Genomic DNA, 57671 nt, shown 5'->3' with positions numbered 1-57671 from the left:
CGTGCTGGTCGACGTTCGCGATGCGCAAACGTTCGCCAGCAACCACATCCCGAACTCGCACCATCTGGACAACCACTCCATCGCTGATTTCATTCGCCAGGCCGACCTCGACAAACCGCTCGTCGTCCTCTGCTATCACGGCAACTCAAGTCAGAGCGCGGCGGCCTATCTTGTAGGTCAGGGCTTCTCCGAGGTCTACAGCATGGATGGCGGTTTCGAACTCTGGAAAAACACTTTCCCGGGCGAAACCGCGCAAGGCTGATCGAAAAATATTTTTTCGGTGCGCGAAGCCGCGTCCTATGCGGCCTCGCGCGTCCAACTGACGAATGGCTACCCCTCATTCACGCCCCTTCCTTCTTTCTGTGTGCGAATCCGAACTATCCTTAGCCTCAGGCCATCCGAATCAGGGGAGAGCCGGTACACCGGCGCGTGGGTCATCGGTAGCTACTTTTATGGTGTTTGGGGGGTAATGACCGCTGACTGATCAGCAGTCATCCAGCATCGACTGACGATCCGCCGCCGGCTCCACGTATCGAGCGAGGTGACGTCATGAGTATTTTTAGCCACTTCCAACAACGCTTTGAATCGACACGCCAGGAAGAGCTCTCGCTACAGGAGTACTTGGAGCTCTGCAAAACCGATCGCAGTGCATATGCCTCAGCCGCAGAACGTCTTCTGATGGCCATCGGCGAGCCTGAGTTGTTCGATACATCGACCAACTCCCGGCTGTCCAGGATCTTCTCCAACAAAGTCATTCGGCGTTATCCGGCGTTCGAAGACTTCCACGGCATGGAGGACTGCATCGAGCAAATCGTCTCGTACTTCCGCCACGCCGCTCAGGGTCTGGAAGAGAAGAAACAGATCCTTTATCTGCTCGGCCCTGTAGGCGGCGGTAAGTCGTCTCTGGCTGAAAAGCTCAAACAGCTCGTTGAAAAAATACCTTTCTACGCCATCAAGGGTTCGCCGGTTTTCGAGTCGCCCTTGGGCCTGTTCAAACCTACCGAAGACGGGACGATCCTCGAAGAGGACTACGGCATCCCGCGCCGCTACCTGAATACCATCATGTCGCCATGGGCGACCAAACGTCTGGCCGAGTTCGGGGGCGACATCAGCCAGTTCAAGGTGGTGAAACTCTATCCGTCGATCCTCAACCAGATCGCTGTTGCCAAGACCGAACCGGGCGACGAGAACAACCAGGACATCTCTGCTCTGGTAGGTAAAGTCGACATCCGCAAGCTGGAAGAATATCCACAGAACGACGCCGACGCTTACAGCTACTCTGGCGCGCTGTGCCGGGCCAACCAGGGCCTGATGGAATTCGTGGAGATGTTCAAGGCGCCGATCAAGGTCCTGCATCCGCTGCTCACCGCCACCCAGGAAGGTAACTACAACAGTACCGAAGGCCTGGGCGCGATCCCGTTCACCGGTATTCTGCTGGCCCACTCCAACGAATCGGAATGGCACAGCTTCCGCAACAACAAGAACAACGAAGCCTTCATCGACCGTATCTATATCGTGAAGGTGCCGTACTGCCTACGCGTCAGCGACGAAATCAAGATCTACGACAAGCTGTTATTCAACAGCTCGCTGGCCAAGGCGCACTGCGCGCCCGACACCCTGAAAATGCTCGCGCAGTTCACCGTTCTATCTCGTTTGAAAGAGCCGGAAAACTCGAACATCTACTCCAAGATGCGGGTTTACGACGGCGAGAACCTCAAGGATACCGACCCGAAAGCCAAGTCGATTCAAGAGTACCGCGACAGCGCGGGCGTCGATGAAGGCATGAACGGACTGTCGACCCGTTTCGCGTTCAAGATTCTCTCGAAGGTCTTCAACTTCGACCCGCACGAAGTCGCAGCCAACCCGGTACACCTGCTGTATGTGCTGGAGCAGCAAATCGAGCAAGAGCAGTTCCAGGCCGAAACCCGCGAGCGCTACCTGCGCTTCATCAAGGAGTACCTGGCGCCGCGCTACATCGAGTTCATCGGCAAGGAAATCCAGACGGCTTATCTGGAGTCCTACAGCGAGTACGGTCAGAACATCTTCGATCGCTACGTGCTGTACGCGGATTTCTGGATTCAGGATCAGGAATACCGTGATCCGGAAACCGGCGAAATCCTCAATCGCGTCGCCCTTAACGAAGAACTGGAAAAGATCGAAAAACCGGCTGGCATCAGTAATCCGAAGGATTTCCGCAACGAAATCGTCAACTTCGTATTGCGCGCCCGTGCCAATAACAATGGCAAGAATCCGACTTGGCTTAGCTACGAGAAGCTGCGTGTGGTCATCGAGAAGAAGATGTTCTCGAACACCGAGGATCTACTGCCAGTTATCAGCTTCAACGCCAAAGCGAGCAAAGAGGATCAGCAAAAACACAACGACTTCGTCACCCGGATGGTCGAGCGGGGTTACACCGACAAACAGGTACGTCTGCTGTCCGAGTGGTACCTGCGCGTCAGGAAGTCGCAATAAAGCAGCTGTGAGCTACAAGCTTCAAGCGGCAAGCTGAATGGGCCAGCGTCTGAATGCCTGACCAGGATCAGCTTGCAGCTTGTGGCTGTTTTTTTCTTGTAGCTGCCCGGAGGGCCTATGAGCTATGTGATCGACCGACGTCTCAATGGCAAGAACAAGAGCACGGTAAATCGGCAGCGCTTTCTGCGCCGTTACCGTGACCACATCAAAAAAGCAGTCGAAGAAGCAGTCAGCCGCCGCTCCATCACCGACATGGAGCATGGCGAACAGATCAGCATCCCCGGTCGCGATATCGACGAACCGGTGCTGCACCATGGGCGCGGCGGTAAACAGACCGTCGTCCACCCCGGCAACAAGGAATTCACCACCGGAGAACACATCGCCCGTCCACAAGGCGGTGCCGGTGGCAAGGGGCCTGGCAAGGCGAGCAACTCCGGCGAAGGCATGGACGAGTTCGTGTTTCAGATCACCCAGGAAGAATTCCTTGAATTCATGTTCGAGGACCTCGAACTTCCCAATCTGGTCAAACGCAACCTGACCGGCACCGACACCTTCAAGACCGTTCGCGCCGGCATCAGCAATGAAGGCAATCCTTCGCGTATCAACATCATTCGAACCTTGCGCTCGGCACATGCGCGACGCATCGCGCTGTCTGGCAGTAGCCGGGCCAAACTACGCGAGGTACTGGCAGAACTTGAACGCCTGAAGCGCGAAGAACCCGACAATTTCGGCGACATTCAAGAACTGGAGATCGAAGCCCAGCGTTTGCAGGCGCGGATCAAGCGTGTCCCCTATCTGGACACCTTCGACCTCAAGTACAACCTCTTGGTCAAGCAGCCCAACCCGAGCTCCAAGGCCGTCATGTTTTGCCTGATGGACGTCTCCGGCTCCATGACTCAGGCGACCAAGGATATCGCCAAACGCTTTTTCATCCTGCTCTACCTATTTCTGAAACGGAACTACGACAAGATCGAGGTCGTGTTCATCCGCCACCACACCAGCGCCCGCGAGGTCGACGAGGAAGAGTTTTTCTATTCTCGGGAAACCGGCGGCACCATTGTTTCCAGTGCATTGAAACTGATGCAGGAGATTATGGCTGAGCGTTACCCCACCAACGAGTGGAATATCTATGCGGCACAGGCTTCGGACGGTGACAACTGGAACGATGACTCGCCGATCTGCCGCGACATCCTGATCAAGCAGATCATGCCGTTCGTGCAGTACTACACTTACGTCGAAATTACCCCGCGCGAGCATCAGGCACTGTGGTTCGAATACGAACGGATCGGCGATGCCTTCGCTGACACGTTCGCCCAGCAGCAGCTGGTCTCTGCCGGTGATATCTATCCGGTATTCCGTGAACTCTTCCAGCGCAGGTTAGTGACATGACCGCTAGAGAGCAGAAGCGCCAACCCCTTTCCACGGGTTCAGAGTGGACGTTCGAACTGATCCAGGCGTACGACCGGGAGATCAGCCGCATCGCCGAGCGTTATGCCCTGGACACTTACCCCAATCAGATCGAGGTGATCACCGCCGAGCAAATGATGGACGCCTACGCGTCGGTCGGCATGCCGCTGGGCTATCACCACTGGTCCTACGGCAAGCACTTCCTCAGCACGGAAAAATCCTACTCACGCGGGCAGATGGGTCTGGCGTACGAAATCGTCATCAACTCAGATCCGTGCATCGCTTACCTGATGGAAGAAAACACCATTTGCATGCAGGCGCTGGTCGTTGCCCATGCGTGTTATGGCCATAACAGCTTCTTCAAAGGCAATTACCTGTTTCGCACCTGGACCGATGCCAGTTCGATCATCGATTACCTGGTGTTCGCCAAGCAGTTCATCATGCAGTGCGAAGAACGACACGGTATCGATGCCGTCGAGGACCTGCTCGACTCCTGCCATGCGCTGATGAATTACGGTGTGGACCGTTACAAACGCCCCTACCCTATCTCGGCGGAAGAAGAACGCCGTCGCATGAAGGACAGAGAAGAGCATCTGCAAAAGCAGATCAACGATCTATGGCGCACCATCCCGAAAAACGCCAGCAAGAACGACAAGGAGGACAACGCCCGCTTCCCTGCCGAACCACAGGAAAACATCCTCTATTTCATCGAAAAACATGCGCCGTTGCTCGAGCCCTGGCAGCGTGAAGTTGTACGTATCGTGCGCAAGATCGCCCAGTATTTCTATCCACAACGTCAGACGCAGGTCATGAACGAAGGCTGGGCGACCTTTTGGCATTACACCCTGATGAATGATCTGTACGACGAAGGGCTGGTAACTGATGGATTCATGCTCGAATTCTTGCAGTCCCACACCAGTGTCGTGTTCCAACCCGGTTTCGACAGCCCTTATTACAGCGGCATCAACCCGTATACCCTGGGTTTTGCCATGTATCAGGACATTCGGCGGATGTGCGAACACCCCACCGATGAAGACCGGCGTTGGTTCCCGGACCTGGCCGGCACTGATTGGCTCACTGCCGTGAAGTTTGCGATGAGCAGCTTCAAGGACGAAAGCTTCATCCTGCAATACCTGTCGCCCAAGGTGATCCGCGACCTCAAGCTGTTCAGCATTCTGGATGACGATCAAAAGGACGATCTGCTGGTTCCTGCAATCCATGACGAAACAGGCTACAGGACAATCCGGGAAACCCTCGCTGCGCAGTACAACTTGGGCAACCGCGAACCCAACGTGCAGATCTACAGCATCGACCGCCGTGGTGATCGCTCGCTGACGCTGCGCCATCAGCAGCATGACCGTAAACCGCTGGGCGATTCGACCGACGAAGTGCTCAAACACTTGCATCGGTTGTGGGGCTTCGACATTCATCTGGAGACGCTGCAAGGCGATCAGGTGATGAAAACCCACCATGTGCCACCGAGAAGCGAACACGCTGACAGTGAATATCCCCGGCTCGACCTGGCCGTCGTTCACCTATAGAAGCTAAAGCGGAACCTGACTAAAAATGCACCTCCGCAAGCGCGACGTAAGGTTTATCCTGTCGCGCTTACGGAGGTTTTTTATGCAGATCTATAAAGTCGGCGGCGCGGTTCGCGATCGTCTGCTTGGCAAACCGGTCGCAGACACCGATTGGGTCGTCGTTGGCGCGACAACCGATGAAATGCTAATCAAGGGCTATCGCCCGGTGGGCACGGACTTTCCGGTGTTTCTGCATCCGCTGACCGGCGAGGAATACGCGCTTGCCCGCACCGAACGCAAGACCGGGCGCGGCTATGGCGGATTCGTGTTTCATGCTGACCCAGACGTGACCCTCGAAGAAGACCTCATCCGTCGCGATCTGACGATCAATGCCATCGCCGAAGACAAAGAGGGTCATCTAACTGATCCCTTTCATGGTCAGCGCGATTTACAGGAACGCCTCTTGCGTCACGTTTCCCCGGCGTTCGCCGAAGATCCCCTTCGTGTGCTGCGTGTTGCGCGCTTTGCTGCCCGCTATGCCCCTGACGGTTTCATCATCGCCCCTGAAACACTGATGCTGATGCGCCAACTCAGCGCGTCGGGGGAACTGGAAGCCCTGACGCCAGAGCGCAGTTGGAAAGAAATTTCCCGCGCGTTGATGGAACAGGAGCCACAAGTATTCATCCAGGTTCTGCGCGAATGTGGCGCCCTCAAGGTGCTGATGCCGGAGATCGATGCGCTGTTTGGCGTGCCTCAACCCGAAGCCCATCATCCCGAAATCGACACTGGCCTGCATGTCCTCAGTGTTCTGCACCAGTCGGCGCTGCACCATCAGCCGCTCAGTGTTCGCTGGGCGTGCCTGCTGCATGATCTGGGCAAAGGGCTGACGCCGGAGCAAGAATGGCCACGGCATATCGCCCATGAGCAAAAGGGCCTGAAAGCCATCAAGGCCGTCAGCCTGCGTTTCAAGGTGCCAAGGGATTGCCTAGAACTGGCGCTGCTGGTCGGCCAATATCACACCCACGGGCATCGAGCGTTGGAATTGAAGCCGTCGACGCTGCTCGATCTGCTGCAAAGCTTCGACGTTTACCGCCGCCCTCAGCGTTTCGAAGAGTTCATCGTCGCCTGCGAAATGGACGCCCGGGGCCGCAAGGGGTTCGAGGATCGCAGTTATCCACAGGCCGAATACCTGCGCGGTGCGGCTGAAGCAGCCAGGCAAGTGGCCGTGCAGCCATTGCTGGACAAGGGTTACCAAGGGCAAGAGTTGGGCGAGGCGCTCAAGCGGGAACGGCTGGATACGCTGACGGTTTACAAGGCGTCGTATCAGGGTTGAACCCGATTACATTGGACGCCTGCTGACCTTGTGGGAGCGAATTCATTCGCGAGAAGCCAGTACGTCCGATAGATATCTATCAGACGCACCGCCGCATCGCGAATAAATACGCCTACGGTTTACAGGGCGTCGTATCAGGGTTGAACGAGGATACGGTGGACGCCTACTGACCTGTGGGAGCGAATTCATTCGCGAGGGGGACGTACATTCGACACAACTGTATCGTCTCATACACCTTTCGCGAATGAATTCGCTCCCACAGGGGATATCGTCGGCTGCTAAATTGCTGCCAACATCGAAATTGGCGTCAACTGCTCACCCCGCCACTCAAACCCGACCGGCCACAGCTTCTGGTCGATTTGCGCGTTTTCCCACAAACCGGCGAATGTCACGCCTACGTCTGGGTGCAGCTTATCGGGCGCAATCAGAGACAACGGCCACAGTACGAATGCATTCTTCAGAATCTCTGCGCGCGGCAGGATCAATCCATCGAAGTTGCCCACCTGATCGCCATACAACAGCACATCGATGTCCAGCGGCAAACCCTTGCGGTCGGGCGCATAACGACCGTTATCGGCCTCGATGAATTTCAGGCGACGGTCAAGTTCGATCAACGGCAGGTCCGTCAGTGCCGACACCACGAGATTGATGAACGGCCCACTCTTGATGCCCACCGGGTGACTCTCGAACACAGGCGAGCAGGACATGTCGGTAAGAAAACCGGCTAGCGCTTCAAGCCCGGCGCACAGGTGTCGATGCCGGTCGATATTGCTACCCAGGCCCAGAAAAATCCGTGTCAGCGGCATCCGCGCTCGATCTCCACGCCCACGCCCTTGGCCGCTGGCACAGCTCCGGGCTTCGTCAGTTTCAGATGCAGCCAGGGAATGTGGAATTCACTCATCAACACTTCGGCCAGACGCTCGGCGAAGGTCTCGACCAACTGGAATTGTGAAACCTCGGCAAAGGCCTGAATACGCGCGGAGACGCTGGCATAGTCGAGCGCCTTGCTCAGGTCGTCACCCGCCGCTGCCGGCCGATTGTCCCAGGCAAAACTCAGGTCCAGACGCAGGCACTGACGAATGCCGCGCTCCCAGTCGTAGGCTCCGATCACCGTATCGACCTCCAGACCCTCAATGAAAACTCTGTCCAAGCCTTTCTCTCCGCTGCACGACAAGGGCGCGATGCGCCGTTAGAATCAGAACATCCCTGCCCGGAATGGTTAGCATGTTTTGGTTACTGGCGATCCTCGCCTACCTGCTCGGCTCGCTGTCCTTCGCCATCCTGCTCAGCCGCATCACCGGCAGTCCAGATCCGCGCGCCAGTGGTTCGGGCAACGCCGGCGCCACTAACATGCTGCGTCTGGCCGGCAAGAAGCTCGCTATCCTGACCCTGATCGGCGACCTCTGCAAAGGGTTAATCCCGGTGCTGATCGCTGGCTGGACCGGACTCGACCCTCGCCAGCAAGCCTGGATTGGGCTATGCGCAGTGCTCGGCCATCTGTTTCCGCTGTATTTCCGTTTCCGGGGCGGCAAAGGTGTCGCTACCGCTGCCGGCATGCTGCTGGGCCTGTATGCCCCCGCCGCATTGCTGGCGATCGCCGCTTGGCTACTTACCTTCTACCTCACCCGCACCAGCTCCCTGGCCTCGCTGATCGCAACGCCTTTGACCTTGCCGTTGCTGGCCTGGCAGGAGCCTCGTGCGCTGTTGCCCATGAGCCTGTTGACCTTACTGATCGTCTGGCGCCATCGAGGCAATCTACGCGACCTGTTTGCGGGGCGCGAACGGCATTTCTGAATACAAAAGATGAAAAAGGCTCATTCGAGCCTTTTTTCATCAACCAAATCGCATCGTTAAAGACCCGGCAGCTGCTCCATCGGCCAGCGAGCCTGGACGCTGATGCTCAGACTCTCCTTCTGCCCCGCCTGCAGGCGCTGACACCCGGCAAATGCGATCATTGCACCGTTGTCGGTGCAGAACTCCGGCCGCGCGTAATACACATTGCCACCCAGCCCTGCGAGCATCTGCTCCAGCGAGTGACGCAAAGCCTTGTTCGCACTCACGCCCCCGGCAATGACCAGACGCTTGAGGCCGGTTTGCTTGAGTGCGCGCTTGCACTTGATGGTCAAAGTCTCCACCACCGCTTGCTGGAAGGCCAGCGCGATGTCGCAACGGGTTTGCTCGCCGTCGTCTCCAGCGCTTTGGCATTGCTGCCAGGTGTTCAGAGCGAAGGTTTTCAAGCCACTGAAACTGAAATCAAGGCCGGGGCGATCGGTCATAGGCCGCGGAAACGTAAAACGGCCCGACTCTCCGCTCAGCGCAAGGCGGGAAATCTCGGGGCCACCTGGATAGTTCAGGCCCATCATCTTCGCGGTCTTGTCGAAAGCTTCACCGGCTGCGTCGTCCAGCGTCTCGCCCAGAAGCTCATAAAGGCCAATGCCATCAACGCGAACCAACTGCGTGTGACCACCTGAAACCAACAAAGCGACGAACGGAAACTCGGGCGGCTGCTCTTCCAGCATAGGGGCCAACAGGTGGCCTTCCATGTGGTGAACACCAAGCGCGGGAATATCCCACGCGAAGGCCAGCGCCTGAGCACACGAAGCGCCGACCAACAGCGCACCTACCAGGCCGGGACCTGCGGTGTAAGCGATCGCGTCGATCTCGGTGGCAGCACAGTCGGCTTCGGCCAACACCTGACGAATCAGGGGCAGCATGCGCTTTACGTGATCGCGGGACGCAAGTTCCGGGACCACACCGCCGTAGACCCGGTGCAGGTCGATCTGGCTGAATAATGCATCGGCGAGCAGGCCACGTTCGCTGTCGTACAGCGCAACGCCGGTCTCGTCGCAGGAAGTTTCCAATCCCAGTACTAACATGGGGTACGCCTTGTAGAGGCTGATTTCGAAGGCGCGCATAATAGTCGCCGCTCATGCCTGCGACCAGCAGTTTTCGATCAGGGGCTTTGCATTCCTCGCGCCGAGGGGTTAACATCCGCAACCCTTAAAACCGGCGTACTCAGTGCAAGCGTTGTACGAGGCGTCGACCCCGGTAATGAATGAAGGTAGCTCTGGATGCCAGCCGTCAAAGTTAAAGAGAATGAACCCTTCGACGTAGCTCTGCGTCGTTTCAAGCGCTCCTGCGAGAAAGCCGGCACTCTGGCCGAAGTTCGTAGCCGCGAATTTTACGAGAAGCCAACTTCCAAGCGTAAGCGTATGGCAGCTGCTGCTGTTAAACGTCACGCGAAGAAAGTTCAGCGCGAACAGCGCCGCGCCGTTCGTCTGTATTAATACAGACGCTCGTCGCTAGCTTCTGCCTTGCCCGGCCCCAAAGCCGGGCTGTCGGCAGTTTCAGTTTTAGCATCAAGCAATACAGACAGAGGCTGTCGACGTCGCAGATGCGATAAGGCAAACCCTGTCGAACTCTTCCAGCCTGATTCAGGCAGCGTCGATCCGTCTACACTGACCAAGCAACCGTCGTTACGCTTTGGATTCGCCACGATCTTTCTGGCGGGGCGCCTGATGATGAGAACGCCATGGCCGGACTGATTCCCCAAGGTTTTATTGACGACCTTCTGAACCGCACCGACATCGTCGATGTTGTCAGCTCACGCGTTCAATTAAAGAAAACCGGCAAGAACTTCAGCGCCTGCTGTCCTTTTCACAAGGAAAAGACACCGTCGTTCAGCGTCAGTCCCGACAAGCAGTTTTATTACTGCTTCGGTTGTGGCGCGGGTGGCAATGCCCTCGGCTTCATCATGGACCACGACAACCTGGATTTCCCCCAGGCCGTCGAGGATCTGGCCAAAGCCGCTGGCATGGAAGTACCCCGCGAACAGGGTGTCAGAGGCCAAAAACCGAGGCAGCCCACGGATTCGCCGCTTTACCCGCTGCTGACCGCCGCCGCCGATTTTTACCGTGCCGCGCTGAAAAGCCATCCAACACGCAAATCCGCGGTGGACTACCTGAAAGGCCGTGGCTTATCAGGCGAGATTGCCCGCGATTTCGGCTTGGGGTTCGCTCCGCCCGGCTGGGACAATCTGTACAAGCACCTGAGCAGCGACACCCTTCAGCAAAAGGCAATGATCGATGCCGGCCTGTTGATCGAGAACGCCGAAACCGGCAAGCGCTACGATCGTTTCCGCGACCGGGTGATGTTCCCCATTCGCGACACACGAGGCCGGGTGATTGCCTTTGGCGGTCGCGTTCTGGGTGACGACAAACCGAAATACCTGAACTCTCCAGAGACACCGGTATTTCACAAGGGCCAAGAGCTTTATGGCCTGTTCGAGGCACGCAAATACAATCGCAACCTCGATGAAATCATCGTTGTCGAAGGCTATATGGACGTCATTGCGCTGGCTCAGCAGGGTTTGCGCAACGCCGTTGCAACACTGGGTACCGCCACCAGCGAAGAGCATCTGAAAAGACTGTTTCGCGTGGTGCCGAACGTGCTGTTCTGTTTCGACGGAGACCAGGCGGGCCGCAATGCCGCTTGGCGAGCGCTGGAGGCGACGCTTTCCAGCCTTCAGGATGGCCGCCGCGCCCGCTTTCTGTTTCTGCCCGAAGGCGAAGACCCGGATACGCTGGTTCGCGCTGAGGGAACCGATGCGTTCAAGGCCAGGATCAATCAGCACGCGCAACCGCTGGCCGACTACTTTTTCGAGCAGCTGACCAAAGAGGCGGACCCGCGCTCGCTGGAAGGCAAGGCGCACATGGTGACCCTGGCGGCGCCGCTGATCGAAAAAGTCCCGGGAGCCAACCTGCGTGAATTGATGCGTCGCCGGCTCAAGGAAATCACCGGGTTGGATACGGCAGCCGTGAATCAGTTGGTGCAGTCCGCTCCGGCTGAGGCACAACCGGTCTATGACCCGGGCTTCGACTACGATTCAGTGCCCGATTACGGCAATTACCAGCCGCATGACGGGTATGAACCGCAGCAGGAGTGGACGCCCAACACATCCGGCGGGCAACAGAAGAAGTGGGAGAAGAAACCCTGGGACAAAGGCAAGAAGTGGGACAAGAACGGGAAACGACCGGACCTTGAACCGCGTGCCCCGCGAACACCGGCAACCGTCGAACCCCCGACACTGACAGCGCTCAGGACCCTGCTGCATCATCCTGATCTGTCACAGAAGGTGGAAGATACCAGCCACTTCGCGGCCGAAGACAATGTTTACTCGCAACTGCTGGTGGCACTGCTCGAAGCACTGCAGAAAAACCCAAAGCTGCGATCCCTGCAGTTGATCGCTCGCTGGCATGGAACCGATCAGGGGCGATTATTACGACAACTAGCGGAAAAGGAATGGCTGATCTCGGCCGATAACCTTGAACAACAGTTTTTCGACACTATAACTAGCTTGTCCGCTCGCCAACGCGAGCGAAGCCTGGATCAATTGATCAGGAAGGAACGGCAGACCGGGCTGAGTGCTGAGGAAAAAGTTCAGCTACTCAACCTGTTAAATCGCAAAGTTCCTGCACAAACCCCGACCTCAACTGGCGCGTGAGGTCCGAGCTCGGGTATAATCCTCGGCTTGTTTTTTGCCCGCCAAGACCTTCAGTGGATAGGGTGTTATGTCCGGAAAAGCGCAACAGCAGTCTCGCCTCAAAGAGTTGATCAGCCGTGGTCGTGAGCAGGGTTACCTGACTTACGCGGAGGTCAACGACCACCTGCCGGAGGATATTTCAGATCCGGAACAGGTGGAAGACATCATCCGCATGATTAACGACATGGGGATCAACGTATTCGAGAGTGCTCCGGATGCGGACGCCCTTCTGTTGGCCGAAGCTGACACCGACGAAGCGGCCGCTGAAGAAGCAGCCGCAGCGTTGGCGGCAGTCGAAACCGACATCGGTCGCACGACCGACCCTGTGCGCATGTATATGCGTGAAATGGGTACGGTCGAGCTTCTGACACGCGAAGGCGAAATCGAAATCGCCAAGCGTATCGAGGAAGGCATCCGTGAAGTGATGGGCGCAATCGCGCACTTCCCTGGTACGGTCGAGCACATTCTCTCCGAATACACCCGCGTTACCACCGAAGGTGGTCGCCTGTCCGACGTTCTGAGCGGTTATATCGATCCGGACGACGGCATCGCGCCGCCAGCCGAGGTACCGCCACCGATCGATCAGAAAGCCGAAAAGGCTGAAGCCGCTGACGATGACGACGAAGAGTCTGCCGATGGCGACGACGAGGAAGAGACCGAAAGCGGTCCTGATCCGGTCGTTGCGGCGCAGCGCTTCGGTGCGGTCTCCGATCAGATGGCGATTGCCCTCAAGACCTTGAAGAAGCACGGTCGTGGCAGCAAACAGGCTCATCAGGAGCTTCTGGCTCTGGCTGAACTGTTCATGCCGATCAAACTGGTTCCAAAACAGTTTGAAGGTCTGGTCGAACGCGTTCGCAGCGCCCTGGAGCGTCTGCGTGCACAAGAACGCGCCATCATGCAGCTGTGTGTGCGTGATGCGCGGATGCCGCGTGCCGACTTCCTGCGTCAGTTCCCGGGCAATGAAGTCGACCAGAGCTGGACCGATGCGCTGGCCAAAGGCAAGGGCAAATACGCCGAAGCCATTGGCCGCCTGCAGGCTGATATTCAACGTTGCCAGCAAAAGCTGTCCGCGTTGGAAGAAGAAACCGGTCTGACGGTGCTGGAAATCAAGGACATCAACCGTCGCATGTCGATCGGTGAGGCCAAGGCCCGCCGCGCGAAGAAAGAGATGGTTGAAGCCAACTTGCGTCTGGTGATCTCGATCGCCAAGAAGTACACCAACCGCGGCCTGCAATTCCTGGATCTGATTCAGGAAGGCAACATCGGTCTGATGAAGGCGGTGGACAAGTTCGAATATCGTCGTGGTTACAAGTTCTCGACCTATGCCACCTGGTGGATTCGTCAGGCGATCACTCGCTCGATCGCGGACCAGGCTCGCACCATCCGTATTCCGGTGCACATGATCGAGACGATCAACAAGCTCAACCGTATTTCCCGTCAGATGCTGCAGGAAATGGGTCGCGAACCGACGCCGGAAGAGCTGGGCGAACGCATGGAAATGCCTGAGGACAAGATCCGCAAGGTGTTGAAGATCGCCAAAGAGCCGATCTCCATGGAAACCCCGATCGGGGACGACGAAGATTCGCATCTGGGTGACTTCATCGAAGACTCGACCATGCAGTCGCCAATCGATGTGGCAACCGTTGAGAGCTTGAAAGAAGCTACGCGTGAAGTTCTCTCGGGTCTTACCGCCCGTGAAGCCAAGGTCTTGCGTATGCGCTTCGGTATCGACATGAATACTGACCACACCCTCGAGGAAGTCGGTAAGCAGTTCGATGTAACACGCGAGCGTATTCGTCAGATCGAAGCCAAGGCGTTGCGCAAGCTGCGCCACCCGACCAGAAGCGAACACTTGCGTTCGTTCCTGGACGAGTAAGCTAAACGCGTCAAAACAAGACCCCCGGCCCTGCCGGGGGTTTTGCGCTTCAGGGAACAAAAAAATTGGCAGTGTGCCACCCGCCCCAAGCACAGCTACACTCGAATCATTCCTAACGATGCGACTAAAGAGGCTGCCATGTTTTGGATGCCGGCCATTGCTTTCTTGTGCTTGATGGGGTCGACGACGGTCGACGCTCAGGTTCTTCCCAAAGAGGAAACGACCTGGCAGGGCATGCATGAGGGATCAATGCAGAGTACGGATACTGCATCGTCGGACATCGAACACCCAAGCGGGATCAGCGTTGCGGGAGGCTACCCTCCATATTTCGACAGCCGTTTCCCAGGGAATCTGGCCTATGCCGGTCCACCACAAGCAGATTCCGAGATCCCGGCGTCCCCATCTCGCATTTCCGAACCGGCCAAGTTCTGGTGGGACTTCCTGCTCTATGGGCTTCCGGGGCTGCTCCTGCTGTCGACGATTCTGGCGATAATGGTCCGAATCAATCGCCGCCTCAGCTCGGAAATTTCCCGTCGAGTGGCGCTGGAACAGGAGCTGCGCAGCAGCGAATACCATTACCGCGGCATGATCGAAAGTCTGTCGGCCATCGCGTGGGAAGCCAACACCCATGACTATTCGTACAACTATGTTTCTCCCCACGCCGAGAACCTGCTTGGCTATCCTCTCCACCAATGGCTCAAGCCCGGTTTCTGGCGCAGCCTTGTGCACCCTGCGGATCTGCAAGCTGCCGTAACCTACTGCGACGAACAAACAAAACTGGGCAACGATCACAGCGTCGATTATCGAGTCATCAGTGCCGACGGCCGCACATTGTGGATACGTGACATCGTTACGTTGATCAGTTACGGCCACGAACCGGTGATGCGCGGCCTCATGATCGACATCACCGAAGCCAAACAGACAGAAGAAGCACTGCGCCAATCCGAAGGGAAATTTGCCTCGGTATTCGCGCAATGTCCGGACATTCTAGTGATCGCCAGACTGTCCGACGGCTGCTTTCTGGAAGCGAACCAGGCATTCGTCGAGCAGATTGGCCTAAACCCCAGCGACATCATTGGCCGAACGCCGAGCGAACTGAACATCTGGGGCATTCCGGATATCGGCCCCAGCCTGCTGCAGCGCCTGCAAAAGGGCAGCATCCGTAACCTGGAAATGCCATTTCGGCGCAGTAACGGGCGAACGTTTACCGGCCTTTTGTCCGCCGAGCCTTTCGACCTGGACTCAATGCCTGCCGTAGTCGTAGTGGTGCGCGACATCACCCCGCTCAAGGAGGCTCAGCAGCAGTTGCAGTTGTCCGAGGAGAAATTCGCCAAGGCGTTCCACTCCTCTCCGGATGGCCTGCTCATCTCACGGCAAAGTGACGGATTGCTGGTGGAAATCAACGATGGGTTCAGCCGCATCACTGGCTATCACAGCTCGCTATCACTGGATCGCACAACGCTGGAACTTGGGATATGGGTGGACCTTAACGAGCGCCAACAGCTGCTGGAACAACTGAACCGCGATGGCTTCGTCAAAGACTTCACCAGTCATATCCGGCGTAGGGACGGGCAGATACGGTTGTGCGAAATCTCATCACGGCCGCTGCCCATCGGCGGTGAGGATTGCATGCTGACCATCGCCCGTGACATTACCGAACGCCAGCAGATGCAGGAAAAACTGCAGCTGGCTGCCACCGTTTTCGAGAGCACCGCCGAAGGCGTACTGATCACCGACACGCGTCAGCGCATCAACGCCGTCAACCGCGCGTTCAGTGAAATCACCGGCTACAGCGAGGGCGAAGCCATAGGCGAGACACCGCGCCTGTTGGCTTCGGGCTTACACGACAGCGCGTTTTACGCAGCCATGTGGTATCAGCTGACCGCAGAGGGCCATTGGCAGGGAGAAATCAGCAATCGCCGCAAGAACGGCGAGATTTACCCCAGCTGGCTGACGATCAGCGCGGTGCGCAACCGCGACAGGTTCATCACCCATTTCGTCGCTGTCTTCGCCGACATTTCGAGTCTCAAACAGGCCCAGGCGCGGCTCGATTATCAAGCGCACCACGACCCGCTGACCGGCCTGCCGAACCGCACACTGTTCGAAAGTCGCCTGCACGCAGCCCTTGTTCACAGCACGGAATCCCATAGTCTCGGCGCGGTACTGTTCCTCGATCTTGATCGCTTCAAGCACATCAACGACAGCCTTGGACATCCTGTCGGTGATCTGCTGCTAAAAGGCATCGCCCAACGTTTGAAAGAAAACGTGCGCGACATCGATACAGTCGCCCGACTGGGTGGTGACGAATTCATCATCCTGCTCCCAGGCCTGCAAACCGATAGAGACGCCGAAGCCATCGCCACCAAACTGCTGAACAGCTTCTCGGCCCCCTTCCAGGCGGGGGAGCATGAGTTCTTCATCAGCACCAGCATCGGCACCGCCCTGTTCCCCTCCGACGGCGCGGATGTCGCTACCCTTATCAAAAATGCCGACGCCGCCATGTACCGCTCCAAGGCAAAAGGCCGTAACCGCGTCGAAAGCTACACCCGCGACCTAACCGCCCAGGCCAGCGAGCGCATTGCGCTGGAGCACGAACTGCGGCGCGCCATTGAACGCGACGAATTCACTCTTTCCTACCAGCCCAAGATCAGTTTGCTGACACAACGACTGGTCGGGGCTGAAGCCCTTATCCGCTGGACCCACCCAACTTTCGGAGAAGTCCCACCTGAGCGGTTCATTCCTCTGGCAGAGGAAAACGGCATGATCTTGCAGATCGGCGAATGGGTACTGGAAAAAGCCTGTCAGCAACTCCATCAATGGAACCAGACCTACGACGTGTTCGGTTCGCTTTCAGTGAACCTGGCAGGCGCACAACTGCGCCAACCCAATCTGCTCAATCGCATCGAACAGCTGCTTAATCAATACCAACTACAGCCTGGATGCCTGCAGTTGGAAATCACCGAAAACTTCATTATGTCCCAGACCGAAGAAGCGCTTTCAGTGCTGCACCGCCTCAAAAAACTCGGTGTGCAACTGGCGATCGACGACTTCGGCACCGGCTATTCATCGCTCAGCTACCTTAAACGCCTGCCGCTGGACACCCTCAAGATCGACCAGTCATTCGTGCGCGGTCTGCCGGACGACCAGCACGACGCCGCTATCGCCCGTGCCATCATCGCGCTGGGTCGCAGCATGCAATTGACCGTTATCGCCGAAGGCGTGGAAACCCTCGAACAACAACAATTCCTTGCCGACGAAGGCTGCGAACAGATCCAGGGCTACATCGTCAGCCTGCCCCTGCGCCCCGAAGAATTCTGCTCGACGTTTCTTCGTATGACGGTTTCAGACTTTTCGGATAGCACAGCACGGAAACCGTCGTTATAATCCGCCGCCTGACTGAGGGCCTATAGCTCAGTTGGTTAGAGCAGAGGACTCATAATCCTTTGGTCCACGGTTCGAGTCCGTGTGGGCCCACCACCTCCAAAAGCCGCGCATTGCGCGGCTTTTTTATTGCTGAGGAGCCAAATCACCCTCATTGATCGCAGGATGCGAAAACATTGAAATTCTCAAAATCAAAGGAATAGGGACGACATGACGGTTTTGGAAGCAATAAAGAAAGCAACAAGGATGAAATGGTCGGGCTTGGTGGTCATGCTGCTCGGACTCACTCAATTAATGATGTTTTCAGTCCTGTTTATTTACGACCTTGGGGAGCAGCTCAAAGCCACGCCCCTTTCCGGCCTCGGATACCAACTGCAAAACCTCTGCCTGGTCGTATACCGACACACCAGTTTCCTGCAGCCATTGTGGGACGTAACTCCCCGAGTAGACGTGCACCAGCCTTTGAGCCCGGATATGTTGATGTTTATCGGAATCATGATCGTCATAGCCGCCGGCGCTTATATCAGGGGATGCGGGAAGCAGCTCTCGGATGATGTCGCCGCCATTAGAAAAAAAGCCCGAGACGAGCTGTGGTTACGATCCATGCTTCCAAAGGACCCAGCGGCCACTGTCATCAATCAACCAGCGAGCGTCACGGTGCTCACCTTGCAGATGCCGCCGGGTGAAGTGAAAAACTGGTGGGAGCGTCCTGCGGGGATTATTCTCGTCGGCTTGGCGACAACATACTTCGGAGCCTTCCTAACGAGAGTTTCCGGGCTGACCTGAGGATATATTCGCGACTTCGGCGGTCTGTAAATCCATGAATACACCCTCCCTGCCCCTCTTTCTCCGTCGCGTCCTGCGTCCACTTCTGGACCCCTACCGCCGTTATCGCCACGCCCGCTACATCCATGCGGGTCGTATCGTTGTCGGCCTGCTGGTCTCAATATTGCTGACAACTGGCATACATCTGCCCCACGGCGAGTGGGCATCGGTCACGATGCTGATCGTGATTGGCGGGTTGCAGCATCACGGCAATATTGGCAAGAAATCGGTGGAGCGTGCTTACGGGACATTGATCGGGGCGGCGCTGGGGTTGGCGGTGGTGGCGCAGGAGAGTTATCTGGGCATGCCGCTGCTGACTTACGTGATCATGTCATTGATCTGCGGTTTCTTCGCTTATCACGCCATCGGCAAGGGCGGTTATACGGCGCTGTTGTCGGCGATTACGCTGTTTATCGTCGCCGGTCATGGCGATAACCCGATCACCGACGGACTTTGGCGGACGGTGGATATTCTGATCGGTATTGCGCTGGCGCTGGCGTTTTCCTTCGCGTTGCCGCTGTATGCGGTGTATTCGTGGCGCTACAACCTGGCCAGCGGTTTGCGCGATTGCGCGAAGGTTTACGAGCGTATCAGTAGCGGGCAGTCGAATGCCGCCGATGAACATTTGAAGCTGACCGCCAAGCTCAACGCAACGATGCTGCAATTGCGCTCGCTGATACCGTCAGTGTCGAAAGAAGTGAAGATCTCGCTTGTGGAACTGGACGCGATTCAAGGGCATTTCCGCATGTGCCTGAGCACGTTGGAGATCCTTTCCAACTTACGTCCCGCAGACTTTGGCAATGTCCAAATGACCGCGGAGCAGCGTCGGATTCGGCGCATGCTTATCGGCATGGCGCGCGCTCTGCAAAGTGGGGCCACGGAGCGCCTGAAGCGTCCGACGGAATCACTGGCAGTTGGCCCGGAGGCGCCAGCCGCATCGGCGGAAATGTTGGGCTACCAGCTGATGAATCGGCAACTGGCGCTGAACATCGAAGCGCTGCAGCAGCGGCTGGCGAAAACTGCGAAGAAGTGGAAAATCTGAAATTCGCTAACCCGCTCAGGCACGGTCCGCAGCGCACGCTTACAGCGTGTACTGCGCAGTCCTTTGCCAGTTAAACGCCCACCGTTTCGACCACAATCTGCCGCCCCGTGCGAAACGGTGCCAACAGCGCTTCATCCGCCTGAGATGAGGTGATCAACGTCCACTCGCGCTCGATGGGCGTCCAGTGCTGTTGACGGGCGCGACCGAGTTTGTCGGCGTCGGCGAGGACGAAGACCTGCGCGGCGCGCTTGATGATGCATTCCTTGAGGTAAGCCTGCTGATCGCTCGCCTCACACAAACCGAACTCCGCCACTACGCCGTCAGCACCCATGAACGCTTTGTCGACGCTCAACCGGCTCAATGTCAGTTCCGCGAGCGGGCCGAGCGTGCTCATGCTGGAACCGCGCAGGTCGCCACCAATCAGGGTCAGACGAATGCCCGGCGCGTTTGCGAGGGTCATCACGACCAGAAGATTGTTGGTGACCACGTGCACGTTTTGCCGCGAGCAAAGATGTAACGCCAGCGCAGCGCAAGTAGTGCCACCATCGAGCAAGACCGTGTCGCCATCTTCGACATGCCTCGCAGCCGCCTTGGCGATGGCGTCTTTCTGGTCGCGCTGAGTGGCCTTGCGCTCTTCCAGCGAAGCTTCCGGCTCGTGCACACCGATCAGCGCAGTGGCGCCACCGTGGGTGCGCACTAGATGCCGCTGCTTGGCGAGCATGGCCAAGTCGCGTCGCACGGTGGCTTCCGACACGCCAAGGGCGGCGCTCAGTTGCTCGACGTTGGTGTCGCGGGCGCGCACCAGTTCGAGAATGGCGCGATGTCGGTCAGTGGCTTTCATGGACGGCCTCAATGCACAAAGGCCGATGATCTTACACGACCGGGCCGCCGCTTCTCACCTGCGACGTCGCCGCGCTTCACCCCCGACGCGTGGCCAGCTCGGCCCCCTGACGCAGGGCTTCCAGCAAGCTGCGCTCGTCGGCTATGCCCTTGCCAGCGATGTCGAACGCGGTGCCGTGATCGACGGAAGTACGAATCACTTCGAGACCGACTGTCACGTTCACACCCGCTTCCAGGCCGAGCACCTTTACCGGGCCGTGACCCTGATCGTGGTACATCGCGACCACCAGGTCGAAATCACCCCGGCCCGCGCGGAAAAACAGGGTATCGGCCGGCAGCGGACCGGTCACATCCAAGCCTTGCTCCTGCAACAGCTTCACCGCCGGGATGATCTTCTCTTCTTCCTCGCCATAGCCGAACAGGCCGTTCTCGCCCGCGTGCGGGTTGATGCCGCAGACACCTATGCGTGGCTTGGCGATCCCAGCCTTGATCAGCGTCGCGTTGCCGCGTTCGATGGTGCGCTGGACCAGACCCGGTTCGATCTTGCGAATCGCATCGATGATGCCGATGTGGGTGGTCACATGGATGACGCGCAACTGCGGGGCCACCAGCATCATCGACACCTCATCGACATGGGTCAGGTGCGCGAGCATTTCGGTGTGACCAGGGTATTTATGCCCGCCTGCGTGTAGTGCTTCCTTGTTCAGCGGCGCGGTGCAGATCGCATCGATCTGGCCTGCTTCGGCCAGTTGCACGGCGCGGGCGATGTACTGGTAAGCACCATCGCCGGCAATCGGCGAAAGCTGACCGAACGGCAGGTCGGCAGGGATCAGGTTCAGGTCGATGCAGTCGATGGTGCCGGGCTGGTACTGAGCCTCGGACGCCTCTTTGATACGACGAATCTTGGCGCTGCCCTTGACGATTTCGTTGGCCAATTCCAGACGTCCAGCATCGCCGATTACCAACGGACGGCACTGCTGGTACACCACGTCGTGGGTCAGGCTCTTGACGATGATTTCCGGACCAACTCCGGTCGCGTCACCCATGGTGATGCCGATGACGGGCAAATAATTACTCATGATTGTTTACCTTGTAGCGCAGGATTCGAGACGGGGCCTGCAGCGTATTGCGCAGGTTCTACAGCGTTATTCATATGCAGCCAGGCCGCATACAGTGCGTGGTCGGTGCCGAACGCGCCGGCTTTGGTGACGACACCAGGGCGATGGCCTTCTCGACTGGAAATCGGGCGCCCGAATGCAACGCCTGCTTCGATTTCACAGAGCAATTGCAGGCTGCCGATGCCGACTGCGCCAAGCATGGCGCGAGCGGTCTCGCCGCCGGTGGCGATCAGGCCACCGACGTAAGCGAAGTGCGGGCGCACCATAGCGGCCAACAACGTAGAGAGTCGGGCGCCTTCGGCGGGGTCGAACGCGTCGTCACGGCCAATGCGCAGCAGCAGATCCTCTCCGCGGCGCAGATATTCGCCGATGCGAATTTCCCAGCCAGCCCAGTCGCCATGGGACATACCCTGACGCAAGACCGCAGGCGGTACGACAAGCTCGCCGATCAATGCGCGCTCCTTGAGCATCGCGCATTGACGTTCGGAAACGCTGGACAGGCTGCCGACCAACACTAATGTTGGTGCGTATTTCTCATGGGGCGGAGGCGAAGTCTGGAGCGGCGCGGAAAGCAGCTCCGGCAACGCAGCCATTTCGCGAGCCAGACCACCTGAACCTACCCAGAACAGCGGCGCGGTGACGTTTGCAGTCACGATCGCGAGGGTCTGCAGATCCTCGGCGGTCTGGGCATCGATAATCAGCGCACCAACCTCGCTATTGGCGATCTCGGTAATGTGTTGTGCCAACACGGCTTGATCACCACGTAATGTATCCAGGCTCAGTTTGGCGACACGCAGACCCGACTCTTCGAGCATTGAAGAGATATCGGCGGAACGATCAGCATGCTCGAGCTTCCAGGTATCGGTGGTTTCCAGCGGCTGACCATTGACCAGCACTTTGCCGTGCAACGTGGTACGGCCAGTGGCAGGGAATGCCGGTGCGATGATCGCAAGGCCCGCGTGTGGCGCGAGTGCGGCAACTTCAACGGCCCAGTTGCCACGCAACGTCGAATCGATCTTCTTGTACAGACGCTGGCCCGGTTTGAGCAGCGTCTTATAGGCCGTCAACGTGCGCTCGCCCGCCGCAGTTACAGAAAGACGGCGTGTGTCGGTATCGATGGCGACCACGCTGGCATCGCCGGTGTTGTGAGACGCATCAAGGGTCACTACCGTGCTCAGCCCAGCGCTGGCAAAGGCGATCGCGCAATCGGCCGCGCCCGACAGATCATCGGCAATGATCAGCACAGTCATCGAACGACCTCCCGCTCTGCATTCACGCTCACTTGCTTTTCAGCGTGACGCTCTTTGTAGCGTTTGGCGATCGATGCAGTAAGAATCGGCGACAGCACTGCGGTAACCACAACGCACGCAGCGACGAGCAGCGTCGCGGAGTTTGCCGCTTCGGTGTACACCGGATTGGCCGCTGCAACGAGCGCAGGCACAGCCGCAGCGTTGCCCGCGGTGTTCGCTGCTGCAACGCCAGCTACGCCCGTGCCGCCCGAAACGCGATCGGCAAAGTACAGTGGGATACCGGTCAACACGACGACCGCCAGCCCTAGGCCAATGCCCAGCAAACCAGCTTGCCAGACCTTGTGCAGGTCCAGACTCGCACCCAGCGCCAGCGCAAAAAACGGAATCATCACTGGCACTGCCTTGGCCAGGAAATCGCGCATTTCGCGATCGAGATTACCCAGCAACATGCCCAGCAACAGCGGCAGGATTGCGCCCACCAGCGTCGGCCAGGGAAATGCCGCCAGACCGGCCACGCCCAGCGTGACCATTGTCAGGAACGGACCCGATTCCAGCGACATCACTGAATAGGCACCCACATCCTCGGAACGCCCGTATTGGCCCATCAATGCCATGTACAGCCCGCCGTTGGTGTCATTCATCGCAGCGACGACGGCAAGGGTGGAAAGCCCGGCGAAAATACCCGATGTAATCGGCTGCTCACCCAGGAAGTGCCCCATGATCACGCCAATGACGATGGCGGTGCCGACCTTCGTGCCAAACAGCACGCCGCCTTTCTTCAGGAGGTACGGCGTGGCTTTGATGTCGATGCTTGCGCCCATGCACACGTAAAAGACCGCCAGGATCGGCAGCGACCCGGTGAACAGCGCGTTGGTGAACGAGCCAAAGAATTTCGGCATGTCAGGCAGGAAGGTGGCGACGAGCGAGCCAATCAGTAGCGGCACGATCATCATGCCGCCGGGTACACGTTCGATACTGCGCTTGATAGGTATCTGGGCCACGGCAAGTGCTCCTTGTTTTTATGGGGGTGCGGCATCTGTTAACGTTCTGAAATTGAGCAAAATGATCATCGTTTTGATCGTATCGCGCAAAACAGCTTATGCCATCCACGCTAAACGCGCAAACCGATCATAAAAATGATCGATTTGCGCATTTCCATAAGAACGCTCAATGATAGGGAAATCACTAAGTGGGCGAGGTAAAGAGCTGGTAGAACGTAGAAGCGCCTGGCTGGCGCATTGATCTGGCAAGACCGACATTACCGGAGGAAAAATGACACATGCGTACAGCCCGCAGGAATGGCAACTGAGGCAGGAATTGGCGGCCTGCTATCGCCTGATCGCACACTATCGGATGACCGATCTGATTTTCACCCATCTCTCTCTGCGCATACCGGGCCCGGAGCACCATTTCCTGATCAATCCTTACGGGCTGATGTTCGAGGAAATCACTGCCTCGAATCTGGTAAAGATCGACCTCGACGGCAACAAGGTGGAGACCTCGCATTACCCGGTCAACCCGGCAGGCTTCGTGATCCATAGTGCAATTCACCGCGCCCGGGAAGATGCGCAGTGCGTGCTGCACACCCACACCAAGGCCGGTTGTGCGGTAGCGGCGCAGGAAGGCGGGCTTTTGCCAGTGAACCAGATCTCGATGGAGTTCTATGGTCGGGTCGGGTATCACGATTACGAAGGCATTGCTCTGGACTTCAGTGAGCAACAGCGTCTGGTGGCAGACCTTGGCGATAACTCGGTAATGATTTTGCGCAACCACGGCTTGCTGACCATAGGGAACAGCGTGAAACAGGCGTTCCTGCGCATGTATTACCTGGAAAAAGCCTGCGAGATCCAGATCGCAGCGCAGGCGGGTGGAAGTCTGCATTTGCCGCCGGAGGATGTGCGTCTACGTACGGAAAGGCAATTCAATGCGCCGGGGCAAGGGGTTGCCGAAGGTGAGCTGAGCGACCTGGACGCCGTGGATTTCGCTTGGTCGGCGTTGCTGAGGATGCTGGATCGCGTGGCGCCGGATTATAAGAACTAAGCGCCGCTGATTTTCTGTGAAAGCGATTTCCTTCGCGAAACGCCTGCATTGGCGACATATATGTGTCGGACAGACTGACGTCTCGCGAATGAGTTCGCTCCCACAGATGGCAACTATCGCACCTGAACATCTCCCTGTCGGCCATAGAATCTCCTAACATCACCCGCTTGCCGAAGGAGATCCGCCCCTTGTCCGACACTCGCCCTCCCGCCCTTGACGACATCGATCGACAACTGATTGCCGCGCTGCAAATCAATGCACGCGAGCCGGTGGCCAATCTCGCGCGTCAATTGGGCATCGCCCGCACCACTGTCACTTCGCGCCTGGCACGCCTGGAAAAGGCCAGAATCATCACCGGCTACGGCGTGCGGTTGAGTCAGCGTGTCGTCGATGGCGGGTTGCAGGCCTACGTCGGGATCACCGTGCAGCCACGTTCGGGAAAGGAAGTGTTGCGCCGTCTGACCGCTTTGGCGCAGGTGCAGCAATTGTGTGCCGTGAGTGGTGAGTTCGATTACGTGGCATGGCTGCGCACCGATTCGCCGGAGCAGCTCGACCAGTTGCTGGATCTGATCGGCAGCGTCGATGGCGTCGAGAAAACCACAACGTCGATCATTCTCAGCAGCAAAATTGATCGCGGGCAGCCTGTTTGAGCGATTTTTGACCGGCCGCCCAAGCCCTCCGAATGCCGCCATCCCTGTAGCCGTCCGGCTTACCGGCAGTGACCTCCTTGCGACTCTCACCGCCGGCAACCCGGACTGCTACAGCAACAAGCGCCGTCGAACGCAGACGGACAGTCCAAGTGACGGCCAGCTTCGTCACTTTGCCTAAAATCTCTACATAACGACGACACTCTGCGTCTTATTAACGTCTCAACTGTTATCTAGACTTTGCTGCTTGCGCACACAGTCGAACAAGGTCAGTCATGAAGAACAATCGCCACCCCGCCGACGGCAAAAAACCGATCACGATTTTTGGTCCGGACTTCCCGTTTGCTTTCGATGACTGGATCGAGCATCCCGCAGGTCTGGGCAGTATTCCGAGCGACAACCTTGGCAAGGAAGTGGCGATTGTCGGCGCAGGGATTGCCGGCCTGGTCGCGGCTTATGAGCTGATGAAGCTTGGTCTCAAACCGGTCGTCTATGAGGCCTCGAAAATGGGCGGCCGCCTGCGCTCGCAACAGTTCGAGGGCGCCGAGGGCATTATCGCCGAGCTGGGCGGCATGCGTTTTCCGGTGTCCTCCACTGCCTTCTATCACTACGTCGACAAACTGGGCCTGGAATCCAAACCGTTTCCCAACCCGTTGACCGCTGCATCCGGCAGCACTGTGATCGACCTGGAAGGCAGCACCCATTACGCACAGAAGCTGTCGGACTTGCCTGCCCTGTTTCAGGAAGTGGCTGACGCCTGGGCCGATGCGCTGGAAGATGGCGCGCAGTTCGCCGACATTCAACAGGCGATCCGTGACCGTGATGTCCCGCGCCTCAAGGAGTTGTGGGACAAGCTGGTGCCATTGTGGGATGACCGCACGTTCTACGATTTCGTCGCTACCTCCAAGGCCTTCGCCAAGCTCTCGTTCTATCATCGTGAAGTGTTCGGCCAGGTGGGTTTCGGCACCGGCGGCTGGGACTCTGACTTCCCCAACTCGATGCTGGAAATCTTCCGCGTGGTCATGACCAACTGCGACGATCATCAACACCTGATCGTCGGCGGCGTGGGCCAGGTGCCATTGGGTATATGGCGACATGCGCCCGAGCGCTGTGCGCATTGGCCGGAGGGCACCACCCTCTCGAGCTTGCATCACGGCGCGCCGCGAACCGGCGTAAAACGCATTGCCCGCGTTGCCGATGGCCAATTTGCCGTTACCGACAATCTCGGCGACACCCGTCATTACGATGCCGTGTTGGCGACCTGTCAGAGCTGGCTGCTGACCACTCAGATTGAATGCGAGGAAACGCTTTTTTCGCAGAAGATGTGGATGGCTCTGGACCGCACACGCTACATGCAGTCTTCGAAAACCTTCGTCATGGTCGACCGCCCGTTCTGGAAAGACAAAGACCCGGAAACCGGCCGCGACCTGATGAGCATGACACTCACCGACCGCCTGACCCGCGGCACGTATCTGTTCGACAACGGCACCTATTCCAACGGCGTAGAGAAGCCTGGAGTGATTTGTCTGTCGTACTCGTGGATGAGCGATGCGCTGAAAATGCTGCCGCACCCGGTGGAAAAACGCGTTAGCCTGGCGCTTGGTGCGCTAAAAAAGATCTATCCGAAAGTGGATATCGCCGCGCGCGTCATCGGAGATCCGATCACGGTGTCGTGGGAATCCGACCCGCATTTCCTCGGTGCCTTCAAGGGCGCGCTGCCTGGTCACTATCGCTACAACCAGCGGATGTATGCGCACTTTATGCAAAAGGATATGCCTGACGAGCAGCGCGGCATTTTCATCGCCGGTGACGATGTATCGTGGACCCCGGCCTGGGTCGAGGGGGCGGTGCAGACTTCGCTCAATGCGGTATGGGGCATCATGACCCACTTCGGTGGCAAGACTCACGCCGAAAACCCAGGGCCGGGTGACGTGTTCCACGAAATCGGCCCGATTGTTTTGCCTGAATAAAGGAGCCCGCCATGCGCGTTGCCCTGTATCAATGTCCGCCGCTGCCGCTGGAAATCCGCGGCAATCTCGCGCGCCTCAAGGCAAAGGCCGCAGAAGCCGCGAAGCAAGGCGCTACGCTGTTGGTTTTCCCGGAGATGTTCCTGAGCGGCTACAACATCGGCGCCCAAGCGGCACGGGAATTGGCGCAATCCAGCGACGGACCGGCTGCGCAGGAAATCGCTGATATCGCCAAGGCAAGCGGCATCGCGATTCTGTATGGCTACCCTGAGCTGAGCGCTGACGATCAGGTCTACAACGCGGTGCAGTTGATCGACGCGCAAGGTTTACGATGCTGCAATTATCGTAAGACGCATCTGTATGGCGAGCTGGACAAATCAATGTTCAGCGCAGGAGACGAGCATTTTCCGCTGGTGGAATTCAACGGCTGGAAGCTGGGATTTCTCATCTGCTATGACGTGGAATTTCCGGAAAACACCCGGCGGCTGGCCTTGGCAGGCGCGGATCTGATTCTAGTGCCGACTGCCAACATGGCGCCTTACGACTTCGTCTGCGAAGTGACTGTCCGCGCCAGGGCCTTCGAAAACCAGTGCTATCTGGTGTACGCCAACTACTGCGGTAGCGAGGGCGACATTCATTACTGCGGGTTGAGCAGCATCTGCGCGCCGGACGGAAGGCAGATCGGGCGTGCGGGGGAGGATGAAGCGTTGGTAGTGGCGGATCTGGATCGACAGGTGATGAGCGAGTCGCAGGCGATCAATACCTATTTCAAGGATCGGAGGCCAGGGTTCTATTCGTGGTTGTCAAAGGGCTGAGTCAACCAACACTTTGCCTGACACCATTGCCCCTTGTGGGAGCGAATTCATTCGCGATTGGGCGGTACGGTCGACGGTAATCTATCGTTTGGCGCATCGTCTCGCGAATGCATTCGCTCCCGCAGATGATCTATCTACACCCGTGAATGCAGACTGCGCTGCACCACACTCGGCATAATCCGCTAGCATGACCCGTCATTTTCCTACGACCTCGCGGTAATCGTCATGCCTGCGCCCGAATCAACCAGCCATCGTTCTTTAATCCTGCCCAATGGCTTGCGCGTGATGCTGTGTTCGGCGCCAAGGCTCAAACGCTCTGCGGCGGCGTTGCGGGTGGCGGCGGGCAGTCACGATGTGCCTGCACAATGGCCGGGGTTGGCGCACTTTCTTGAGCACCTTTTCTTCCTCGGCACTGAGCGTTTTCCTGCGGACCAGAAGCTGATGACCTACGTTCAGCGCCATGGCGGACAGGTCAACGCCAGCACTCGCGAGCGCACCACCGACTTCTTTTTCGAACTGGCGCCTGCCGAATTCGCAGGTGGCCTGGAACGTTTGTGCGAAATGCTCGCCCATCCGCGCATGAGTAGGGCCGACCAATTGCGTGAGCGCGAAGTGCTGCATGCCGAATTCATTGCCTGGTCGCGCGACGATGCTTCCCGCGAGCAATTGAAACGCCTTCAGCCGCTGTCGGCCTTACACCCGCTGCGCTGGTTCCATGCGGGCAATCGGTTCAGCCTGCCGGTTCCGCGCCCGACGTTTCAGCAGGCGTTGCAGGACTTTTACCAAACCTTCTATCAAGCAGGTCAGATGACTTTGAGCCTCGCCGGGCCACAAAGCCTGGATGATCTGCAGGCATTGGTGACTGCATTTAGCGGATGTTTCGCCACGGGCAGTAAGGTCGAGCAACGTATACCGCCAGCGCTTGTGGACAAGCGCGACGTACAGAATGAAGAGAACGGCCAGCGTCGGATGCATCTGATTTTCCCGTGCGAAGGGCAGCCACGTGGACATGAGCAAGCAGCAGCATTCCTGTGCACCTGGATGAACAACGCGCAGGCGGGCGGGTTGGTCGCGCAGTTGCGTAATCGTGGATGTGTAGAGTCGTTCAAGGCTGAGGTGCTGTACGAGTTTGCTGGGCAGGTGTTGTTTGAGATCGAAGTTATTCTTGCTGCGGACATCGCGTCAGATCAGGCAAAACTGATTTCGAGCCTGATATTCAACTGGCTAACCTTCTTCAAAACCCATTACCGCCAATTGCTCGACGAATACGCCCTGCTTGAGAAGCGTCGACTTGCTGTCATCAGCGCCTTGCCCTTGGCCCGTCACTACATCGCTGAAACTGGCGCGCCGGGCCTTTCGGATCAGGCGATTCACGCACTCGATGCCCTGCTCGACACCCTCACCCCGCAATCACTGCTGCAGCCACTCCTCGACTTATCAACAACCGATGTTGCCGACATTGATTGGCGTCTGCCTCGACCCAATCGGTTTCTGCGCCCACCTAAAGCATTTCCCACTCACGCGCCCATGCCGCCCTCGCTGACATTCAGCGACAGTCTCCCGGTCACCGGCGAGGCCGCGATTTATCTGAGCTGGAAGCTCCCGGCCCCACAGCCAAAACTGCAACTGATGCTCAACGAAAGCCTGAACACGCTGACTGCTGACGCCCGACAAGCCGGTGTAACGCTGGCATTCAGCGCCTATGGCATTCATTGGCAATTGAAGGTGAGCGGTCATGCTGAGCCGATTCCCGCTGTTGTTGAACAGGCGTTAGAGCTGCTCAGCCATCCCGACAGCCAAACGCTGGCGCGCTATGGACAGTCAGGCACCGAGCCTGCGCCGATTCCGATCCGCCAACTGCTCAAGACGCTACCTGATCATTATTTGAACAATACCAGCGGCGCTGAAACAGACGACTTACAGAATGTCTGGTCAATGGCGCGCTGGATTGGCTTCGCTACAGGTTTCCGAAGCGCTGATCAGTTGGTGCTGATTCATGCCCTGCGCAATACACCCGGCGCACCTGACGAAAAACCAGGACAAGCTCTCGCGCAGATATCGGCGCAGCGATGGGCAACGGAGCCGTCAGATTCATCCGAAAATGCCCTGCTGTTGTTCTACCCGACGCTCTCGACAAGCATCGAGGACGAGGCCATGTGGCGATTCTTCTCACACTTGGTCCAGGCTCCGTTCTATCAGCGTTTACGAGTTGAGATGCAATTGGGCTACGCGGTATTCAGCGGTTTCCGACAAATTGCTGGGCATGGCGGGATGCTGTTTGGCGTGCAATCTCCGAGCGCCGGTGCAGATCAGTTGGCTGCACACATCAAAACATTCCTGAAAACACTGCCTGCGTTGATCGAAAAAGCTGATATCCCATCGCAGCTATCAGCGCTGCAACGCCAGCTCGACCCAGCGATCATGGATACCCAGCAGAGCGTCGAAATGCTTTGGCAAGCACATCTCGCAGGGCACGGGGCCGACTACATCGCGCGTCTGCAACATTCTTTTGCACATCTTCATGATGATCAGCTACGTACCACTGCCAGCCGGACAGCGCTATCCCAAACGCCGATCTTTTACCTGTCCAATCGCCGCGGCCCAAGCGCAGCGGCGCCTGTACGCCAGTGATCATTGCCGCAAATGCAAAAAGCTTTATCCGATATTTCATCATTGGCGCCACGATATTTTTAGTAACATAGCCTCCTAAGCATTTGAACGTCTCCTCTCGCAGGTGTACTAAAGATGTACTCACCCACCGCAGCACTAACCCAGAAGGAGTCTCCTATGTCGTGGACTAAACCTGCTTACACCGATCTGCGTATCGGCTTTGAAGTCACCATGTACTTCGCAAGCCGTTGATTTCTGCGCGGTGAAAAGCCTCGGTTCGCCGGGGCTTTTTTGTTACAGGATTAAGATTTGAAGGCGCGGCCTTCTGGCGCGACTTCGGGCGTCATTGCCCCAATCAGTACGGAGTACACATGCACATTCAGATTCTCGGCTCGGCTGCGGGTGGTGGTTTTCCTCAGTGGAACTGCAACTGCGTCAACTGCGCAGGTTTTCGCGACGGCAGCCTGCGGGCATATGCTCGCACTCAGTCGTCCATTGCCCTGTCAGATGACGGCGTGAACTGGATCTTGTGCAACGCCTCCCCGGACATTCGTGCTCAACTGCAAGGTTTCGCGCCCATGCAGCCCAACCGCGGCCTGCGTGACACCGGCATCAGCGCGATCATCCTGATGGATAGCCAGATAGACCACACCACCGGCCTTCTGAGCCTGCGCGAAGGATGCCCGCATCAGGTCTGGTGCACAGACATGGTCCACGAAGACCTGAGCACCGGCTTCCCGTTGTTCGGCATGCTCAAGCACTGGAACGGCGGCCTGGTCAGGAATCGCATCGAACTGGAGGGCAGCTTCGTGATCCCGGCCTGTCCGAATTTGCGCTTTACGCCGTTTCCGCTGCGCAGCGCGGCACCGCCCTACTCGCCACATCGATTCGACCCACACCCCGGCGACAACATCGGACTGATGGTCGAAGACATCCGCACCGGCGGCAAACTGTTCTACGCGCCGGGCCTGGGCAAGGTCGATGATGCCCTCATGGAGAAAATGAGCGGCGCCGACTGTCTGCTGGTAGATGGCACGATGTGGGATGACGACGAGATGAAGCGTCGGGGTGTGGGAACCCGCACTGGTACAGAGATGGGGCACCTGGCGCAGAACGGCCCGGGCGGCATGTTGGAAGTTCTGGAAAAACTGCCCAGACAGCGCAAAGTGCTTATTCATATCAACAACACCAACCCGATTCTTGATGAAGATTCCGCCGAGCGCGCCGAGTTGGTCCGCCGCGACGTTGAAGTGGCCTTTGATGGCATGAGCATCGAGTTGTAAGAAAGGCAGATAAACCTGTGGGAGCGAACTCATTCGCGATGGTCGATCAGACGATAGATATGCGTCGGATGTACCAACGTCTCGCGAATGAATTCGCGCCCACAGGATCTGCCGAAATCCTTGAGGAAGACCGCCGCCATGAGCGAAGCCAAGCCGTTGTCCCCCGCTGAATTCGAACAGGCCCTGCGCGCCAAGGGCGCGTTTTACCACATCTATCACCCGTTCCATGTGGCGATGTATGAAGGCCGCGCAACCCGCGAACAGATTCAGGGCTGGGTCGCCAACCGCTTTTATTACCAGGTGAACATTCCGCTGAAGGACGCTGCGATTCTGGCGAACTGCCCGGATCGCGAAATCCGCCGCGAATGGATTCAGCGCCTGCTCGATCACGACGGCGCACCTGGCGAAGACGGCGGTATCGAGGCCTGGTTGCGTCTGGGTCAAGCCGTGGGTCTGGATCCGGAGCAACTGCGCTCGCAGGAATTGGTACTGCCGGGCGTGCGATTCGCCGTCGACGCCTACGTCAACTTCGCGCGGCGCGCCAACTGGCAGGAAGCCGCCAGCAGCTCGCTGACCGAACTGTTCGCACCACAGATCCACCAGTCGCGTCTGGACAGCTGGCCGCAGCACTATCCGTGGATCGACCCGGCTGGCTATGAATATTTCCGTACCCGGCTGGGCCAGGCCCGTCGCGACGTTGAGCACGGTCTGGCGATCACCCTGCAGCACTACACCACGTGGGAAGGTCAGCAGCGCATGCTGGAAATCCTGCAGTTCAAACTCGACATCCTGTGGAGCATGCTGGACGCGATGAGCATGGCTTACGAGCTGAACCGCCCGCCTTACCACAGCGTCACCGACCAACGCGTCTGGCATAAAGGAATCGCCCTATGAGCTTCAATCGTGAACAGGTGCCAAGCTGGCGCCGGGGTTATCGCTTCCAGTTCGAGCCGGCGCAGAATGGCCATGTGCTGCTGTACCCGGAGGGCATGATCAAGCTCAACGAAAGCGCGAGTGAAATTGGCGGCCTGATCGACGGTCAGCGCAGCGTCGCTGCAATCATTACGCTGCTCGATGAGAAATTTCCCGGCGTTCCCGAGCTTGGCACAGATGTCGAGCAGTTCATGGAGGTCGCACGTGCTGAACACTGGATCGAACTTGCCGCTATCTCCGGCGAATGAGTCAGCCGTGACCGAAACCACGGTGCACATTCCTCCGACGCCTCCCGTCGGGCTGCCGCTGTGGCTGCTCGCCGAGCTGACCTACCGCTGCCCATTACAATGCCCGTATTGCTCCAACCCGCTGGATTTCGCAAAACAGGGGCAGGAGTTGACGACGGAGCAGTGGTTCAAGGTAATGGCCGAAGCCCGGCAGATGGGTGCGGCGCAGATCGGCTTTTCCGGCGGCGAACCCTTGGTGCGTCAGGATTTGGCCGAACTGATCGCCGAGGCTCGGCGATTGGGGTTCTACACCAATCTGATTACCTCCGGCATCGGCCTCACCGAGCAAAAGATCATCGATTTCAAGGAAGCGGGTCTGGACCATATTCAGATCAGCTTTCAGGCCAGCGACGAGCAGGTGAACAACATGCTCGCGGGTTCGAAAAAAGCCTTCGCGCAGAAGCTGGAAATGGCCCGCGCGGTGAAAAAACATGGCTATCCGATGGTGCTCAACTTCGTGACCCACCGGCACAACATCGACAAGATCGACAAGATCATTGAGCTGTGCGTCGCGCTGGAAGCGGATTTCGTCGAGTTGGCGACCTGCCAGTTCTATGGCTGGGCGCAGCTGAACCGTGTCGGTCTGCTGCCCACCAAGGATCAACTGGTGCGTGCCGAGCGCATCACCAACGAATACCGGGTCAAGCTGGCTGCCGAGAATCACCCGGTCAAACTGATCTTCGTTACTCCCGATTATTACGAAGAACGACCGAAAGCCTGCATGAACGGCTGGGGCAACCTGTTCCTGACCGTGACGCCTGATGGCACAGCCCTGCCCTGCCACGGCGCACGGCAGATGCCGATTCAATTCCCCAATGTGCGCGATCACAGCATGCAGCACATCTGGTACGAGTCCTTCGGCTTCAATCGCTTTCGTGGGTACGAATGGATGCCTGAGCCGTGTCGTTCTTGTGACGAGAAGGAAAAGGACTTTGGTGGCTGTCGCTGTCAGGCCTTCATGCTCACGGGCGACGCCAGCAACGCAGATCCGGTATGCAGCAAGTCGCCACAGCACAGCTTGATCACCCAAGCGCGCGATGAAGCCGAGTATGCTAGCCAGACCATTGAGCAACTGGCTTTCCGTAATGAACGAAACTCACGCCTCATCGCAAAATCCTGATCTGTTCTCTGCCGCCCAGGCAGTGGCGGCAGGCGTCGATTTCGCCGAACTGAGCGTCAGTCCTGCCGGCCTTTTCTGGAATGAGTTCCGCCCGCAGGACGCGGCTTCGCGCATCTGGCGCTGGGACACCGGCGCAATCACATGCCTGACCCCGGATGGTTTCAGCGCTCGCAGCCGGGTCTATGAATATGGCGGAGGCTCGTTCTGCCTGACCGACGTTGCAGTGGCGTTCGTCAACGAAACCGATCAACAGATCTACCTTCAACCCTTTGACGCCAGCCCCCCGCAAGCGCTGACACGGGGCGATAAACGTTACGGAGATGTCCGATTCGCTCGTGGGCAGATTCTGGCAGTGGAAGAAGATCACGACGTTCATCGCTTGGTGGCAATTGATCTGGTGGATGGTCAACGCAATGTGCTGGCCGAAGGCGCCGATTTCTATTCCTCGCCTACGCTAAGCCCCGACGGCAATCGGCTGGTATGGATCGAATGGTGGCGGCCGCATCAGCCGTGGACATCGACCAGACTGCTGAGCGTTGAGCGCCTGCCCGATGCCAGCTGGGGTCGCGCGCATTGCCTGGCCGGAGGGCTGGGATTGGAGGCGCTGCAACAACCACGCTTCGATGAACAGGGCCGTCTTTACTGCCTGACCGATCGCGCGGGTTTCTGGCAGCCGTGGGTCGAGACGCTGGAAGGTTTCGAAGCATTACCCGCCGCTAAAGCCGATCACGCTCCCGCGCCCTGGCAACTGGGCGGTTCGAGCTGGCTGCCGCTAAATGAAGGTGCTTACCTTGCCAGTTGGTCGGAAGACGGAATGGGCGTATTGGGTGTGCGCTCGTCCGACGGCTCGGTGGAAAATTTCAGTGGCGAATACAGCCGTTTCCGCAGTCTCGCGCTGGACGATCAGTACCTCTATTGCATCGCGGCTTCCGCAATCAGCCCGTCTGCGGTTTTGGCGATCAGCCGCGCTGATAAAAGCGTTCAAGTGCTGGCCGGAGGCGTGGCGCCGCTGCCCCCAGAGCGCATCAGCCGCCCGCAAACCCTGCGCTATCCAAGTGGATCGAGCGAAGCGCACGGCTATTTCTACCCTGCCATGAACGGCGAAGAAAAGCCGCCATTGGTGGTGTTCATCCATGGCGGGCCTACATCGGCCTGCTATCCGGTACTCGACCCGCGCATCCAGTTCTGGACGCAACGAGGCTTTGCGGTCGCCGATCTCAATTACCGAGGCAGCACCGGCTATGGCCGCGCTTATCGCCAGGCGTTGTTTCTGGAGTGGGGCGTGGTCGACGTCGAAGATGCCTGCGCAGTAGTCGACTATCTGGGCACCCAGGGCCTCATCGATCCGAGCAAGGCTTTCATTCGCGGAGGCAGCGCAGGTGGCTACACGACGCTGTGTGCGCTCGCGTTCAAAGATGTGTTCCGTGGCGGCGCGAGTCTCTACGGGGTTAGCGATCCATTGGCGCTGGCCAAGGCAACGCACAAGTTCGAGGCTGATTACCTGGACTGGCTGATCGGCGATCCGGACATCGACATGGCCCGCTACCGCGAGCGCACGCCGCTGTTGCATGCAGAACAGATCAAAGTCCCGGTGATCTTCTTTCAAGGCGAACTCGACGCCGTGGTCGTCCCCGCCCAGACCCGCGACATGCTCGCCGCGTTAATAGAAAAAGGCATACCGGCCGAAGGCCACTTCTACCCCGACGAACGTCACGGGTTCCGCAAAGCCAGCAACCAGGCCCACGCCCTTGAGACCGAATGGGCGTTTTATCGGAAGGTGATCGACGGATGAACCTCCGTAATAGCCCGGCTTGCCTACAGCGGTGTTCCGCAAATCGCCACTGCCGGTAGGCCGGACTTGCTACAGGGTGTCGCTCAGAAAGTGGGTGTACTCAGATCTATAGCAGCATGGCTTGCCAGCGGCGGGGTCCGAAAAACCAAGGCATGGCGATGCCAATTCCCTGGGAATCATTGCGCCGGGCTTATTTGCGGCTGGCGATGATATACACGGCGTGGATGATGCCGGGGAAGTAGCCCAGCAGGGTGAGCAGAATGTTGAGCCAGAAGGCACCGGCGAAACCGACTTGCAGGAACACGCCCAAGGGTGGCAGCAGGATGGCGACGATGATGCGAATGATGTCCATGGGGGAGCTCCTGATTAGAAGATGACCCATCTGGGCCACACAGCTAATCGACCCTGCGCCGTTATAGGGGTTCCACCGCGCATGCCATGGAGCAACATGGCAAGGATTTTCGACAGTCTGGCCACATGAAGCTGAACACGAAACGCACTGCCGGGAGAGCTTAGGGCAGATAAAAGAAAACCCCGCCGAAGCGAGGTTTTCCAGACTGTTTCCCTTTTGACTTCCTTTTCTTCCCACCGTCCTGGCAGGCATTCCCTACGTGTCCATGTTGTCTGTTTGTGCATCCTGCACGACGTCCATGTGTGTAGATTAACTTTGGATCCGATAACGCGATAGAGCTAAATGTCAGCACGCCATGTAAGCAAAAGCTTACATGGCGCATGGACTCGTCAGAATTGCGAAGCTTCCAGCAGATACAGCGATTCACTGCCAGCCTTCACGGAAGCTGCAAGCGACTGAATTCTCGGCAGCAGTCGTGCGAAATAAAACCGCGCAGTGCCCAGTTTGCTGGCGTAGAAGTCTTCCTGATTTTCTTTGCCCAACGCTGCCTTGGCCGACATCGCCCACATGTAGGCGTACGCTGTGTATCCGAAAACATGCAGATACTCGACAGATGCGGCGCCGATCTCGTTCGGATTATTCCGCGCGCGGTCCAGAACCCAGTCAGTCAATTCGTCCAGCGTCGTCAGCGCAGCGTCCAACGGCTTGGTGAATTCACTAAGCGGCGGGGCAGACGATGCGATGAACTGACGAACTTCATCAGAGAACAACCGGTAATGCGCCCCGCCACTGGCGACGATTTTGCGGCCCATCAGATCCAACGCCTGAATGCCGTTGGTGCCTTCGTAGATCTGAGTGATGCGCACGTCACGCACCAGTTGCTCCTGGCCCCATTCACGAATATAGCCGTGACCGCCGAATACTTGCTGGCCGAGAACGGTGGTATCCAGACCCATGTCGGTCAGGAAAGCCTTGGCGACCGGTGTCAGCAACGCGACTAACGCATCGGCCCGCTGGCGCACGTCAGCATCTTCGCTGTATTTGGCGGTATCCAGCTGCATGGCGACATAGGTCGAAAATGCACGGCCCCCTTCGTTCAGCGCTTTCATGGTCAACAGCATGCGACGCACGTCAGGGTGAACGATGATCGGGTCGGCCACGGTGTCCTTGGACTGCGCGCCCGTCGGAGCGCGGCTCTGCAGACGGTCGCGGGCATATTCAATGGCGTTTTGATAAGAACGCTCGCCGGACGCCAGGCCTTGAATACCCACGCCAAGGCGCTCGTAGTTCATCATCGTGAACATCGCCGCCAGCCCTTTGTTCGGCTCGCCGACCAGGTAACCCTCGGCCTGATCGAAGTTCATCACGCAGGTAGCCGAGGCCTGAATCCCCATTTTGTGTTCGATGGAGCCGCAGGACACTGCGTTACGCGCGCCCAGGCTGCCATCGCCATTGACGAAGAATTTCGGCACCAGGAACAGCGAAATGCCTTTCGGACCGGCTGGCGCATCCGGCAGTTTGGCCAGCACCAGATGAATGATGTTCTCGGTGAGATCGTGCTCGCCACCGGTGATGAAGATCTTGGTGCCCGTGATCTTGTAGGTGCCGTCTGTCTGCGGCTCTGCCCTGGTGCGAATAATGCCCAGGTCGGTCCCGGCATGCGCCTCGGTCAGGCACATGGAACCGGCCCAGATACCGGCGTACAAATTTGGTAGATATGTCGCCTTGAGGTCTTCACTGGCGTGGGTGTTGATCGAAACGCAGGCGCCGGAGGTCAGCATCGGATAAAGACCGAAAGCCAGGCTCGAGGAGTTGACCATTTCTTCGACCTGAGCGGAAACAGCCTTGGGCATGCCCATGCCGCCGAACTCGGGATTGCCGCCAACCCCAACCCAGCCGCCTTCGGCGTAAGTCTGGTAAGCCTTGACGAAACCTTGCGGTGTGGTCACCACCGTGTCGTTCCAGTGGCAGCCTTCTTCATCGGCTGCGCGACTCAGCGGCGCCACGGATTTGCTGGTGACCTTGCCCGCCTCTTCGAGAATCGCCTCGACGGTTTCGGCATCCACTGCCTCGGACAACTCCGGCAGCGTGGCCCAGAGTCTGGAGACTTCGAACACTTCATTGAGGACGAAGCGCATATCGCGCAAAGGCGCTTTGTAGTCAGCCATGGCAAACCTCGCAAACAGCAACATAGACCCGGAAATGAGACACTACAGACATTTTGCAGCATCAGTGTGTCAGTGGGGCTGAGTGTACAGGAACGCCATTTGCGACACATAGGGTCAGGTAGTGACCATTTATCTATTTGCGGTCACACAATAACAACGAATATCAGACAGCCCCTCACTCGACCGTGAAGACACCTGACTACAGCGAAAAAGAAGTGAACTGTCAGCTGGCGGCAGCCATTCTTACAGCGCCGCGTTTGTTGTTCTGGCCATAGGCGATGATGCAATTCCGGCCCGCGCCCTTTGCAGCATAAAGCGCCTCATCGGCAGCCTTGAGCACTTCTTCGGGATTGCGGTGCTCCGGCTGGCGTTCGGCGACCCCTATGCTCACTGTTACCGAAACGGTCGACGCCTGGGAACCTGCGCGACGCTGACGGCCTTGCATATCGTCCTGTGGCCGGTTGTCCTGATTACGTAAATGGATAGCGTAGGCAGCGATGGTTTCGCGGATAGCTTCCAGGTGCGGCATGCATTCATCCACAGTCTTGCCCGCGAAAACGATGGCGAATTCTTCGCCGCCGTAACGATAGGCACGACCGCCGCCATTGGTGATCTTCGACAACTTGCTCGCCACCAGACGCAGCACCTGATCGCCGACGTCGTGGCCGTGGGTGTCGTTGAATTTCTTGAAATGATCGACGTCACTCATCGCCAGCACGTAATTGCGGCCCAGGCGCTGCATCCGCTCGTTGAGCGCGCGTCGGCCCGGCAGCCCGGTCAGCTCGTCGCGAAACGCCATTTGGTAGGCTTCATGAGCGACGGCCGAGGCGATCATCAGCATCACCTGGCTGCACATGATGTTCAGGGTGAACGGCAGGATGAAGGTTTTTGGCAATGCCCAGAACAACCCCAGCAGACCTACCAACTGCGCGGCGTGCAACGGCCTGGGCTTGCGGATGTACTGGATGATCAGCACGGTGAAGGCGATGAAAAAGGTGGCGTATGAAAGCTGAATCAGGCTCATCCAATCGCCATGCAGCGAAGGCCAGCGAATGTCAGCCAGCCAGGCAAGCAGACTTTCCGGGAAGCTCTGTTCAAGCCCGAGGGCCACGCCGCCGACCGCTACAAGCACTGCCAGCCGCGCCACCAGATCCTGAAGCAGGTGCGTGCGCTCTTCCCAGGCGGCAAACAGCCCGAACATGATCGGCAGCAACAGACAACAAAGATGGAATACAACTGCCGCGTCTTCTCGGACTTTTCCATTGTCACGGTAGTAATCGGTCTGCGTGTCGAGCAGGAAATAGGCGATATACACAGTGATCATCAGGAACAGTTCGCGCTGGCGCTTATAAACGCCGCAATACGCACCGCCCAGCAACAGAGCCAAGGTCGGCAACACGTTGAACAACGAGGTGAAGAACACGTTGAGGTCCTTCACGTACGCAGCCGCGAGTCCGGCGATCAACAGCGCCAGTGACGGTAGAAAATGGCTGAGGCGTGCAGCTGAAGGGCGCAGCAAGAGGACTGTCTCCTACCCATGACGAACGTGTCTAAAACAAATGGCATTGTGCCTGTATCGGCGGGGTAACAGATTTGATGAGGAGAAATTGTGAGATGGGTCCACGGTATTTGGAGGCGCAAGGAGCGGCCGATGTCGGACGAAGAATCCTGTGGGAGCGATTCATTCGCGATGCGATTTGGCAGGCGACGGATTTTGTGTCGGCTGTGCAGGCATCTTGCGAATAAATTCGCTCCCACAGGGAGATGAAAACTCAGGGAAATAAAAAAGCCGCCTGTCCCGAAGGACAAGCGGCTTTGAGGTAAAACCCAGCGGGTGGCTTAGTAAGCCAGACCGAAGTGCTCTTCGTTCATGTCCATCAGGTTATTAGCGCCCGACAGCATGGCCGCAACATGAGTGCGGGTACGCGGCAGGATGCGCTGGAAGTAGAAGCGCGCCGTCTGCAGCTTGGCGGTGTAGAACGCTTCTTCGCTGGTGCCGGCTGCCAGTTTTTCGGCCGCGACGCGAGCCATGTCAGCCCAGAAGTATGCCAGGCACACATAGCCGGAGAACATCAGGTAATCCACCGAAGCGGCGCCGACTTCCTCGCGATCCTTCATGGCAGCCATACCGACCTTCATGGTCAGATCGCCCCATTCCTTGTTCAGTGCAGCCAGCGGCGTGACGAATTCGCTGACCGCTTCGTTGCCTTCCTGCGATTGGCAGAATTTGTGAACAATCTTGGTGAAGCCCTTCAGCGCTTCGCCCTGGGTCATCAGTACTTTACGACCCAGCAAGTCGAGGGCCTGAACGCCGGTGGTGCCTTCGTACAGCATCGAAATACGGCTATCGCGAACGTTCTGCTCCATGCCCCATTCGGCAATGAAGCCGTGGCCGCCGTAGATCTGCACGCCGTGGTTGGCCGATTCGAAACCGACTTCGGTCATGAACGCTTTGGCGATCGGGGTCATGAACGCCAGCAGGCCATCGGCTTGCTTCTTGGCTTCTGCGTCATCGCTGTATTTGACGATGTCGACCTGCTTGGCGGTGAAGTACACCATCGCGCGAGTACCCTCGGCGAAAGCCTTCATGGTCAGCAGCATGCGACGTACGTCAGGGTGAACGATGATCGGGTCAGCGGCTTTGTCCGGCGCTTTCGGGCCAGTGAGCGAACGCATCTGCAAACGCTCGCGGGCATATTTCAGGCCACCCTGGAAGCCGATTTCAGCATGGGCCAGACCCTGCAACGCAGTCCCCAGACGCGCGGTGTTCATGAAGGTGAACATGCAGTTCAGGCCCTTGTTCGGCGGGCCGATCAGGAAGCCTGTGGCGCTGTCGAAGTTCATCACGCAAGTGGCGTTGCCGTGAATGCCCATCTTGTGTTCCAGCGAGCCGCAGTTCACGGCGTTGCGCTCGCCGACGCTGCCGTCAGCCGCCGGCAGGAACTTGGGAACGATAAACAGCGAGATGCCTTTGGTGCCCGCAGGCGCGTCAGGCAGGCGGGCCAGTACGATGTGGACGATGTTATCGGCCATGTCGTGTTCGCCAGCGGAGATGAAGATCTTGGTCCCGGAAACCTTGTACGACCCATCAGCCTGAGGCTCGGCCTTGGTGCGCAGCATCCCCAGGTCGGTGCCGCAATGAGGTTCGGTCAGACACATGGTGCCGGTCCACTCACCCGAAACCAGCTTGGTCAGGTAAGCGTCCTGTTGTTCAGGGGTGCCGTGCTCGGAGATGGTGTTCATCGCGCCATGGGACAAGCCTGGGTACATGCCCCACGACCAGTTGGCCTCACCGACCATTTCGCTGACTGCCAGACCCAGCGACTCCGGCAGACCCTGGCCGCCATGTGCGACGTCATGCGCGAGGCTCGGCCAGCCGCCTTCGACGAACTGCTTGTAGGCTTCTTTGAAGCCGGTCGGGGTCTTAACGCCGGACTCGCTCCAGGTGCAGCCTTCGGTATCACCCACACGATTCAGCGGGGCCAGCACCTGCTCACAGAACTTGGCGCCTTCCTCGAGAATGGCGTCAACCATGTCAGGCGTGGCGTCCTGGCATGCTGGCAGACTCTGATAGTGCGCTTCGTAGCCGAGCAGCTCGTCACGAACGAAGCGAATATCACGCAAGGGGGCCTTGTAGTCAGGCATAGCGATAAACCTCTGCTGATGAATCCTGGAGTTGGATGACCGTCCGGTCACTGCGGGGCTAGCCCCTTCCACCGAGAGTTGTGGTTTGGTCGATGGGTCAAACAGGTGTTTGAAACATACGTTTACGCCTAATTGTTGTCAAGGGTGCGTCATGGACCTTTCATCGTCGACGTGAGAAATGGCACGCCAGATAACGCCCAAAGCACACGCTCTGAATGAGCTGTCAGGGGTTCAGATTAGTAGAGCAACCCGCGACGCAGGCGTCGGCAGGTCGAGATTCGGTTGGGTGGCAGGGGCATTATTCGGGAGGGCGCGCAAACGCAAACGTGCGCCGGAGCGCACGTTGAGGAAAAGTGTTTTACAGAGAAATTCAGGCGTAGGTATCGATTAACGTGCCGAGCATTTCGTCGGCGGCCTTCTCGACTTTGAGGCCGGCCTGGACCTGGACCTGGCCTTGGGTCAATTCCACCACATTGGTGGCCATGTCGGAACGCTGAGGACGATCGACCGAACGCAGACGCTCGAGCTGAAAGTCCGAAGACTGACTACGACCTGACACTTCGGTGGCTGGGCTGGCCAGTTGAGTGGCAGCCTGATCGACACGATCCTGACCGACCTGAATTGCACTCAGGCCCGGGTAGAGGGTGTTGTTCAGCGAGATTTGCATGAAACGATCCTCTGTTCATAAAAGAACAGCGCCATTAAACCAGTAACGACCCTGACACACTCAGCAAAAAGACTAATGGCACTGCGCCGTGTGATGCAGTTCACAGACCGCAGCACCCGCTTCTACTCCTTCGGTAGAAGCGGGATACCGGCGCGACTTCGGGCAGCACAAAAACCTGATTCAGGATGCAGCCTTAATCCAGCAACTCCAAATGCAGATGCTCGGCAACCTTCTCCGGTGTGGCTTTTTTCATGTGCGGCACGCGTCCCAGGCAGGGCGCGGGTAAACGCTCGGCCAGGGTGGCGAGATTTTCTTCCAGCCGCGAAGTTTTCGGATCGATGATGTTCGCCACCCATCCCGCCAGTTGCAGCCCGTCGCTGGCGATGGCTTCGGCAGAGAGCAATGCGTGACTGATGCAGCCCAGACGCACGCCCACCACCAGAATCACTGGCAGTCCAAGCGCGATCGCGAGATCCGACAGGTTGGCCTGATCCGCCAGTGGCACGCGCCAGCCGCCAGCGCCTTCGATCAGGGTGAAGTCCGCCCGCTTGCCGAGAATGTGACGCATGGGAGCGAGCAGAGATTGCACGGTCAACGCGACGCCAGCTTCGCGAGCCGCCAGATGCGGTGCGATGGCGGGCTCAAAGGCAATCGGGTTGACCTCGTTGTACGTCAGCGCGATTGAACATTCGGCGCGCAATGCAACCGCGTCCGGATTGCGCAGCCCTTTAGGCTTTACATCACACCCGGAGGCTACGGGTTTGCCCGCTGCCGTGCTCAGTCCGGATTGTCGCGCCGCATACAGCAGCCCTGTGGCAATGGTGGTTTTGCCAACATCGGTATCGGTTCCCGCGATGAAATACGCAGCGCTCATCTTGGCGACCATCCGTTCAGATATTTCAAACTATTGCTCACTCACTATAGCGCTCAGAGAACAGCGCTCGCAAAACCGGTCATTTTTTAAACAGCAGCAGGCTTTTCCAGGACGGCGTAAACCACCTGATAGGTCGCAGGCAGACCTTTTTCCTCTCGGAACGCTTCATACGCAGCAATCAACGCCTGAATTCGCGCTCGGCCAGTCAGACCTCCCGGACGGCCCGGATTGATATTGTGTGCGCCCAACGCCTTGAGCTCGTGGGTCAGACTGCGTACATCGGGGTAATGCAGCACGTGCGGCAGCACATCTAAGCTGCGAACCTGCAAGCCACTGGCGGCACAGAGTCGCTGGTACTGCTCAAATTCGCGAAAACGGTTGACGTGGACCATGCCATCCACCGCCTGCCAGCTGTCCCGCAGCTCATAAAGGGTGCCGACGCACAGACTGGCAAAGCCGAAAACGCCTCCCGGCTGCAACACCCGCTCGGCCTCAGCCAGCACCGACGCGAAATCCGAACACCACTGCACGGCCAGGCTCGAGAACATCAGCTCGACGCTGGTATCGCGCAGCGGCAGATTTTCTGCGTCACCCGCTACGTAGTGCTGCGCGCCTCCAAGCGGGCGGGCGTGATTGAGCATGCCTTCGGCGATATCCAGCGCGACCCCTTCGCTGTGGGGAAATCGCTGGGCCAGCATCCGGCTGAAATAACCGGTGCCGCTGCCCAGATCGAGCCAGCGAGCGGGCGTCATTTCAGGCAACCGCGACATCAGCTCGGTGCCGACTGCGCGTTGCAAGTCCGCAACGCTGTCGTAACTGGCCGCTGCCTTGGAGAAAGATGCCGCCACCTGACGCTTGTCCGGCAGATGGCTCTGGGTATTCGCCTGTTGCTGTTTCACGGCCTTCAATACCGCGCAGTGGGAAAGATCAGTCATCACCGGACTCATGTAGGAACGCCTGGACCGCTGCGGCCACGCCGTGAGGGTTTTCCAGGATGAACGCGTGGCTGCCCTGCTCGATCACGCCCACTTCGATATCGGGCAACAGATTGAGCAGATCGGCCGACGCTTCTGCCGGCACCAATGCATCGAGACCACCAAACAGATGCAGTTGCGGACCACGATAGGCCTGCAACGCAGCGCGGGTGTCCATTTGTTCGAGCAGTTTCAAGCCTTCGATCAGAGCATTGCTGGTGCCGTGAGGAGCGCCTGCCTTGAGTTGTCGCGACAACGCCCGCGGCTCTTCGGCTCCCTGCACACACAACAGGCTGAAACGCTTGAGGGTCGCATCTGGATCGGCCTTGCAACCGGCAATGAACGCGTCGAAATCGGTCTGCGGCATCGCATTCGGCCATTGGCTGCGCGCCACGAAACATACATTGCTGGCAAAAGTCGCCAAACCGCAGCAGCGCTCGCCACGCCGCGCCGCCAATTCAGTGGCAAGCATGCCACCAAGGGACCAGCCGCCCAGCCAGACGTTGTCCGGCAAGTTCGAATCCAGCTCGTCGAGCCAGTCGTTCAGGTCGTCATTATCAAGATCCGGCAATGGCTCGATCTCGACCCGCAGATGTTCGTCCAGCCCGCGCAACGCCGCCGCCAACGGCTCCAGCGGTGAAACGCCAAGGCCCCAACCGGGCAGCAGGATCAACCGATCACGCATTTTTTGGCTCCACCCATTCATTCCCCAGCAGCGGATAGCACTGCTCCAGTGCTTCCAACAATAGCTGCACCTGAGCTTCGCTGTGAGCTGCGGAGAGGGTGACTCGCAAACGCGCGCTTCCGGCTGGCACGGTGGGAGGACGGATGGCCGTGACCATCAACCCCCGCTCGCGCAGCATCCGGGACAGGCGCAAGGCCCGGCCGCTGTCGCCAATCAGAATCGGCTGAATCGGCGTGAAGCTGTCCATCAACTCCAGGCCCAACGCCTGCGCGCCCTCGCGAAATTGCTTGATCAGCGCCTGCAAATGCTCGCGGCGCCAGCGCTCGTTACGTAGCAGTTCGAGGCTTTTCAGGGTCGCGCAGGCCAAGGCCGGCGGCTGGCTGGTGGTGTAGATGTACGGACGGGCGAACTGGATCAGGGTTTCGATCAGTTCCTCGCTTCCGGCAACGAATGCACCAGCGGTGCCGAACGATTTGCCGAGGGTGCCGATCAGCACAGGTACGTCTTCGATGCTCAATCCGAAGTGCTCGACAATGCCTGCGCCGTTCGCGCCAAGCGGCCCGAAGCCGTGCGCATCATCGACCATCAGCCAGGCGTTTTTGCCTTTCGCGACCTTGGCCAGCGCTGGCAAATCTGCAATATCGCCGTCCATGCTGAACACGCCGTCGGTGACCACCAAGGTGTCACCGACCGCCTTTTCGAGTCGGCTGCTCAGACTGTCAGGGTCATTGTGCAGATAACGGGAGAAACGCGCGCCGCTGAGCAAACCGGCATCGAGCAATGAGGCGTGATTGAGACGATCTTCAAGGACCGTATCACCCTCCCCCACGAGGGCCGTGACGGCGCCGAGGTTGGCCATGTAGCCGTTGGAGAACAGCAAGGCCCGCGGACGACCGGTGAGATCGGCCAAGGCTTCTTCGAGTTCGTGATGCGGCGTGCTATGGCCGATGACCAGATGCGAAGCCCCGCCACCCACGCCCCAGCGCTCGGCACCGGCTTTCCATGCGGCGACGACGTCGGGATGGTTGGCCAAACCCATGTAGTCGTTATTGCAGAAAGCCAGCAACGGCTTGCCGTCGACCACCACTTCAGGGCCTTGCGGGCTCTGCAGCAGCGGGCGTTGACGATAGAGATGTTCGGCACGCCGGTTAGCCAGACGTGCGCTCAGATCGAAGGACATGCAAGCCTCGAGTTTTCCGAAATGAAGGGCACGCCGCTCATTCCCTGCGATGCATAGAACTCTGCGGGAGCGAATTCATTTCGCGCGGGGCCAGTACATTCGATACATATTGTCGGATGTTAAACCGCCTCTCGAAATGAATTCGCTCCCACAGAGGGCGATGCGTCAGTTTCAAACAGCCGCGTCGTAAAACAGCTCGCTGCTTTTCTGCTCGATCAGTGCCTGTTCGATCGCTGCCTGATGCACCTCATCTGAATGCTCTTCGCGCGCTTCCGGTTGGATGCCCAGACGCGAGAACAGCAGCATGTCCTTGTCGGCCTGCGGGTTGGCGGTGGTCAGCAGCTTGTCGCCGTAGAAGATCGAGTTGGCTCCCGCGAAGAACGCCAGGGCTTGCATCTGATCATTCATGGCTTCGCGGCCGGCGGACAAACGCACGTGAGACTGCGGCATCAGGATGCGCGCCACGGCGAGCATGCGGATGAAATCGAAGGGATCGACGTCCTCAGCGTTCGCCAGCGGTGTGCCGGCCACTTTCACCAGCATGTTGATCGGCACAGACTCCGGATGCTCTGGCAGATTGGCCAGTTGAATCAGCAGATTGGCGCGGTCGTCCAGCGACTCGCCCATGCCCAGGATGCCGCCGGAGCAGATTTTCATCCCCGCATCGCGCACGTAAGCCAGGGTCTGTAGCCGCTCGCTGTAGGTCCGGGTGGTGATGATGCTGGTGTAGAAATCCGGCGAGGTGTCAAGGTTGTGGTTGTAGTAGTCCAGGCCTGCATCGGCCAGGGCCTTGGTCTGATCCTGATCCAGCTTGCCTAGGGTCATGCAGGTTTCCAGGCCCATGGCCTTCACGCCTTTGACCATCTCCAGCACATATGGCATGTCTTTGGCCGAAGGGTGCTTCCAGGCGGCGCCCATGCAGAAACGGGTCGAACCGATGGCCTTGGCGCGTGCAGCTTCTTCCAGCACCTGCTGGACCTGCATCAGTTTTTCTTTTTCAAGCCCGGTGTTGTAGTGGCCGGACTGCGGGCAGTATTTGCAGTCTTCCGGGCACGCGCCGGTCTTGATCGAAAGCAGAGTGGAGACCTGCACGCGGTTGGCGTCGAAATGAGCGCGATGCACGGTTTGCGCTTGAAACAGCAGGTCATTGAAGGGCTGTGTGAACAATGCCCTGACCTCAGCTAAGGTCCAATCGTGACGCAAAGTGGCATTAATGCTGGCGCTCATGGGCGGCTCCTTGATGGTTTGGCGAGTACCCGGGCGGTTCGGCTCAATCGGCAAAACCATAAAGTCCACAGGCGCAACACGGATGTTTGGCATATTTAAGGAAGAGACATGCACTGTCAACCACACAACGGACATCAGGTTTACATCTGGTTAAAAAACGTACAATACTGCCTGCTGTGTGATGAACGGGCTGATTCAGATACATCAATCTGCACTGCATGCGAGAGCGACCTGCCATGGTTGATCGACCAATGCGAGCGCTGCGCCCTGCCGCTGCCAATGTCGGGCCTGACCTGCGCGCAATGCACACGCCAGCCTCCAGCATTCAACGAAGTCATCGTTCCGTGGCTTTACGACTTCCCCATCGACGCGTTGGTCACACGCTTCAAGCATCAGGGCAAATGGCCGCTGGGGCGATTACTCGCCGAACTGCTCGGCCAGACCCTGCAACATCGCTTCGATGAGGGCCTGGCAAAACCGGACAGGGCGATCCCAGTGCCGCTGGCTAATAAACGACTGCGCCAGCGGGGTTACAACCAAGCGGCGATGCTGGCGAACTGGCTGGGTTCACACTTGGATTTGCCCGTTGATGAACGACTGATCAAGCGCGTGAAAGAAACCCCTGCGCAACAAGGTCTGGATGCCAAAGCGAGGAAGCGTAATCTGCGTGATGCGTTTGCCCTGACAGATCCTGATCGTGTGATGGGTAAACACCTGGCGTTGATCGACGATGTCCTGACCACCGGTTCCACCGCCGACACGCTTGCCCGGTTGTTTATCGAGGCAGGCGCGAGGAAAGTGGATGTGTATTGCCTGGCGCGCACGCCCAAGCCGGGGGATTGATTACCGCACCCGAACGCAAACGACCGCTACAGGGGATCGTGTTGCATTGGAGGAAAGTGCCTTACACTCCGCCCCATCACCACAAGACAAAATCTGCCCGATATGTCCCTACCGCCGTCCCTCACCCAACACATGGTCCGCCGCCCGCACCGCATCGCGTTGTTGCAGCACATTGCCGAGCAGGGCTCGATTACCCGTGCGGCGAAGAGCGCGGGGCTCAGTTACAAGGCGGCGTGGGATGCCATCGATGAGCTGAACAATCTGGCGCAGAAGCCTCTGGTCGAGCGCAGCGTCGGTGGGCGCGGTGGTGGTGGGGCGAGATTGTCGGCAGAAGGCGAGCGGGTGCTGCGCCTTTATCAACGCTTGCAGGCGCTGCAGACCCAATTGCTGGAAACGCCGGAAGAATCCAGCGATCTGGCCCTACTCAGTCGCCTGATGCTACGCACCAGCGCGCGCAATCAGCTGCACGGTCAGGTCGCCAGCATCACGCCGTTCGGCCGCAACGACATGATCTGTCTGACCCTCGCGGGTGGCTTGTCTCTCGATGCACAGATCACCCACGACAGCACCCTGCGCCTGGAGCTGGAGATCGGTACTGACGTGTTCGCATTGATCAAGGCCAGTTGGCTGGAGCTGCTGGCGCCCGATCAGGCGGTGACAACTGGACACAATGGTCTGAGCGGCAAAATCGAAGAAATTCTTGACGGCGAAGACGGCCCCAGCGAAGTCAGAATCGGCCTTCCTAGCAATCAGACGTTGTGCGCGGTTGCCGAGCCCGGTCACTTGAAAGCCTTGAAGCTCAAGGTCGGCAGCGAGGTAAAAGTGCAGTTCGCACCGTCTTACGTGTTGATTGGCACCCCGCTGTAAATCCCCCACTACGTCTCACCGCATCAACGCCGTCATCGGACGGACACAATAGCGTCATCCGGACTGAATAAGGTTTGTGCCAAAACCGCAGGAGGCCCCGTGATGAAACTACTCGAAGAAAACCAGCCCACCGACCTCGAAACTCTCGTTCTAGAGAGCAGGATAGGTCTTACTCGTCGTGGCTTCATCAGCGCGGGCGCCCTCTGTGGCGCCGCGATGTTTCTGGGCGGTAGTTTGCTCAGCCGCAGCGCGATGGCTGCCAGCGTCAGCGCCGCAAATAGCGCATTGCTTGGGTTCGACAGCATTCCCTCCTCCACCGCTGACAACATCAGCCTGCCACGCGGCTACAAGTCTTCCGTGTTGATCAGTTGGGGCCAGCCGTTGCACACCGACGGCCCGGCGTTCGACCCGAGCGGCAAAGGCACAGCCAAAGCGCAGGAGCTGCAGTTCGGCGATAACAATGACGGCATGAGCCTGTTCACCTTCCCCGGCGACGATGCCAACAACGCCACGCGCGCGCTGATGGCGATCAATAACGAATACACCAACTACCGCTACCTGTTCGATCACGGCAAAGACCCGCAATCCGCCGACGACGTGCACAAGGCGCTGGCCAGTGAAGGCGTTTCAGTGATCGAGGTGAAGCGTGAGGCCGGTCAGTGGAAGTTCGTTCAAGGCTCGAAATACAACCGCCGCATTCATGGCAACACACCGATTCAGCTGAGCGGCCCGGCAGCCGGTCATGCCTGGCTGAAGACTGCAGCTGACAACACCGGTAGGAGCGTGCTCGGCACTTTCCAGAACTGCGCCAACGGCAAGACGCCTTGGGGCACTTATCTGACGTGCGAAGAGAACTTCACTGATTGCTTTGGCAGCAGTGATCCTGCACAGACATTCGACGCAGCTGCCAAGCGTTATGGCGTTGTCGCCAGCAGCAAGGAAGTGAACTGGCATCCCCACGATCCGCGCTTCGACGTGGCAAAGAATCCCAATGAATTTAACCGCTACGGCTGGGTGGTGGAAATCGACCCGTTCGATCCAACATCCACACCGGTCAAGCGCACGGCGCTGGGTCGCTTCAAACATGAGAACGCAGCGCTCGCCGAGACCGCAGATGGCCGCGTGGTGGTGTACATGGGCGACGATGAGCGAGGTGAGTTCATTTACAAATTCATCAGCCGCGACAAGGTCGACCACAAGAATCCGAAAGCCAATCGCGACATCCTCGACCACGGCACCTTGTATGTGGCGCAGTTCGATAACGGCGATAGCAACCCCGATCATCCACAGGGCCATGGGAAGTGGGTCGAGCTGACCCACGGCAAGAACGGCATCGATGCTGCCAGCGGTTTCGCCAGTCAGGCCGAGGTGCTGATTCACGCGCGTCTGGCCGCCAGCGTGGTCAAGGCGACGCGCATGGACCGGCCGGAGTGGATCGTGGTCAGCCCCAAGGACGGTCAGGTCTATTGCACGCTGACCAACAACGTCAAACGCGGTGAAGACGGTCAGCCGGTGGGTGGGCCGAACCCGCGGGAAAAAAATCAATACGGGCAGATTCTGCGCTGGCAGGAAACGGGCTCGGACGCCGCGTCGATGGATTTCGCCTGGGATCTGTTTGTGGTCGCAGGTAATCCGGAAGTGCACGCCGGCAAGCCTCAGGCTGGCTCAAGCAATATCACCCCGCAGAACATGTTCAACAGCCCTGACGGGCTGGGTTTCGACAAGGCCGGGCGGCTATGGATTCTGACGGACGGGGATTACTCCAACGCGGGAGACTTTACGGGCATGGGCAATAACCAGATGCTCTGCGCCGATCCTGCCAGCGGCGAAATTCGCCGGTTCATGGTCGGGCCAGTGGGCTGCGAAGTGACCGGGATCAGCTTCGCTCCCGATCAGAAGACGCTGTTCGTGGGGATCCAGCATCCTGGCGAAAAAGGCGGATCGACCTTTCCCGAGCACCTGCCCAATGGCAAGCCGAGGTCTTCGGTGATGGTGATCACGCGCGAGGATGGCGGGGTGATTGGGGGATGATTCAACTCCATTTCCGGGATATATGAGATTCCCCTGTGGGAGCGAATTCATTCGCGAATCGATGGTTCACCCCGATGCATTTGCATTGGATGTACCGCCGCCGCGCGAATGAATTCGCTCCCAGAGTTCATCTGCGCCGCTGGCAAGATTTCGTGCGGCCCTTAAACCCCGAAGCCACAACGCGGTGTGTCCGCTACTCCGCGCCTGAGTTACCATGACTGGCCCGACGCGGCAGCCTGCTGCGCGCAGGAGTTAGCATGGCCCACCCGTTTGCAACACTCACACCCGACCTGGTGCTGGACGCCGTAGAAAGCATCGGTTTTGTCAGCGACGCACGGATTCTCGCGCTCAACAGCTACGAGAACCGCGTCTATCAGGTTGGCATTGACGAAAGCCAGCCACTGATCGCCAAGTTCTACCGCCCCAATCGCTGGACCAACGAAGCCATTCTCGAAGAGCACAGCTTCACTGCCGAGCTGTCCGAGGTGGAAATCCCGGTGGTCGCGCCCCTTGTCCACAACGGCCAGACGCTGTTCGAGCATGCCGGGTTTCGTTTCACCCTGTTCCCACGTCGTGGCGGCCGCGCACCTGAGCCGGGCAATCTGGATCAGCTCTATCGTCTCGGCCAACTGCTGGGACGGATTCATGCCGTCGGTGCCACTCGCCCTTTCCAGCACCGCGAAGCCTTGGGCGTAAAAAACTTCGGTCACGATTCGCTGAATTACCTGCTGGACAACGATGTGATTCCGCGCAGCTTGCTGCCGGCCTACGAGTCGGTGGCCAAGGATCTGCTCAAGCGTGTCGAAGACGTCTACGCCGCCACGCCACACCAGAACATCCGCATGCATGGCGACTGTCATCCCGGCAACATGATGACCCGCGATGAAATCTTCCACATCGTCGACCTCGATGACTGCCGCATGGGCCCTGCCGTGCAGGACATCTGGATGATGCTCGCCGGTGATCGTCAGGATTGTCTGAGTCAGCTGTCGGAACTGATGGATGGCTACAACGAATTCCACGATTTCGACCCGCGCGAACTGGCGCTGATCGAACCGCTGCGCGCCTTACGTCTATTGCATTACAGCGCCTGGCTGGCCCGCCGCTGGGACGACCCTGCGTTTCCTCACAGCTTTTCCTGGTTCGGCACCGAGCGCTATTGGGGCGATCAGGTGCTGGCGCTGCGTGAGCAGTTGGCCGCACTGAATGAGGAGCCGTTGAAGCTGTTTTGAAGCGGCCCGCCAATTCTGTAGCACCACGGCTTGCCGGCGGTAGCGATCCGACCGATGCCACCGCAGACAAGCCGGACTGCTACGACGGTGAACGTGAAGGTCACCGTTTGGAGCAGGCCGAAAATACCACCCGCACATCCAACAAAAAAACTTGCCGAAGGACCACCCATGCAAGCTGCCAACCCGCGTCGCGGGTACATACTTGGCCTTAGTGCCTACATCATCTGGGGATTATTTCCGATCTACTTCAAGCTGCTTTCCGCAGTGCCTTCTCTGGAAATCATCGTCAATCGCGCGATCTGGTCAGCGATTTTCGGCTCGCTGTTGCTGCTCGTGTGGAAACACCCCGGCTGGTGGCAGGAACTCAGAGACAACCCGCGACGCCTTGCGATTCTGGCGGTGAGCGGCTCGTTGATAGCCGCCAACTGGTTGATCTATGTCTGGGCGGTCAACAACAACCATATGGTCGAAGCCAGCCTGGGGTACTTCATCAACCCGCTGGTCAACGTGATGCTGGGCATGGTGCTGCTGCGCGAAAGACTCCGGCCGTTGCAATGGCTGGCGGTGATCCTCGCGCTTATCGGTGTTGCACAACAGGTGTGGCAGGTCGGCAGTCTGCCGTGGATCTCGCTGGCGCTAGCGTTCACCTTCGGGTTCTACGGGCTGATTCGCAAACAGGCCCCGGTCGCGGCGTTGCCGGGTTTGGTGGTGGAGACCTGGATTCTGGTCCCGCTGGCCATCGGCTGGTTGCTATTCAACCCGATGGCGCATAGCGCGCAGGCTGAGTTCTGGACCACATCGGAGGCCATTTGGCTGGCGGCGGCAGGCCCTGTAACGCTGGTGCCACTGGTGTGTTTCAATGCCGCCGCCCGGCATTTGCCATACGCCACGCTGGGCTTTCTGCAGTACATCGCACCAACGCTGGTGTTATCGCTGGCAGTGTTGATTTTCGGCGAGCACATGCCATCAGCGACGGCCGTGACCTTCTGCTTCATCTGGCTTGGCCTGATCATCTATAGCGCCGACGCCTGGATTACCACGCGCCGCCGCGGGGCACGCTGATCAAAAATTAAGCAGAACGCTGCAAGCCACGTATTAAATAGCCTGCAGCGATGTTTGCTCAGCTTATCCACAAGCTCATTCAAGCTGCTTGTAGATAACCGCCGAAGTTGCTGGTTTTTTGATCAATGAGCGCAAAGCGTTGATGCACGTGGGCTGCAGGCGTGTATCCGCAGGTTATCCACAGGCCGGCTCATGAAAAAACTGGATAACTTGCCTGCCTGCTTGAGCGTACCTGTCTATTGATGGAGCAGCCGCGATCCCTGTGGGAGCGAATTTATTCGCGATTTGGACATTACAGTCGATGCATCCCTATCGCCTGACATAATTTTCGCGAATGAATTCGCTCCCACAGAGGCAACGGTGGCGTGCCAAATATTCTGGCCCCACCGAGAGGAAGGACGGTTACCCGACACTCAATCCTCAGCCTTGATCTTCAGCTCAACTATCAAGTCATCCGCCAATGTCTCCAGTCGCTCCTGCAGCTTATCCAGCGACAAGGTCAGCGGCAGGCCGAGCAATGCGTTGGCGCGGAACAGGGGTTCACTGGTCATCGGCGCTGGTTCAACGTTGGTCACCAGTTGTTCGACGTTGACACCTTGCTCGGTCAGCAGGCGCGTGACATCACGGACGATGCCTGGCCGATCATTGCCCACCAGCTCCATGTTGATGGGTTTCCAATGCGAAGCTGGCTCAGCTCCGATTTCGGCGAATTGCACGCGGATGCCGTAGGACGACAATCCCTGCAATGCGTTACGCAATTCCGTTTGAGACTCGGCAGGCACATCCACTCTGAGAATCCCCGCGAACTGCCCGGCCATGTGCGTCATGCGACTTTCCAGCCAATTACCGCCGTGATCTGCAATGCACGATGCGATCTGTTCGACCTGGCCCGGTTTGTCAGGGGCAAATACAGTGACGATGAGATGATCCACGGTCGACTCCTTGTGTTTTACATGTCCACTGGCCGGTTTCCCGCGCCTGAGTGAGGGTCGGTCAAGTATAGGCAAGACTTGAAGTGTGCCGGGGATGCTTCCTGAGGAAACAATTTGTGTACCGTTTTCATAATTTTCTGGAACAATTCACACGTTTTTTGAGAACATCCGTAACCCCGGCGTGATTATTTGTGAAAAAACAGTTGATCGGTGACATATTTAGTCTGATTTTCACATTGCAACTCATAATGTAGTATTTCGCCGCGTTCGCTACATAAACGTCGGGAAGATGCCTGACCCAGCATCACCGCTCGTTGAAACCTGTTTGCAAAGCGCTCCACGTCTTTTCCTTCAGGCATTCCCCCGGCCCAGCCGCCAGCAATGGCATGTTCTGGCAAGGGTGAGCAGTGATGTCGATGGCTTTAACAAAAAGCGCGCTCGATATGAAGCGCAGATAGCTGAGCAGAGTGAGGCAAGTAATGACTGAACACGTTCAAGTCGGTGGCCTTAAGGTCGCCAAAGTCCTTCTGGATTTCGTTAACAACGAAGCCCTTCCTGGAACCGGTATTGAAGCCACCGCGTTCTGGGCCGGCGCCGACAAGCTCATCCATGAGCTGGCGCCGAAGAACAAAGCCCTACTCGCCAAACGTGACGACTTCCAGGCGCGCATCGATGCCTGGCACCAGTCCAATGCCGGCAAGGCCCACGACGCCACCGCATACAAGGCTTTCCTGCAGGAAATCGGTTATCTGCTGCCAGAAGCGGCGGACTTCCAGGTCACGACGCAAAACGTCGATGAAGAAATCGCATCCATGGCCGGCCCACAACTGGTGGTCCCGGTGATGAACGCCCGCTTCGCGCTGAACGCCTCCAACGCCCGTTGGGGTTCGCTGTACGACGCGCTGTACGGTACCGACGCCATCTCTGAAGAAGGCGGCGCGGAAAAAGGCAAAGGTTACAACAAGGTGCGCGGCGACAAGGTCATCGCCTTCGCTCGCGCTTTCCTCGACGACGCCGCGCCACTTGCGGCGGGCTCTCACGTCGATTCCACCAGCTACAAAATCGTCGATGGCGTATTGATCGTCGGCCTTAACGGCGGCACCAACACCGGTCTGCGCGACGATGCACAGCTGATCGGCTTTCAGGGCGAAGCATCCGCTCCGACTGCGATTCTGTTCAAGCACAATGGTCTGCACTTCGAAATTCAGATCGATGCTGCAAGCCCTGTCGGCCAGACCGACGCAGCGGGCGTCAAAGACGTGCTGATGGAAGCCGCGCTGACCACCATCATGGACTGTGAAGACTCCATCGCCGCAGTCGACGCCGACGATAAGGTCGTGGTCTACCGCAACTGGCTTGGTCTGATGAAGGGCGACCTGTCCGAAGAAGTGTCCAAGGGCGGCACAAGCTTCACCCGCACCATGAATGCCGACCGCGTGTACACCTCGCCCAAGGGCGAACCTGTGACATTGCACGGCCGTTCGTTGCTTTTCGTGCGCAATGTGGGTCACCTGATGACCATCGACGCGATCCTCGACAGTCAGGGCAACGAAGTGCCGGAAGGCATCCTCGACGGCCTGCTGACCAGCCTGGCAGCGATCCACAACCTCAAGGGCAATACCTCGCGCGCCAACAGCCGCAGCGGTTCGGTGTACATCGTCAAACCGAAAATGCACGGCCCTGAAGAAGTGGCGTTCACCAACGAGCTGTTTGGCCGGATCGAAGAGGTCCTGAGCCTGCCGCGCAACACGCTGAAAGTCGGGATCATGGACGAGGAGCGCCGTACGACGGTCAACCTCAAGGCCTGCATCAAGTCAGCCAGCGAGCGCGTGGTGTTCATCAACACCGGTTTCCTGGACCGCACCGGCGACGAGATTCACACCTCCATGGAAGCCGGCCCGGTCGTGCGCAAGGCACAGATGAAAGCCGAGAAGTGGATCGGTGCCTATGAAAACTCCAACGTCGATATCGGCCTGAAGTGCGGCCTGAAAGGGCGTGCGCAGATCGGTAAAGGCATGTGGGCAATGCCGGATCTGATGGCCGCGATGCTGGAACAGAAGATTGCTCACCCACTGGCCGGCGCCAATACCGCATGGGTGCCTTCGCCGACTGCCGCTGCTCTGCACGCGCTGCATTACCACAAGGTTGACGTGTTCGCGCGTCAGGCCGAACTGGCCGAGCGCACGCCCGCATCGGTCGATGACATTCTGACCATCCCGCTGGCATCGAACACTAACTGGACACCTGAAGAGATCCAGAACGAACTGGACAACAACTCCCAGGGCATCCTTGGTTACGTCGTGCGCTGGATCGATCAGGGCGTGGGTTGCTCCAAGGTGCCGGACATCAACGACATCGGCCTGATGGAAGACCGCGCGACACTGCGTATTTCCAGCCAGCACATCGCCAACTGGCTGCGTCATGGCGTGGTCAACGAGCAGCAAGTGATGGAAAGCCTCAAGCGCATGGCGTCGGTGGTCGATCGCCAGAACGCCAGCGACGCGCTGTATCGCCCGCTGGCCCCGAACTTCGACGACAACATCGCCTTCCAGGCGGCAGTGGAGCTGGTCATCGAAGGCGGCAAACAGCCGAACGGCTACACCGAGCCGGTGCTGCATCGCCGTCGTCGGGAGTTCAAGGCGAAGAACGGGTTGTAATTCGGTAGTCAATCAAGAAAGGCGGTGTTGCCTCTCGCACACCGCCTTTTTTGTTGGCTACTCAGCAGCGTCACTGGCACACCACGATTTGCTGGCACACCCGCGTACTGGCACACCACGATTTACCGTAGGAGCCGGCTTGCTGGCGAACTCGCTGGATCAGACACATCAACGT

General features: G+C 58.3%; 47 protein-coding genes, 1 tRNA gene and 1 pseudogene (1 of these 49 running past the window's edge). 30 read left to right on the top strand and 19 right to left on the bottom strand.

Annotation, left to right across the window (positions count from 1 at the left end):
- The 5 genes from glpE to ACRER8_RS23570 form a co-directional block, all read left to right on the top strand.
- Positions 1-262, top strand: partial view of a thiosulfate sulfurtransferase GlpE gene (gene glpE / locus ACRER8_RS23590; RefSeq protein WP_431748589.1) — the 3' portion only. The gene continues 59 nt to the left of window position 1, outside the view; 262 of the gene's 321 nt are visible here — the last part of the coding sequence; its start codon lies off the left edge, out of view; the stop codon is at positions 260-262.
- 287 nt (positions 263-549) lie between these two features.
- Positions 550-2472 (top strand): PrkA family serine protein kinase, encoded by a 1923-nt coding sequence (locus ACRER8_RS23585; protein ID WP_062385212.1) that lies wholly within the window; start codon positions 550-552, stop codon positions 2470-2472.
- Positions 2473-2589: 117 nt separating this feature from the next.
- Positions 2590-3861, top strand: coding sequence for a YeaH/YhbH family protein (locus tag ACRER8_RS23580; protein WP_431748588.1), 1272 nt, complete (start codon positions 2590-2592; stop codon positions 3859-3861).
- On the top strand, positions 3858-5420 hold the full coding sequence (locus ACRER8_RS23575) for a SpoVR family protein (protein WP_431748587.1): 1563 nt from the start codon (positions 3858-3860) through the stop codon (positions 5418-5420). Before ACRER8_RS23580 ends, ACRER8_RS23575 begins: the two co-directional genes overlap by 4 nt.
- Before the next feature lie 82 nt (positions 5421-5502).
- On the top strand, positions 5503-6732 hold the full coding sequence (locus ACRER8_RS23570; protein ID WP_431748586.1) for a multifunctional CCA addition/repair protein: 1230 nt from the start codon (positions 5503-5505) through the stop codon (positions 6730-6732).
- A gap of 278 nt (positions 6733-7010) precedes the next feature.
- On the opposite strand, the gene folK is transcribed toward ACRER8_RS23570, so the two are convergent.
- Both folK and folB read right to left on the bottom strand, forming a co-directional pair.
- Positions 7011-7538: a 2-amino-4-hydroxy-6-hydroxymethyldihydropteridine diphosphokinase gene (gene folK, locus ACRER8_RS23565; protein WP_431748585.1), complete on the bottom strand. Its 528-nt coding sequence runs from the start codon at positions 7536-7538 to the stop codon at positions 7011-7013.
- Complete coding sequence (gene folB / locus ACRER8_RS23560) at positions 7529-7882, bottom strand: dihydroneopterin aldolase (protein WP_431748584.1); 354 nt, start codon at positions 7880-7882, stop codon at positions 7529-7531. The genes folK and folB overlap by 10 nt, the downstream gene beginning before the upstream one ends.
- Before the next feature lie 74 nt (positions 7883-7956).
- On the opposite strand from folB, the gene plsY reads away from it, so the two are divergent.
- Positions 7957-8526: a glycerol-3-phosphate 1-O-acyltransferase PlsY gene (gene plsY / locus ACRER8_RS23555; protein WP_431748583.1), complete on the top strand. Its 570-nt coding sequence runs from the start codon at positions 7957-7959 to the stop codon at positions 8524-8526.
- 56 nt (positions 8527-8582) lie between these two features.
- Here plsY and tsaD read toward each other — a convergent pair whose 3' ends face one another.
- The gene (tsaD, locus tag ACRER8_RS23550; RefSeq protein ID WP_431748621.1) at positions 8583-9608 is read right to left on the bottom strand and encodes a tRNA (adenosine(37)-N6)-threonylcarbamoyltransferase complex transferase subunit TsaD; all 1026 of its coding nucleotides are present in this window, start codon (positions 9606-9608) and stop codon (positions 8583-8585) included.
- A 195-nt stretch (positions 9609-9803) separates the two neighbouring features.
- On the opposite strand from tsaD, the gene rpsU reads away from it, so the two are divergent.
- From rpsU to ACRER8_RS23515, 7 genes and pseudogenes are all read left to right on the top strand, one after another.
- A complete protein-coding gene (rpsU, locus tag ACRER8_RS23545) occupies positions 9804-10019 on the top strand; it encodes a 30S ribosomal protein S21 (protein WP_110951580.1) in 216 nt (71 codons plus the stop codon).
- Positions 10020-10264: 245 nt separating this feature from the next.
- Positions 10265-12235 carry a DNA primase gene (gene dnaG / locus ACRER8_RS23540; protein ID WP_431748582.1) on the top strand — a complete coding sequence of 657 codons (1971 nt, stop codon included), beginning with the start codon at positions 10265-10267 and terminating at the stop codon, positions 12233-12235.
- Positions 12236-12302: 67 nt separating this feature from the next.
- Positions 12303-14150, top strand: a complete 1848-nt coding sequence (gene rpoD / locus ACRER8_RS23535; protein ID WP_431748581.1) for an RNA polymerase sigma factor RpoD — start codon at positions 12303-12305, stop codon at positions 14148-14150.
- A gap of 426 nt (positions 14151-14576) precedes the next feature.
- A pseudogene (locus tag ACRER8_RS23530) lies at positions 14577-17534 on the top strand (sensor domain-containing protein); the annotation flags it as partial.
- A 16-nt stretch (positions 17535-17550) separates the two neighbouring features.
- Positions 17551-17627 (top strand) — tRNA-Ile (locus ACRER8_RS23525).
- Between the two features lie 114 nt (positions 17628-17741).
- Complete coding sequence (locus ACRER8_RS23520; RefSeq protein ID WP_431748580.1) at positions 17742-18317, top strand: YniB family protein; 576 nt, start codon at positions 17742-17744, stop codon at positions 18315-18317.
- Positions 18318-18351: 34 nt separating this feature from the next.
- The gene (locus ACRER8_RS23515; RefSeq protein ID WP_431748579.1) at positions 18352-19398 is read left to right on the top strand and encodes an FUSC family protein; all 1047 of its coding nucleotides are present in this window, start codon (positions 18352-18354) and stop codon (positions 19396-19398) included.
- Between the two features lie 70 nt (positions 19399-19468).
- On the opposite strand, the gene ACRER8_RS23510 is transcribed toward ACRER8_RS23515, so the two are convergent.
- From ACRER8_RS23510 to ACRER8_RS23495, 4 genes are all read right to left on the bottom strand, one after another.
- Entirely contained in the window at positions 19469-20239 is a 771-nt protein-coding gene (locus ACRER8_RS23510) for a DeoR/GlpR family DNA-binding transcription regulator (protein ID WP_431748578.1), read from the bottom strand.
- A gap of 76 nt (positions 20240-20315) precedes the next feature.
- Complete coding sequence (gene pdxA / locus ACRER8_RS23505; protein ID WP_431748577.1) at positions 20316-21317, bottom strand: 4-hydroxythreonine-4-phosphate dehydrogenase PdxA; 1002 nt, start codon at positions 21315-21317, stop codon at positions 20316-20318.
- The gene (locus ACRER8_RS23500) at positions 21314-22606 is read right to left on the bottom strand and encodes a four-carbon acid sugar kinase family protein (protein WP_431748576.1); all 1293 of its coding nucleotides are present in this window, start codon (positions 22604-22606) and stop codon (positions 21314-21316) included. The genes pdxA and ACRER8_RS23500 overlap by 4 nt, the downstream gene beginning before the upstream one ends.
- Complete coding sequence (locus ACRER8_RS23495) at positions 22603-23607, bottom strand: 2-keto-3-deoxygluconate permease (protein ID WP_431748575.1); 1005 nt, start codon at positions 23605-23607, stop codon at positions 22603-22605. The genes ACRER8_RS23500 and ACRER8_RS23495 overlap by 4 nt, the downstream gene beginning before the upstream one ends.
- Before the next feature lie 271 nt (positions 23608-23878).
- Between ACRER8_RS23495 and ACRER8_RS23490 the strand changes: the two genes are divergently transcribed.
- From ACRER8_RS23490 to pqqB, 7 genes are all read left to right on the top strand, one after another.
- A complete protein-coding gene (locus ACRER8_RS23490) occupies positions 23879-24646 on the top strand; it encodes a class II aldolase/adducin family protein (RefSeq protein WP_431748574.1) in 768 nt (255 codons plus the stop codon).
- 188 nt (positions 24647-24834) lie between these two features.
- The gene (locus ACRER8_RS23485) at positions 24835-25296 is read left to right on the top strand and encodes an Lrp/AsnC family transcriptional regulator (RefSeq protein WP_431748573.1); all 462 of its coding nucleotides are present in this window, start codon (positions 24835-24837) and stop codon (positions 25294-25296) included.
- A 272-nt stretch (positions 25297-25568) separates the two neighbouring features.
- On the top strand, positions 25569-27263 hold the full coding sequence (locus ACRER8_RS23480) for a flavin monoamine oxidase family protein (RefSeq protein ID WP_431748572.1): 1695 nt from the start codon (positions 25569-25571) through the stop codon (positions 27261-27263).
- Between the two features lie 11 nt (positions 27264-27274).
- Positions 27275-28075: a carbon-nitrogen hydrolase family protein gene (locus tag ACRER8_RS23475; RefSeq protein WP_431748571.1), complete on the top strand. Its 801-nt coding sequence runs from the start codon at positions 27275-27277 to the stop codon at positions 28073-28075.
- A 225-nt stretch (positions 28076-28300) separates the two neighbouring features.
- The gene (gene pqqF, locus ACRER8_RS23470) at positions 28301-30706 is read left to right on the top strand and encodes a pyrroloquinoline quinone biosynthesis protein PqqF (RefSeq protein ID WP_431748570.1); all 2406 of its coding nucleotides are present in this window, start codon (positions 28301-28303) and stop codon (positions 30704-30706) included.
- A gap of 156 nt (positions 30707-30862) precedes the next feature.
- A complete protein-coding gene (pqqA, locus tag ACRER8_RS23465) occupies positions 30863-30937 on the top strand; it encodes a pyrroloquinoline quinone precursor peptide PqqA (protein WP_003422658.1) in 75 nt (24 codons plus the stop codon).
- A 119-nt stretch (positions 30938-31056) separates the two neighbouring features.
- Positions 31057-31968 carry a pyrroloquinoline quinone biosynthesis protein PqqB gene (gene pqqB, locus ACRER8_RS23460; RefSeq protein ID WP_431748569.1) on the top strand — a complete coding sequence of 304 codons (912 nt, stop codon included), beginning with the start codon at positions 31057-31059 and terminating at the stop codon, positions 31966-31968.
- Between the two features lie 29 nt (positions 31969-31997).
- Here the strand turns inward: pqqB and ACRER8_RS23455 are convergent, their stop codons facing one another.
- Positions 31998-32120 (bottom strand): hypothetical protein, encoded by a 123-nt coding sequence (locus ACRER8_RS23455; RefSeq protein WP_431748568.1) that lies wholly within the window; start codon positions 32118-32120, stop codon positions 31998-32000.
- Between ACRER8_RS23455 and pqqC the strand changes: the two genes are divergently transcribed.
- Genes pqqC through ACRER8_RS23435 form a run of 4 tightly spaced genes read left to right on the top strand, consistent with a single transcriptional unit; the run spans position 32107 to position 36100 of the window.
- On the top strand, positions 32107-32862 hold the full coding sequence (gene pqqC / locus ACRER8_RS23450) for a pyrroloquinoline-quinone synthase PqqC (protein WP_431748567.1): 756 nt from the start codon (positions 32107-32109) through the stop codon (positions 32860-32862). The genes ACRER8_RS23455 and pqqC overlap by 14 nt on opposite strands.
- Entirely contained in the window at positions 32859-33149 is a 291-nt protein-coding gene (pqqD, locus tag ACRER8_RS23445; RefSeq protein ID WP_431748566.1) for a pyrroloquinoline quinone biosynthesis peptide chaperone PqqD, read from the top strand. The genes pqqC and pqqD overlap by 4 nt, the downstream gene beginning before the upstream one ends.
- Complete coding sequence (gene pqqE / locus ACRER8_RS23440; protein ID WP_431748565.1) at positions 33106-34308, top strand: pyrroloquinoline quinone biosynthesis protein PqqE; 1203 nt, start codon at positions 33106-33108, stop codon at positions 34306-34308. The genes pqqD and pqqE overlap by 44 nt, the downstream gene beginning before the upstream one ends.
- Positions 34274-36100 carry a prolyl oligopeptidase family serine peptidase gene (locus ACRER8_RS23435; protein WP_431748564.1) on the top strand — a complete coding sequence of 609 codons (1827 nt, stop codon included), beginning with the start codon at positions 34274-34276 and terminating at the stop codon, positions 36098-36100. The genes pqqE and ACRER8_RS23435 overlap by 35 nt, the downstream gene beginning before the upstream one ends.
- 190 nt (positions 36101-36290) lie before the next feature.
- On the opposite strand, the gene ACRER8_RS23430 is transcribed toward ACRER8_RS23435, so the two are convergent.
- The 10 genes from ACRER8_RS23430 to bioB form a co-directional block, all read right to left on the bottom strand.
- The gene (locus ACRER8_RS23430; RefSeq protein WP_431748563.1) at positions 36291-36452 is read right to left on the bottom strand and encodes a YqaE/Pmp3 family membrane protein; all 162 of its coding nucleotides are present in this window, start codon (positions 36450-36452) and stop codon (positions 36291-36293) included.
- A 389-nt stretch (positions 36453-36841) separates the two neighbouring features.
- Positions 36842-38620, bottom strand: coding sequence for an acyl-CoA dehydrogenase C-terminal domain-containing protein (locus ACRER8_RS23425; protein WP_431748562.1), 1779 nt, complete (start codon positions 38618-38620; stop codon positions 36842-36844).
- Between the two features lie 223 nt (positions 38621-38843).
- Positions 38844-40139, bottom strand: a complete 1296-nt coding sequence (locus tag ACRER8_RS23420; protein WP_431748561.1) for a GGDEF domain-containing protein — start codon at positions 40137-40139, stop codon at positions 38844-38846.
- Between the two features lie 320 nt (positions 40140-40459).
- The gene (locus ACRER8_RS23415) at positions 40460-42265 is read right to left on the bottom strand and encodes a phenylacyl-CoA dehydrogenase (protein WP_431748560.1); all 1806 of its coding nucleotides are present in this window, start codon (positions 42263-42265) and stop codon (positions 40460-40462) included.
- A 370-nt stretch (positions 42266-42635) separates the two neighbouring features.
- Positions 42636-42932, bottom strand: coding sequence for a pyrroloquinoline quinone biosynthesis protein PqqE (locus ACRER8_RS23410; RefSeq protein ID WP_431748559.1), 297 nt, complete (start codon positions 42930-42932; stop codon positions 42636-42638).
- A gap of 193 nt (positions 42933-43125) precedes the next feature.
- Complete coding sequence (gene bioD / locus ACRER8_RS23405; protein WP_431748558.1) at positions 43126-43806, bottom strand: dethiobiotin synthase; 681 nt, start codon at positions 43804-43806, stop codon at positions 43126-43128.
- Between the two features lie 86 nt (positions 43807-43892).
- Positions 43893-44741, bottom strand: a complete 849-nt coding sequence (bioC, locus tag ACRER8_RS23400) for a malonyl-ACP O-methyltransferase BioC (protein ID WP_431748557.1) — start codon at positions 44739-44741, stop codon at positions 43893-43895.
- On the bottom strand, positions 44734-45465 hold the full coding sequence (locus tag ACRER8_RS23395; RefSeq protein WP_431748556.1) for an alpha/beta fold hydrolase: 732 nt from the start codon (positions 45463-45465) through the stop codon (positions 44734-44736). Before ACRER8_RS23395 ends, bioC begins: the two co-directional genes overlap by 8 nt.
- The gene (bioF, locus tag ACRER8_RS23390; RefSeq protein ID WP_431748555.1) at positions 45458-46645 is read right to left on the bottom strand and encodes an 8-amino-7-oxononanoate synthase; all 1188 of its coding nucleotides are present in this window, start codon (positions 46643-46645) and stop codon (positions 45458-45460) included. The genes ACRER8_RS23395 and bioF overlap by 8 nt, the downstream gene beginning before the upstream one ends.
- Positions 46646-46816: 171 nt before the next feature.
- Positions 46817-47872, bottom strand: coding sequence for a biotin synthase BioB (gene bioB, locus ACRER8_RS23385; protein WP_431748554.1), 1056 nt, complete (start codon positions 47870-47872; stop codon positions 46817-46819).
- Between the two features lie 108 nt (positions 47873-47980).
- Here bioB and ACRER8_RS23380 point away from each other — a divergent pair, with 108 nt between their 5' ends.
- The 5 genes from ACRER8_RS23380 to rarD all read left to right on the top strand — a co-directional run bounded on the left by ACRER8_RS23380 (position 47981) and on the right by rarD (position 53907).
- A complete protein-coding gene (locus ACRER8_RS23380) occupies positions 47981-48715 on the top strand; it encodes a double zinc ribbon domain-containing protein (RefSeq protein ID WP_431748553.1) in 735 nt (244 codons plus the stop codon).
- A gap of 102 nt (positions 48716-48817) precedes the next feature.
- Positions 48818-49582 (top strand): TOBE domain-containing protein, encoded by a 765-nt coding sequence (locus ACRER8_RS23375; protein WP_431748552.1) that lies wholly within the window; start codon positions 48818-48820, stop codon positions 49580-49582.
- A gap of 102 nt (positions 49583-49684) precedes the next feature.
- A complete protein-coding gene (locus ACRER8_RS23370; RefSeq protein ID WP_431748551.1) occupies positions 49685-51613 on the top strand; it encodes a PhoX family protein in 1929 nt (642 codons plus the stop codon).
- A gap of 257 nt (positions 51614-51870) precedes the next feature.
- On the top strand, positions 51871-52845 hold the full coding sequence (locus ACRER8_RS23365) for a serine/threonine protein kinase (RefSeq protein ID WP_431748550.1): 975 nt from the start codon (positions 51871-51873) through the stop codon (positions 52843-52845).
- A gap of 168 nt (positions 52846-53013) precedes the next feature.
- Positions 53014-53907, top strand: coding sequence for an EamA family transporter RarD (gene rarD / locus ACRER8_RS23360; RefSeq protein WP_431748549.1), 894 nt, complete (start codon positions 53014-53016; stop codon positions 53905-53907).
- 413 nt (positions 53908-54320) lie between these two features.
- Here rarD and ACRER8_RS23355 read toward each other — a convergent pair whose 3' ends face one another.
- On the bottom strand, positions 54321-54839 hold the full coding sequence (locus ACRER8_RS23355; protein ID WP_431748548.1) for a glycine cleavage system protein R: 519 nt from the start codon (positions 54837-54839) through the stop codon (positions 54321-54323).
- Between the two features lie 479 nt (positions 54840-55318).
- On the opposite strand from ACRER8_RS23355, the gene ACRER8_RS23350 reads away from it, so the two are divergent.
- Positions 55319-57496 (top strand): malate synthase G, encoded by a 2178-nt coding sequence (locus ACRER8_RS23350; protein ID WP_431748547.1) that lies wholly within the window; start codon positions 55319-55321, stop codon positions 57494-57496.
- The last annotated feature ends 175 nt before the right edge of the window (positions 57497-57671 follow it).

Origin of the sequence: Pseudomonas sp., from assembly GCF_050739935.1 — a bacterium.
In the GTDB taxonomy this organism is placed as follows: Bacteria; Pseudomonadota; Gammaproteobacteria; order Pseudomonadales; family Pseudomonadaceae; genus Aquipseudomonas.
This window is presented reverse-complemented; position numbering and strand designations above follow the sequence as displayed.

What these genes read in the sequence shown, in the direction of transcription:
- ACRER8_RS23585 (WP_062385212.1), top strand. Translation starts at nt 550, where the DNA reads ATGAGTATTTTTAGCCACTTCCAACAACGCTTTGAATCGACACGCCAG.
- ACRER8_RS23580 (WP_431748588.1), top strand. Translation starts at nt 2,590, where the DNA reads ATGAGCTATGTGATCGACCGACGTCTCAATGGCAAGAACAAGAGCACG.
- ACRER8_RS23575 (WP_431748587.1), top strand. Translation starts at nt 3,858, where the DNA reads ATGACCGCTAGAGAGCAGAAGCGCCAACCCCTTTCCACGGGTTCAGAG.
- ACRER8_RS23570 (WP_431748586.1), top strand. Translation starts at nt 5,503, where the DNA reads ATGCAGATCTATAAAGTCGGCGGCGCGGTTCGCGATCGTCTGCTTGGC.
- folK (WP_431748585.1), bottom strand. Translation starts at nt 7,538, where the DNA reads ATGCCGCTGACACGGATTTTTCTGGGCCTGGGTAGCAATATCGACCGG.
- plsY (WP_431748583.1), top strand. Translation starts at nt 7,957, where the DNA reads ATGTTTTGGTTACTGGCGATCCTCGCCTACCTGCTCGGCTCGCTGTCC.
- tsaD (WP_431748621.1), bottom strand. Translation starts at nt 9,608, where the DNA reads ATGTTAGTACTGGGATTGGAAACTTCCTGCGACGAGACCGGCGTTGCG.
- rpsU (WP_110951580.1), top strand. Translation starts at nt 9,804, where the DNA reads ATGCCAGCCGTCAAAGTTAAAGAGAATGAACCCTTCGACGTAGCTCTG.
- dnaG (WP_431748582.1), top strand. Translation starts at nt 10,265, where the DNA reads ATGGCCGGACTGATTCCCCAAGGTTTTATTGACGACCTTCTGAACCGC.
- rpoD (WP_431748581.1), top strand. Translation starts at nt 12,303, where the DNA reads ATGTCCGGAAAAGCGCAACAGCAGTCTCGCCTCAAAGAGTTGATCAGC.
- ACRER8_RS23520 (WP_431748580.1), top strand. Translation starts at nt 17,742, where the DNA reads ATGACGGTTTTGGAAGCAATAAAGAAAGCAACAAGGATGAAATGGTCG.
- ACRER8_RS23515 (WP_431748579.1), top strand. Translation starts at nt 18,352, where the DNA reads ATGAATACACCCTCCCTGCCCCTCTTTCTCCGTCGCGTCCTGCGTCCA.
- ACRER8_RS23510 (WP_431748578.1), bottom strand. Translation starts at nt 20,239, where the DNA reads ATGAAAGCCACTGACCGACATCGCGCCATTCTCGAACTGGTGCGCGCC.
- pdxA (WP_431748577.1), bottom strand. Translation starts at nt 21,317, where the DNA reads ATGAGTAATTATTTGCCCGTCATCGGCATCACCATGGGTGACGCGACC.
- ACRER8_RS23500 (WP_431748576.1), bottom strand. Translation starts at nt 22,606, where the DNA reads ATGACTGTGCTGATCATTGCCGATGATCTGTCGGGCGCGGCCGATTGC.
- ACRER8_RS23490 (WP_431748574.1), top strand. Translation starts at nt 23,879, where the DNA reads ATGACACATGCGTACAGCCCGCAGGAATGGCAACTGAGGCAGGAATTG.
- ACRER8_RS23480 (WP_431748572.1), top strand. Translation starts at nt 25,569, where the DNA reads ATGAAGAACAATCGCCACCCCGCCGACGGCAAAAAACCGATCACGATT.
- ACRER8_RS23475 (WP_431748571.1), top strand. Translation starts at nt 27,275, where the DNA reads ATGCGCGTTGCCCTGTATCAATGTCCGCCGCTGCCGCTGGAAATCCGC.
- pqqF (WP_431748570.1), top strand. Translation starts at nt 28,301, where the DNA reads ATGCCTGCGCCCGAATCAACCAGCCATCGTTCTTTAATCCTGCCCAAT.
- pqqB (WP_431748569.1), top strand. Translation starts at nt 31,057, where the DNA reads ATGCACATTCAGATTCTCGGCTCGGCTGCGGGTGGTGGTTTTCCTCAG.
- pqqC (WP_431748567.1), top strand. Translation starts at nt 32,107, where the DNA reads ATGAGCGAAGCCAAGCCGTTGTCCCCCGCTGAATTCGAACAGGCCCTG.
- pqqD (WP_431748566.1), top strand. Translation starts at nt 32,859, where the DNA reads ATGAGCTTCAATCGTGAACAGGTGCCAAGCTGGCGCCGGGGTTATCGC.
- ACRER8_RS23435 (WP_431748564.1), top strand. Translation starts at nt 34,274, where the DNA reads ATGAACGAAACTCACGCCTCATCGCAAAATCCTGATCTGTTCTCTGCC.
- ACRER8_RS23430 (WP_431748563.1), bottom strand. Translation starts at nt 36,452, where the DNA reads ATGGACATCATTCGCATCATCGTCGCCATCCTGCTGCCACCCTTGGGC.
- ACRER8_RS23425 (WP_431748562.1), bottom strand. Translation starts at nt 38,620, where the DNA reads ATGGCTGACTACAAAGCGCCTTTGCGCGATATGCGCTTCGTCCTCAAT.
- ACRER8_RS23415 (WP_431748560.1), bottom strand. Translation starts at nt 42,265, where the DNA reads ATGCCTGACTACAAGGCCCCCTTGCGTGATATTCGCTTCGTTCGTGAC.
- ACRER8_RS23410 (WP_431748559.1), bottom strand. Translation starts at nt 42,932, where the DNA reads ATGCAAATCTCGCTGAACAACACCCTCTACCCGGGCCTGAGTGCAATT.
- bioD (WP_431748558.1), bottom strand. Translation starts at nt 43,806, where the DNA reads ATGAGCGCTGCGTATTTCATCGCGGGAACCGATACCGATGTTGGCAAA.
- bioC (WP_431748557.1), bottom strand. Translation starts at nt 44,741, where the DNA reads ATGACTGATCTTTCCCACTGCGCGGTATTGAAGGCCGTGAAACAGCAA.
- ACRER8_RS23395 (WP_431748556.1), bottom strand. Translation starts at nt 45,465, where the DNA reads ATGCGTGATCGGTTGATCCTGCTGCCCGGTTGGGGCCTTGGCGTTTCA.
- bioF (WP_431748555.1), bottom strand. Translation starts at nt 46,645, where the DNA reads ATGTCCTTCGATCTGAGCGCACGTCTGGCTAACCGGCGTGCCGAACAT.
- bioB (WP_431748554.1), bottom strand. Translation starts at nt 47,872, where the DNA reads ATGAGCGCCAGCATTAATGCCACTTTGCGTCACGATTGGACCTTAGCT.
- ACRER8_RS23380 (WP_431748553.1), top strand. Translation starts at nt 47,981, where the DNA reads ATGCACTGTCAACCACACAACGGACATCAGGTTTACATCTGGTTAAAA.
- ACRER8_RS23375 (WP_431748552.1), top strand. Translation starts at nt 48,818, where the DNA reads ATGTCCCTACCGCCGTCCCTCACCCAACACATGGTCCGCCGCCCGCAC.
- ACRER8_RS23370 (WP_431748551.1), top strand. Translation starts at nt 49,685, where the DNA reads ATGAAACTACTCGAAGAAAACCAGCCCACCGACCTCGAAACTCTCGTT.
- ACRER8_RS23365 (WP_431748550.1), top strand. Translation starts at nt 51,871, where the DNA reads ATGGCCCACCCGTTTGCAACACTCACACCCGACCTGGTGCTGGACGCC.
- rarD (WP_431748549.1), top strand. Translation starts at nt 53,014, where the DNA reads ATGCAAGCTGCCAACCCGCGTCGCGGGTACATACTTGGCCTTAGTGCC.
- ACRER8_RS23350 (WP_431748547.1), top strand. Translation starts at nt 55,319, where the DNA reads ATGACTGAACACGTTCAAGTCGGTGGCCTTAAGGTCGCCAAAGTCCTT.